General features: G+C 40.8%; 42 protein-coding genes, 1 tRNA gene and 1 riboswitch. Of the genes, 15 read left to right on the forward strand and 28 right to left on the reverse strand.

The window, feature by feature from the left end:
- Positions 1 to 110 precede the first annotated feature (110 nt).
- From F7734_RS33565 to F7734_RS33575, 3 genes are all read right to left on the reverse strand, one after another.
- Entirely contained in the window at positions 111 to 674 is a 564-nt protein-coding gene (locus F7734_RS33565; RefSeq protein ID WP_155748865.1) for a serine acetyltransferase, read from the reverse strand.
- Entirely contained in the window at positions 659 to 2,857 is a 2,199-nt protein-coding gene (locus tag F7734_RS33570) for a polysaccharide biosynthesis tyrosine autokinase (RefSeq protein ID WP_155748866.1), read from the reverse strand. The genes F7734_RS33565 and F7734_RS33570 overlap by 16 nt, the downstream gene beginning before the upstream one ends.
- A gap of 1,174 nt (positions 2,858 to 4,031) precedes the next feature.
- A complete protein-coding gene (locus F7734_RS33575; RefSeq protein ID WP_166482307.1) occupies positions 4,032 to 5,819 on the reverse strand; it encodes an N-acetylmuramoyl-L-alanine amidase in 1,788 nt (595 codons plus the stop codon).
- Positions 5,820 to 6,012: 193 nt separating this feature from the next.
- Between F7734_RS33575 and F7734_RS33580 the strand changes: the two genes are divergently transcribed.
- On the forward strand, positions 6,013 to 7,656 hold the full coding sequence (locus F7734_RS33580) for a CTP synthase (protein WP_155748868.1): 1,644 nt from the start codon (positions 6,013 to 6,015) through the stop codon (positions 7,654 to 7,656).
- A 110-nt stretch (positions 7,657 to 7,766) separates the two neighbouring features.
- Positions 7,767 to 8,198 carry a hypothetical protein gene (locus tag F7734_RS33585; protein ID WP_166482308.1) on the forward strand — a complete coding sequence of 144 codons (432 nt, stop codon included), beginning with the start codon at positions 7,767 to 7,769 and terminating at the stop codon, positions 8,196 to 8,198.
- Between the two features lie 60 nt (positions 8,199 to 8,258).
- Here F7734_RS33585 and F7734_RS33590 read toward each other — a convergent pair whose 3' ends face one another.
- The 4 genes from F7734_RS33590 to F7734_RS33605 all read right to left on the reverse strand — a co-directional run bounded on the left by F7734_RS33590 (position 8,259) and on the right by F7734_RS33605 (position 10,672).
- Positions 8,259 to 9,158, reverse strand: a complete 900-nt coding sequence (locus tag F7734_RS33590; RefSeq protein ID WP_166482309.1) for an ROK family protein — start codon at positions 9,156 to 9,158, stop codon at positions 8,259 to 8,261.
- Between the two features lie 57 nt (positions 9,159 to 9,215).
- Complete coding sequence (locus tag F7734_RS33595; protein ID WP_155748870.1) at positions 9,216 to 9,419, reverse strand: hypothetical protein; 204 nt, start codon at positions 9,417 to 9,419, stop codon at positions 9,216 to 9,218.
- 105 nt (positions 9,420 to 9,524) lie between these two features.
- Positions 9,525 to 9,659, reverse strand: a complete 135-nt coding sequence (locus tag F7734_RS64125; RefSeq protein WP_166482315.1) for a DUF86 domain-containing protein — start codon at positions 9,657 to 9,659, stop codon at positions 9,525 to 9,527.
- A gap of 122 nt (positions 9,660 to 9,781) precedes the next feature.
- Entirely contained in the window at positions 9,782 to 10,672 is an 891-nt protein-coding gene (locus tag F7734_RS33605; protein WP_155748871.1) for an ABC transporter permease, read from the reverse strand.
- A 293-nt stretch (positions 10,673 to 10,965) separates the two neighbouring features.
- On the opposite strand from F7734_RS33605, the gene F7734_RS33610 reads away from it, so the two are divergent.
- Positions 10,966 to 11,382: a XisH family protein gene (locus F7734_RS33610; protein WP_155748872.1), complete on the forward strand. Its 417-nt coding sequence runs from the start codon at positions 10,966 to 10,968 to the stop codon at positions 11,380 to 11,382.
- Positions 11,370 to 11,705 (forward strand): XisI protein, encoded by a 336-nt coding sequence (locus tag F7734_RS33615; RefSeq protein ID WP_155748873.1) that lies wholly within the window; start codon positions 11,370 to 11,372, stop codon positions 11,703 to 11,705. The genes F7734_RS33610 and F7734_RS33615 overlap by 13 nt, the downstream gene beginning before the upstream one ends.
- A 170-nt stretch (positions 11,706 to 11,875) precedes the next feature.
- Here F7734_RS33615 and trxB read toward each other — a convergent pair whose 3' ends face one another.
- The gene (gene trxB / locus F7734_RS33620; protein ID WP_155748874.1) at positions 11,876 to 13,246 is read right to left on the reverse strand and encodes a thioredoxin-disulfide reductase; all 1,371 of its coding nucleotides are present in this window, start codon (positions 13,244 to 13,246) and stop codon (positions 11,876 to 11,878) included.
- 219 nt (positions 13,247 to 13,465) lie between these two features.
- Between trxB and F7734_RS33625 the strand changes: the two genes are divergently transcribed.
- The 5 genes from F7734_RS33625 to F7734_RS33645 all read left to right on the forward strand — a co-directional run bounded on the left by F7734_RS33625 (position 13,466) and on the right by F7734_RS33645 (position 18,947).
- A complete protein-coding gene (locus F7734_RS33625) occupies positions 13,466 to 14,794 on the forward strand; it encodes a class I SAM-dependent methyltransferase (protein WP_155748875.1) in 1,329 nt (442 codons plus the stop codon).
- A 160-nt stretch (positions 14,795 to 14,954) separates the two neighbouring features.
- Positions 14,955 to 15,536, forward strand: a complete 582-nt coding sequence (locus tag F7734_RS33630; RefSeq protein WP_155748876.1) for a type IV pilin-like G/H family protein — start codon at positions 14,955 to 14,957, stop codon at positions 15,534 to 15,536.
- A gap of 161 nt (positions 15,537 to 15,697) precedes the next feature.
- Entirely contained in the window at positions 15,698 to 17,953 is a 2,256-nt protein-coding gene (locus F7734_RS33635; protein ID WP_155748877.1) for an O-linked N-acetylglucosamine transferase, SPINDLY family protein, read from the forward strand.
- A gap of 215 nt (positions 17,954 to 18,168) precedes the next feature.
- Positions 18,169 to 18,522 carry a type II toxin-antitoxin system HicB family antitoxin gene (locus F7734_RS33640; protein WP_155748878.1) on the forward strand — a complete coding sequence of 118 codons (354 nt, stop codon included), beginning with the start codon at positions 18,169 to 18,171 and terminating at the stop codon, positions 18,520 to 18,522.
- Positions 18,522 to 18,947 carry a type II toxin-antitoxin system VapC family toxin gene (locus tag F7734_RS33645; protein WP_155748879.1) on the forward strand — a complete coding sequence of 142 codons (426 nt, stop codon included), beginning with the start codon at positions 18,522 to 18,524 and terminating at the stop codon, positions 18,945 to 18,947. The genes F7734_RS33640 and F7734_RS33645 overlap by 1 nt, the downstream gene beginning before the upstream one ends.
- A 20-nt stretch (positions 18,948 to 18,967) precedes the next feature.
- Here F7734_RS33645 and F7734_RS33650 read toward each other — a convergent pair whose 3' ends face one another.
- The 14 genes from F7734_RS33650 to F7734_RS33715 form a co-directional block, all read right to left on the reverse strand.
- Positions 18,968 to 23,449, reverse strand: coding sequence for a hypothetical protein (locus F7734_RS33650; protein ID WP_166482310.1), 4,482 nt, complete (start codon positions 23,447 to 23,449; stop codon positions 18,968 to 18,970).
- 66 nt (positions 23,450 to 23,515) lie between these two features.
- Complete coding sequence (gene pseI / locus F7734_RS33655) at positions 23,516 to 24,568, reverse strand: pseudaminic acid synthase (RefSeq protein WP_155748881.1); 1,053 nt, start codon at positions 24,566 to 24,568, stop codon at positions 23,516 to 23,518.
- An 8-nt stretch (positions 24,569 to 24,576) separates the two neighbouring features.
- Complete coding sequence (locus F7734_RS33660) at positions 24,577 to 25,869, reverse strand: MBL fold metallo-hydrolase (RefSeq protein ID WP_155748882.1); 1,293 nt, start codon at positions 25,867 to 25,869, stop codon at positions 24,577 to 24,579.
- 3 nt (positions 25,870 to 25,872) lie between these two features.
- Complete coding sequence (locus tag F7734_RS33665; protein ID WP_155748883.1) at positions 25,873 to 26,760, reverse strand: class I SAM-dependent methyltransferase; 888 nt, start codon at positions 26,758 to 26,760, stop codon at positions 25,873 to 25,875.
- A 28-nt stretch (positions 26,761 to 26,788) separates the two neighbouring features.
- Positions 26,789 to 27,487 carry a WbqC family protein gene (locus F7734_RS33670; protein WP_155748884.1) on the reverse strand — a complete coding sequence of 233 codons (699 nt, stop codon included), beginning with the start codon at positions 27,485 to 27,487 and terminating at the stop codon, positions 26,789 to 26,791.
- A gap of 50 nt (positions 27,488 to 27,537) precedes the next feature.
- Positions 27,538 to 28,071, reverse strand: a complete 534-nt coding sequence (locus F7734_RS33675) for a GNAT family protein (protein ID WP_155748885.1) — start codon at positions 28,069 to 28,071, stop codon at positions 27,538 to 27,540.
- Between the two features lie 33 nt (positions 28,072 to 28,104).
- A complete protein-coding gene (gene pseG, locus F7734_RS33680) occupies positions 28,105 to 29,220 on the reverse strand; it encodes a UDP-2,4-diacetamido-2,4,6-trideoxy-beta-L-altropyranose hydrolase (RefSeq protein ID WP_155748886.1) in 1,116 nt (371 codons plus the stop codon).
- A gap of 7 nt (positions 29,221 to 29,227) precedes the next feature.
- Complete coding sequence (locus tag F7734_RS33685; RefSeq protein ID WP_166482311.1) at positions 29,228 to 30,517, reverse strand: aminotransferase class III-fold pyridoxal phosphate-dependent enzyme; 1,290 nt, start codon at positions 30,515 to 30,517, stop codon at positions 29,228 to 29,230.
- Between the two features lie 2 nt (positions 30,518 to 30,519).
- Positions 30,520 to 31,296: a glycosyltransferase family protein gene (locus F7734_RS33690; protein ID WP_155748887.1), complete on the reverse strand. Its 777-nt coding sequence runs from the start codon at positions 31,294 to 31,296 to the stop codon at positions 30,520 to 30,522.
- Positions 31,293 to 31,979: a class I SAM-dependent methyltransferase gene (locus F7734_RS33695; RefSeq protein ID WP_166482312.1), complete on the reverse strand. Its 687-nt coding sequence runs from the start codon at positions 31,977 to 31,979 to the stop codon at positions 31,293 to 31,295. Before F7734_RS33695 ends, F7734_RS33690 begins: the two co-directional genes overlap by 4 nt.
- A gap of 1 nt (position 31,980) precedes the next feature.
- A complete protein-coding gene (locus F7734_RS33700) occupies positions 31,981 to 32,865 on the reverse strand; it encodes an aldo/keto reductase (protein WP_155748889.1) in 885 nt (294 codons plus the stop codon).
- A gap of 43 nt (positions 32,866 to 32,908) precedes the next feature.
- Complete coding sequence (pseC, locus tag F7734_RS33705; RefSeq protein WP_243147230.1) at positions 32,909 to 34,117, reverse strand: UDP-4-amino-4,6-dideoxy-N-acetyl-beta-L-altrosamine transaminase; 1,209 nt, start codon at positions 34,115 to 34,117, stop codon at positions 32,909 to 32,911.
- A complete protein-coding gene (pseB, locus tag F7734_RS33710; protein ID WP_155748890.1) occupies positions 34,075 to 35,064 on the reverse strand; it encodes a UDP-N-acetylglucosamine 4,6-dehydratase (inverting) in 990 nt (329 codons plus the stop codon). Before pseB ends, pseC begins: the two co-directional genes overlap by 43 nt.
- A gap of 86 nt (positions 35,065 to 35,150) precedes the next feature.
- Positions 35,151 to 35,576: a tetratricopeptide repeat protein gene (locus tag F7734_RS33715; protein WP_155748891.1), complete on the reverse strand. Its 426-nt coding sequence runs from the start codon at positions 35,574 to 35,576 to the stop codon at positions 35,151 to 35,153.
- 292 nt (positions 35,577 to 35,868) lie between these two features.
- On the opposite strand from F7734_RS33715, the gene F7734_RS33720 reads away from it, so the two are divergent.
- On the forward strand, positions 35,869 to 36,063 hold the full coding sequence (locus F7734_RS33720; RefSeq protein ID WP_166482313.1) for a hypothetical protein: 195 nt from the start codon (positions 35,869 to 35,871) through the stop codon (positions 36,061 to 36,063).
- Between the two features lie 789 nt (positions 36,064 to 36,852).
- Positions 36,853 to 37,077 carry a DUF4327 family protein gene (locus tag F7734_RS33725; RefSeq protein ID WP_155748892.1) on the forward strand — a complete coding sequence of 75 codons (225 nt, stop codon included), beginning with the start codon at positions 36,853 to 36,855 and terminating at the stop codon, positions 37,075 to 37,077.
- 132 nt (positions 37,078 to 37,209) lie between these two features.
- On the opposite strand, the gene F7734_RS33730 is transcribed toward F7734_RS33725, so the two are convergent.
- The 4 genes from F7734_RS33730 to F7734_RS65585 form a co-directional block, all read right to left on the reverse strand.
- The gene (locus F7734_RS33730; RefSeq protein ID WP_155748893.1) at positions 37,210 to 38,430 is read right to left on the reverse strand and encodes an FHA domain-containing serine/threonine-protein kinase; all 1,221 of its coding nucleotides are present in this window, start codon (positions 38,428 to 38,430) and stop codon (positions 37,210 to 37,212) included.
- A 39-nt stretch (positions 38,431 to 38,469) separates the two neighbouring features.
- Entirely contained in the window at positions 38,470 to 40,458 is a 1,989-nt protein-coding gene (locus F7734_RS33735; protein ID WP_155748894.1) for a serine/threonine phosphatase, read from the reverse strand.
- A 438-nt stretch (positions 40,459 to 40,896) separates the two neighbouring features.
- Positions 40,897 to 41,484: an rRNA large subunit pseudouridine synthase E gene (locus F7734_RS33740; RefSeq protein WP_155748895.1), complete on the reverse strand. Its 588-nt coding sequence runs from the start codon at positions 41,482 to 41,484 to the stop codon at positions 40,897 to 40,899.
- Positions 41,485 to 41,642: 158 nt separating this feature from the next.
- Positions 41,643 to 41,777, reverse strand: coding sequence for a hypothetical protein (locus tag F7734_RS65585; protein WP_279239792.1), 135 nt, complete (start codon positions 41,775 to 41,777; stop codon positions 41,643 to 41,645).
- A 427-nt stretch (positions 41,778 to 42,204) separates the two neighbouring features.
- Positions 42,205 to 42,301, forward strand: a riboswitch (TPP riboswitch).
- 9 nt (positions 42,302 to 42,310) lie between these two features.
- Here F7734_RS65585 and thiC point away from each other — a divergent pair.
- A complete protein-coding gene (gene thiC / locus F7734_RS33745) occupies positions 42,311 to 43,687 on the forward strand; it encodes a phosphomethylpyrimidine synthase (protein ID WP_155748896.1) in 1,377 nt (458 codons plus the stop codon).
- A gap of 125 nt (positions 43,688 to 43,812) precedes the next feature.
- Here thiC and pyrE read toward each other — a convergent pair whose 3' ends face one another.
- Positions 43,813 to 44,436, reverse strand: a complete 624-nt coding sequence (pyrE, locus tag F7734_RS33750) for an orotate phosphoribosyltransferase (protein WP_155748897.1) — start codon at positions 44,434 to 44,436, stop codon at positions 43,813 to 43,815.
- Between the two features lie 103 nt (positions 44,437 to 44,539).
- Here pyrE and F7734_RS33755 point away from each other — a divergent pair, with 103 nt between their 5' ends.
- On the forward strand, positions 44,540 to 44,971 hold the full coding sequence (locus F7734_RS33755; RefSeq protein ID WP_155748902.1) for a hypothetical protein: 432 nt from the start codon (positions 44,540 to 44,542) through the stop codon (positions 44,969 to 44,971).
- Between the two features lie 189 nt (positions 44,972 to 45,160).
- Here the strand turns inward: F7734_RS33755 and F7734_RS33760 are convergent.
- Positions 45,161 to 45,233: transfer RNA gene (locus tag F7734_RS33760), tRNA-Ile, on the reverse strand.
- 203 nt (positions 45,234 to 45,436) lie between these two features.
- Here F7734_RS33760 and F7734_RS33765 point away from each other — a divergent pair.
- Together F7734_RS33765 and F7734_RS33770 are read left to right on the forward strand one after the other, a co-directional pair.
- Positions 45,437 to 46,135, forward strand: coding sequence for a hypothetical protein (locus tag F7734_RS33765; protein WP_155748898.1), 699 nt, complete (start codon positions 45,437 to 45,439; stop codon positions 46,133 to 46,135).
- A gap of 122 nt (positions 46,136 to 46,257) precedes the next feature.
- Positions 46,258 to 47,616, forward strand: coding sequence for a hemolysin family protein (locus F7734_RS33770; protein WP_166482314.1), 1,359 nt, complete (start codon positions 46,258 to 46,260; stop codon positions 47,614 to 47,616).
- The last annotated feature ends 47 nt before the right edge of the window (positions 47,617 to 47,663 follow it).

Genomic DNA, 47,663 nt, shown 5'->3' on the forward strand with positions numbered 1-47,663 from the left:
TTGAATTTCCGATATTAATTTATTAACTATCTACTAACAACTAACAACTATCCACTAACCACTAACAACTAACCACTAACCACTAACCCCTAACCACTAACCACTAACCACTAACCCCTAACAATAATTCTTGCAGGTATCCCCACAGCTGTTGCTCCTGGTGGAACATCGCATAGAATGACAGCGTTAGCACCAATATTTGCGTTATCTCCAATAGAGACATTGCCAAAGATTTTTGCACCAGCACCAACATTCACTCGTTTACCCAACTTAGGTGCATCCAACGGATGCTCGAGGTAACGAAGCCCCAGAGTCACTCCTTGGCGAATAATACTGTCGTCACCGATAGCACAGCATCCGTGAATGACTATATCTCCCTGATGTTCAATAACGACGCGACGACCAAGTTCAACAGTGTAAGGCAACTCAATCCCATACTGATTCCGAACTTTACGATACAGCATTCCGTAAAGAACACTAAAAGGTGCTCGTAAAAGTTTGGGCTTAATCGTCATCCTCCATACACCAAAACGGTGAATTGCGACTGCTCGGAATCCGGGCTTAGTCCAATCTTTCCCGTGGGCAATCCAGTCTTCTTTTATTTGTTGCCAAAGACCAAGATCTGAAGCTTCAGATATATTGGTCTGTAGTACAGAGTTTATTTGTACACCCATCGTTCAGTCCCCACTTCAGTTTCTGTCACACTTTGTCCAGTTCGAGGATTGGAATAATAGAAGTAACTGTTAGGCTCGTGCTTCACTTTAACAGCGTTGGCAACAATTCCTAAGATGTTAGCTTCAGAACGTTCTATGAGAGATTTTGCTGCCATAGCACTTCTCGAATCAACAACACCAGGTCGAACGACTAACAAAACTCCGTCCGCCATTTTTCCTAAAACGGCGGCATCGGCTGTTCCTACTAGAGGAGGGGTATCAATTATAATGTAGTCATAAGTTTCAGAAAACGTTTGAATCAGAGAAGTCATGCGTTCTGAATCAATTAAAGCCAGAGGGTTGGGAGGTTGAACTCCTGCAGTCAGGACAGATAAATGTGTTGTAACTTCTTGTACAGCGTGAGAAAATTCATCCTGAGCTACAATAACGTTACTTAAACCTGCTGAGTTAATCAGACCCCACAGGTGGTGTTGGGATGGTTGACGCATATCTGCATCAATCAGTAAAACCCTTCGTTCTGACTGAGCTAGTACCGCCGCTAAATTTGCAGAAACTTCTGACTTGCCTTCTCCAGGAACAGAACTGGTTACTACGATGGTGCGAAGCCTTTTGTGACTGATAAACTTTAAGTTAGCCTGAAGCATTTGATATGCTTCATGAATGACAGTCCGAGGAGAAGTCGCTACAATTACGCGAGGCGAAATGCCTTCCCTCATCAAGCGATCACTTGCAGATGTAATGCTAGATTCAAAGGATGGAATTAAGCCAAGTAGGGTATAATCGAAAAACGCTTCAGCTTCTTTGGCTGTTTTTAGCGATCTGTCTATTAAGTCTATAAAAAAGGCAGCAGCAACACCAACTAGCAACCCACCAAATACGCCCGCCACGGGTAACAGTAATGTCAATTTAGACAGAGCGGGTTTTTTGGGCAGTTGAGCGGGTTGAATGATTCTCGCATTTCCAACAGTTTGCTTCTCTGCTACATGAATTTCCTGCAATCTTAATGTCAGGTTTTCGTAATTCTTTTGGGCAAGTTCCAGTCTGCGCTCTAAATCCCCGTGTCTCTTCTCCAAATTCGGCATAACTGTTAGCCTTTGCTTGTACCCATTTCTGATATCAGACAAAGACTTTATTTTTTCTTCCAAACCTTGGCGTTTTTTTTCCAAACTGGCATACTCAACAGTCATATCCTGCTTGATTTTGCCTAGCTGCAATTTACTAGTAGAAACCTTTTGTTGAGAGCCAGCCGTCTCACCGATTCGCCGTTGTAGTAGTGTACTCAGGGTGACTTCTTGCTCTTGTAAGTTAACAACAGATGGATGTTTTTCCGTGTAGCGTGCTCTTTCATTTGCCAACTTTGTTTGGACTTTTTGCAATTCAGTCAAAACATCTTGTACGCCCGGTATCTGGTTTAAGGATGTTATTTCCACTGCATCCTGTCCTGCCAATTTGAGTTGGTTAAGAACTTTCGCTTGTTGAGCACTCACTTCAGCCAGTTCAGCCTGGGCTTGGTTGATCGTGTCATCTAGCTGGGCAACATTACTAATAGCAGAACTTGCCTCCTGTTTTAGCTCGACAATCTTATTGCTTGTTTTAAATTGGCGCAGTGCTTCCGATGCTCGTTCCAACTCTGTCCGAGCATAAGGCAATTGCTTTTTTATGAATTCTCCAGCCGCAAGGACTTGCGATTGGTTCGATTTAATATTGTTGTCAACGTAAGCTGACATAACATGGTTAACAACATCTGCTGCTAATTTGGGAGCTTTTGCGGTGTAGGAAACCTTCAAAACATCTGTCCCCACAACTGGCTCTACCTTAATGTCAAGTCCTTCTGTATCCAAAGGAGTCCCGTCACCATTTTTTAATCCCAATTTGTCAATGACTTGTTGTAAAATTGGTGCAGAACTTACAACCACAGCTTGCGTGTCTGATGGGTTGCCCTCACGCATTAATGATTCTAAATGCCCTATCTTCTCCCCTGCTTTGGTGAGTGATGAAGTTCTATCTGATTGAATAAGAAGTATTCCTGTTGCTTGGTACTTGGGTTTCTGTAGGGTTGCCGCCATCCCTGCCAAGCAGACTGAAACAAGCGACACTCCGGCAATGATATGCCAGCGACGTTTTAAAACTAGCAAATATTTTTGAATATCTATTTCTTCTTGTTGATAGCCTTTTGTTTCCATGTGAACTTCCTGTCTGTAAATTCAATGCGAAATCGAAGCCGACATTCAAATAGTGATGTGAATATTTTGGTCTTCTAGCATGGGCTATCTTTACAATCGGTCAAATATAATTCTTTAATATTAGGTTAAGAGACACGATTCCAATCTTTGGCTTTCATTATTCACATCAAAATCAAGCCCTTTTTCCTTGTGTCTTTTTCTAGAAGACAGATTCAGTGTTTAAAATCAAGGTTAAAAAACCATTTTTTTCATATCCACTTGCCATGGAGCGTCTCTACAGGTAGAAAATTTCTTCTGTGTAAGAACTTGTGCTACTACGTTGGAAAAACACTGAGCGATCCCCTTTGGAGCGTCAAACTATCAGAATCGCCGATCGCAAGGCCAGTGAATCCAGTTTTGCTGTCCATAACATCTAATGTCCTCACAAAGTTGGTAAATGCAACGACTACCTACCCAGTTACTACACTTAAAACCACAACTCCAGTCACTAACCACTGCACATCTATATGTATCTGAAAACACATTTATACTTGCAAGTGCGTCTAGTTAGCTGTTGTTTTGGTTTTTAAAATACTCATTTGTTTTTGATAGGTATTGTCGAAACCCAATATAGCTTTTATCTTACGCAATTTCAAGTAGAAATAAGAAATTTTTTTAAAGAAACAATGAATTTTATTACTGATTTCCTTAAAGTAAGAAAAGTGAGAAAAGTGAGTTTTTGAGAGAATTTTAATATTATTATGATTGAAAATTCAGTCTTATCAAACATAACTTGGCTACACGATTAAAAAGTAGATAATGATAATATAGGAATCCCAAAGACTGATGAAATTTTTATAACTACGGGGTAGCTATTGCTTACGAAATCAGGCTTTCCATGGGTTTTAGCCCTATTTACTTACAGGTCAAAAGCTCAAGAGTTACCAGTACGTAAGAAAGGTGGGAAAAGTGTGTCAGTTCTATATTTGATAAAAGAAAAAAGAGTTTTTTTCTAGCTTAATAAATAATTTGTTCTGAATGAAAAAACCTTGCATCAATCAAGTACATGGATTGTATGGTACAAAACTCAACTCCTAATTTAGGATTGGGTTAGACATCTACAGGGGTAAACTGTGCATCACATACAATCCTTGCATACAATCCTTATAAAGACTAGCCGTGGCATATCTCTAGATTATTTTTTGAAGGTATCAGTTGCGAACCACTCTACAATTCCATCTGCCACTGCTTTTGCTAACTTCTTTTGCTCTTGGGAGTCAGTTACCCACTCAAATTCATTAGGGTTACTCATAAAACCCAACTCTAACAGGACTGAAGGCGCACTAAAAGGACGTGTCAATGCTAAGTTATCCCAGAACACACCATAAGAAGGTCTTCCTAACTTTTGGACTATATAATTGTGCATAAAAACAGCTAGGTTATGAGCTTGGGGATGATACCAAAAAGTTCCCACTCCCTTAGTGTTTTCAGCATCACCTTCATCTGGTAAAGAATTATAATGTACGGAGAAAGCAATGGTAGGTTCTTCTTTGTCGATCGCAGCGACTCGATCTGTTAGAGAGACTTCGCGATCGTCTTCTCGTGTCATCACCACTGTTGCTCCACGCTTCACCAACTCATCGCGCAATAATTTAGAGACAATCAAATTGACGTCTTTTTCTAAATAACCAGTCGGTCCGGCTGCACCAGACTCTTTCCCTCCATGCCCCGGATCGAGCAAAATTTTAATACCTGTTAGCGGTTTTTGCTTTTTCCCATCTCTGCTAATAGGAGGATGACGTAAAGCCAAAACAAGACTTGTACCTTCGTACCTCAACTTGTAACCCCACTGTCGCTCTGATTTGAGGCGAAAAGAGTATTGCACTCCTCCTTGTCCTCCCTGTTGAAAACTTGGTAGCTGTTGCCAATCCAAGCGAGAAATGACAGGGTCATCATCCAAACGGATGATATCAGTTTGGGCAGTGGTATGATAAAGAGTGAGAGTAAAGTTGCGATCGCTCTGCTGTACGCTTACAGGAACGGGAACTTGCAGGGGAAAAACCATTTCCGTCACACCGGAACCTTTGCGATATCCCACGCTCCGAATAATGGTACTTGGGGGAATAGCCCCGGTGAGAACCCGAGTTTCCTTACTATTAATCCAAGCGCCATAATCCAGACGCAACCAATCACCTTCTTTACCTGTGATTGTTGCTTGAGTGCCCTTTGGTAGAGGTGTCAGTCTGGAATAATCCGAACTTGGTCCCGTGCGAGCTACCCCTGAATCTACTGTTACCTCAACAACTTCCGATTGTGTAGGTGAGAGGATGGTAATTTTTCCCGTTCCAGCTTGAGTTATTGTCTTACCATCCAACGTCAATTGAAACTGAGGTTGTCCCAGATCGCCAGCCACCGCCACCGTCGTGCAGCCCGCATACTTACCCGTGTTAGTTTGAACAGATGGTTGATTTTGCCCGGTTAAAGCAGCAGAATTGGGTGGAAGTTTCGCCACTTGTTGTTGGGGTGAAAGAGGAATTGTTTGATTTCCCAGTTTGACAGAGACACTAGCATTTGGAGCAGCTATTGCGCTAAAACAGATGAGTTCCCCTGGAAGTTTAGCAATATCTACCGCAGGAGTGAGAGAATTTTTAGCAAAGGTTAGTCCTTGGGGTATATCGGGTTGAGAAGAAACTCTTGTTACCCTAATTTGGATTTCTTGCTCCTGATAGCGGATATTAAAAGTATTTTCTCCCAATTCCAAGGGAAAACTTGGAGCAAAATGACCTGCATTGCTGCGAGCGATGGGCTTACCATTGATAAAAACTTGTCCCTTGGATGGTGCTGTACCAATGAAAAATACCTTGCGGGCGCTCGTCTGGTGTAATGCTGGTGGGTAAACAATCTTCAGGGATTGCTCTTGAGCCAAAACTATATTGGAGGTAAGTATAGAACTTATTATGACTAATCCTAGTACTGATTTCACGTCAAAATAGAATAATAGTTTACAAAAGTTAGTGGTTAGTAGTTAGTGGTTAGTGGTTAGTGGTTAGTGGTTAGTAGTAATCCCTAGTTCCTAGTTCCTAGTCCCCAATCCCCAATCCCTAGTCCCCACTCCCCACTCACTATGGCACAATGACGGGATATATTTTTGGGAGTCGCAAGGCATTTGAAATCCTATGACTAAGTTTGTATTTGTTACTGGCGGGGTTGTTTCTAGCATTGGTAAAGGAATTGTAGCAGCAAGTCTGGGACGGTTGCTCAAATCTCGTGATTACTCCGTTTCCATTCTCAAGCTCGATCCGTATATTAATGTCGATCCCGGTACAATGAGTCCCTTCCAACATGGTGAGGTTTTTGTGACTCAAGATGGGGCAGAAACGGATCTGGATTTGGGACATTACGAACGTTTCACCGATACTTCCATGTCGCGCTTGAACAGCGTGACTACGGGGTCAATTTACCAAGCTGTGATTAACAAAGAGCGTCGCGGTGATTATAATGGCGGCACGGTACAGGTTATTCCTCACATTACTAATGAAATTAAAGAGCGGATTGTAAGGGTTGCTAAAGATACTAACCCTGATGTGGTGATTACAGAAATAGGAGGTACGGTAGGAGATATTGAATCATTGCCCTTTTTAGAAGCAATCCGCCAATTCCGAAAAGATGTGGGACGGCATAACGTGCTGTATATGCACGTGACGCTCATGCCGTGGATTGCTTCAGCAGGTGAAATGAAAACTAAACCCACGCAGCACTCGGTAAAAGAACTCAGATCGATTGGGATTCAACCCGACATCTTAATTTGTCGGTGCGATCGCCCAGTCCCGGCATCATTAAAACACAAATTATCAGAATTTTGTGATGTCCCCGTAGAATGCGTGATTACGTCTCAAGATGCCAAAAGTATTTATGAAGTACCGCTGATTCTAGAAAAAGAAGGGTTGGCGCAGCAAACTTTAGAGTTGCTGAATATGGAGCAACGGACACCGAATTTGTTACAGTGGCAGACGTTAGTACAGAAAATGCACAGCCCCACACATCGAATAGAAATTGCGATCGTAGGTAAGTACGTGCAACTAAGCGATGCCTATCTTTCTGTAGTAGAAGCACTGCGCCATGCAGCAATAGCAATCAGTAGCGAACTGCACCTACGTTGGGTGAACTCAGAAAAATTAGAAACCGAGGGATATGAAAACTGTTTGGAAGGTGTAGATGGCATAGTTGTACCTGGTGGCTTCGGTGTCCGAGGAGTGGATGGCAAGATAGCAGCCATAAAATATGCCCGTCAGTCTCAAATTCCCTTCCTGGGTTTGTGCTTGGGAATGCAATGTTCTGTCATTGAATGGGCAAGAGATGTTGCGGGATTAAAAGATGCCAACAGTGCTGAATTTGACCCCCATACTGATAACCCAGTCATTAACTTGTTACCAGAACAGCAAGATGTCATTGATTTAGGCGGAACAATGCGTTTGGGTTTGTATCCCTGTCGCCTACTGCCAAATTCCCTAGCTTACAAGCTTTATGAAGAAGAAGTCATTTACGAACGTCACAGACATCGCTATGAGTTCAACAATGCTTACCGCAATTTGTTTGTAGACACAGGCTATGTTATCAGTGGAACATCTCCTGATGGGCGTCTTGTAGAGATTATTGAATTACCCAAACACCCCTTCTTTATTGCTTGCCAATTTCATCCTGAGTTTCAATCGAGTCCTAGTGTACCTCATCCTTTGTTCAAAGGTTTTATCCAAGCTGCCGTCACACGATACAACGTAGCTTTTGATACACAAAAACCTGTGGAAGTGGTTAGTGGTTAGTAGTTAGTGGTTAGTGGTTAGTGGTTAGTAGCGGCTAATAACAACCAACAACCAACAACTAACAACTAACCACCAACTACTAACAAACAAAAATAGAATGAGGAACTTGTGTGGCGTACTGGGTAAAAATTTACTATGAAAGAAATGAATACGTAGTCAATTTTGAGCAAGTGACTGCTTTTTGCCATGAACGTAACGGCAGGATTACCTTCTGGCTACCCGATTGCGCCATTCCAATCATTGTCAACCCTCAAAGTAACTTAGAAGATTATCAAAAAATTCTGAACTATATAGAATATGTATCTGGAGTGGGATTTAACAGAGGTTATTGGGTAAAAATCCTTTATGAACGAAATGAGTACATAGTTAACCTAGACAAAATCAGTTCTTTTTGTAAAGAACCAAATGGTAGAATAACCTTTTGGTTACCACATAGTACGATCCCGATTATCATCCACCCCGTCAGCAATCCAGAGTCTTATGAGATTGTGGTGGAATATATTCAAAAGACAACGGGTTATTTATGGGAAGTGAAGGGGTAAATAGGGGGTAGGGAGTAGAGGTGAAGGCTGATGGGAACGAGCGGTGAAGGCAAGGTATTCCTAGTACCCAATCTCCAATCTCGAAAACGCCAACTTCGCCGCACCCACCATTCCAGCTGTATTACCCAATTCTGCTGGCAATATATGCAGCCCAACACGTGAAGCAGGAACTACTCGGCGCTCAATTTCAGCATGGACTGATGGTAGGAAAAATTCGGCACAGGCGCTGGCTCCACCACCAATCACAACCGCTTCTGGTGTCAGCACGTAAATCAGAGTTGCCAATCCTGCCGCCAGTTGCTTACCATATTCTTGCCAAAATATCAAGGCTTCAGGATTTCCAGCTTTTGCCAAAGCACTTAATTCGGCTGGTTCCTTTCCCGTGCGGCGGCGAATAGCAGTTACCGAAACATACTGCTCTAAAGATCCTTGATTTCCACTGTTACACACAGGACCGTCTGGGATAAGGGTAATTAATCCCAGTTCACCTGCGGCTCCGTAATGCCCAGCAAACAATTTACCATCCAGGATAATTGCTCCACCTACCCCAGTGCCTAGTGTTAGCAGAATAAAATTTTTAAAACGACGCCCCGCACCCAGCCAAGCTTCACCCAAACCAGCACAATTGGCATCGTTTTCCACAATAGTTGGTTTGCCTGTTTTTGCTTCCAACCAATCAGCTAAAGGAACATCGCGCCACTCCGGTAAGTTGATAGCGATTTTGGCAATGCGTCCGGCTGCATCTGATGGTCCCGGAGTTCCAATTCCTATGGCGGTTGCTTGTTGTTCTGGATCGATTTGGGCGATCGCATCGACTATAGCTGTGACAACTGGTAATGGTGTTGCAGGTTGAGGCGTTGCTACAGTTAGCGATCGCAAACAAGAACCATCACAAGCGAAACGCCCCAGTTTGATTGCGGTTCCCCCCAAGTCAATACCAATTACTTGAGAATTTTCCACCTTATAAATCCTTATACAAAGCAGTTACCGGGCACATTGGCAGAAAGCAACCCTCGATCACCCATGACTACCATCGTCAAAAAATTCGGTATCCTCATTTTTCTCACGAGTTGCGGGGCGAAAGGTAGTTACATTCAGAGAATGAACACTAGGTCGGCTTTCCAATGATAATACCGGACTACCGTGTAAGATGCCAGCAAGGGCAACAGAAAGCATAAAACCACCAGCAGCAGCTGCCATTAAAGATAAGTTATCTTTCATACAAAGATTTCAGTAATTAAGAGAACAAATAATTAGGTTATATCATTTTAGATTTTAGATCTGTGGATTTTGGATTGGGAAACCCTTGCCAAGACTCAATTTCATTCAACTGTCTCCTTGGACTGTTGCCCAAACTACATTAACATCAATTCCCCAATACTCATGTACTAACATATCTCGCATACCAGCAACCGCTTTCCAAGGAACTTGAGAGTATTGGCTGCGAATGCTATCAGGAATTTGCTAGACTATAGATACCCACAGGCAATTGCCCACGACAAAAGAGTAAAAATGCCTGTTTCCCAATCCCTTGTCCCCAATCGCTAGTCGCTATTTTCAAGATAGCTTAACAAAAATCGGCTCTACTGCCGAATCTGTTTTCGCAAACGGGGATTGACAAAATCGTTTAAACCTTCTCCTAGGAGCGATAGCCCTACAACCATTAACGTCATAGCTAACCCAGGGAAAAGAGCAGTCCACCAAATACCTGTGGGTAGTGCGTCCAATGCTCTTTTTAAATCTTGTCCCCATTCTGGTGCTCCAGGAGGTAGCCCTAACCCTAAAAAGCCCAAGCCTCCCAAAGTCAAAATGGCATCAGCAGCATTTAGGGTAAAGAGAACGGGTACGCTTTGAATAACGTTGAAAAATAGATACCGGGAAAGAACTTGCCATGTATCCGCGCCCATGGCTTGTGCTGCTTCAATGAAGACTTCTGTTTTTACACTGACAGTGTGATTGCGGACAACACGGTAATATTGAGGTATATAAGCAATACTGATAGCGATCGCAGCATTGAGTATTCCAGTTCCTACAACAAATGCCAGAGTCACTGAAAGCAACAATCCTGGTAGAGTATAGATACTATCCATAAGGAACAGCAAAGCTTTATCCAATCGACCGCCTGTGTAACCACTAACCATCCCCAAAGGAACACCAATAACCATGCTTAATGCTGTTGCTAGCACCACAACTTGCAAAGCGGCTTGAGCGCCATACAGAGTTCGAGAAAACACATCATAGGATTGACGGCTTGTACCAAACCAATGTTCGAGGGAAGGTGGTTGCTGAAGGGGATTGTTTATAGTGGCAGTGGGACCTTGAAGCCATCCCAAGCCTTGAAAGACAGGAGCGAAGATAGCGATAAAGATGAAAAAGAGAGTAATTCCCAGTCCAATCCCCATAAGTTGCTGAGATAGGTGAGGATTCTTGGCAAAACGGAAAAATCTTGGTTTAGGAGTTTTTGTAACGGTCATTATATATAAAGCTGAGGTTAATAACTTCTGAATACAAATCCCCATTTTACATATCGGGGAGCTTTATGCAATGGTACAAAAACACAAATTCATTTAAGATGATGACCTCTAAGATGTGGTACGGGCGAGACGCCCGTACTACAAGATAATAAAGTGCTCTGTTTGTCAGATCTCGATTCGGTGACTCCGCCGAGAAATACTTTCTAATAATCTATTTGCCTCAGCTGGTGATTGACATCTCAGCTAAAATCTTTAATAAGAGTCGCAAACTCTGTGAATCTAGAGATGGAAAAATGGCTAAAGATATTTTCCACCAACAAGCAAAAAATGCTTTAATCAAGGATGGGTGGATAATCACTGATGACCCTTTAACTATTCGTATCAGTGAGGCAGTTAAAGTCCAAATAGATTTAGCTGCTAGTAATGCTATTGCAGCAGAACGTGAAGCAGAAAAAATAGCAGTTGAAATCAAAAGTTTTATTGCTGACTCGGATATAAGTGAATTTCATACGGCACTTGGTCAGTATATCAACTACTCTCAGGCTCTTGAAGAACAACAACCAGAAAGAATTTTATATTTAGCCGTTCCTAACGAAACTTATCAAGATTTTTTTCAACTTCCGTTTATTCAACGTGCGCTTCGACGTTCTCAAGTAAAATTAATAATATACGATCCAACACAGGAGGAAATACTGCAATGGACAAAATAGAAAAGTATCGACAACTAATTCAACAAATTTTAAGCGAGCATGCACAAACTAGCTCTAATACCGATACGGTAAAACCAGAAATCATTATAGATTCTAAAAATGACCATTATCAATTGACTTATGTTGGGTGGGAAGGAGATAAACGGGTTTTTGGCCCCGTCTTACATTTTGATATTATTAAAGGAAAAATTTGGATTCAATATAATGGTACGGAAGAAGCGATCGCCGAAAGGTTAGTTAAATCGGGCGTGCCTCACTCAGATATTGTTATTGGCTTTCATTCTCCTTTTAAACGCCAATTTACCTCTTATGCGGTTGAGTGAGCAATTACTCTAGACGACGAGAGAGAAAATAAGTTAATGTTACTATTTATAAAAAAAACGGGCGTCTCGCCCGTTCCACAAGAAAAAGCCATACAAATTTGAAAAAAGTATGCTATGGATAATTGGATGTAATTCAGCCAAGCAAGACTCTTTTAATCCAAAATCCAAAATTATAAGTTGCTAGCAATTAATTGACGATACTCACTTTTTTGCTTGACGCCTTTGAGTTCTTTCAATAACTCTTTATTCTTGAAGAACTGAATTGTTGGGGTTCCAGTAACACCTGCATTTTCGGCTATGTCTCTGTCTTTATCAATATCGATTTCAACAAAGTGAATTTTGCCGTCAAATTCATCGACAACTTTGTTGAGAATTGGCTTGAGGGTGTGACAAGGACCGCAACCCGGAGCAACATATTTGACAATCAGAAGGCGATCGCTATCATGGAAAAGTTTGCGTAAGGCATAACCTCCCTCATGGCGAGTTCTCTCAATATTAAATTCGCTAGCTTGCTGCTCTTCTGTTTTCCTAGCAGGATGTTCTAACTCATTATTTGGAGTTTCCGGTTTTTGATGGAATTCCTGAATCAATCCGTTAGAAGACAACCAGCGTTCTGCCAACATTGCTGCTGTACAACCACTACCTGCAGCAGTAATTGCTTGACGGTACTCGTGATCTTGTACGTCACCTGCAGCGAAAACACCTTCTACACTGGTTTCTGGAGAATTGGGTTTGGTGAGAATGTACCCGATTTCATCAAGTTCCAGTTGTTCCTTAAATAAAGAGGTATTGGGCTTGTGACCGATGGCGTAAAATAACCCCTTAACGTGCAGTTCGCTTTCTCCACCTGTTTTGGTGTTACGGATTTTGACACCTTCCATGTGGTTCTCGTTACCAAAAATATCTACAGGTTCCGTGTTCCAGTGAACGACAATTTTGGAGTTACTTAAAACGCGGTCTTGCATGGCTTTAGAAGCCCGCATCTTGTCAGAACGTACTAGCAAATTCACTTTAGAGCCGTACTTGGTGAGGTAAATTGCTTCTTCTGCAGCCGAGTCACCGCCACCAACCACAGCCAATTCTGCACCATGGAAAATGGGTGTAGCACCGTCGCAGATTGCACAAGCAGAAATACCCCGGCTCCAAAACTCGTGTTCGAGGGGTAGCCCCAGCCGTTTTGCAGTTGCGCCAGTGGCGATAATAACACTATGGGTTTTAAATTCTCTTTCTTCAGAGCGGACTGTAAAAGGACGCTGGCTGAAATCAACTTCAATAACATCTTCAGTATATAACTCAGCTCCCCAGCGTTCCGCTTGAGCTTTCATTCGATCCATGAGTTCCGGTCCGGTAATACCTTCGGGAAATCCAGGAAAGTTTTCCACTTCAGTTGTTGTCATCAACTGACCTCCAGGCAATCCCCCAGCTTGGAAACCCTCAAAGACAACAGGTTTGAGGTTAGCTCGTCCGGCGTAGATAGCAGCCGTGTAACCAGCCGGACCAGAACCGATAATCACTACGTTTTCTACTGTCGGGTTGGTCATGATTTTTTAAATGAACTCATAACGACTATGACTTAATATAGCATAGCAGACTGTAGTGGTGGGAAAAGTGAAAGTCAATATTTTTTCAGGGATGCCTTGCAAGGTGGGAGAGAGTTTTGTTAAGAGCGATCGTTGTTTTTGTGTTAGAAATCCAAAAAATTGGGAACACTCATGGAATATACCCCTCTCCCATACCCCTAGCTTAGGAGAAAATATTGAATGGCAAGTCAATCATCTGAATTACTAGAAAAAATCCGTCAGCAATATGAAAGTACACCCTATCCGAGAATTCCTGTAGATAAATGTCCCAAGGATAACCCTAATTCACTTTACATTCATAATTTGGTAACACCCTACTACTTAAGAAACCAAAAAGTTATAGAGACCAAAGGAAAAGTCATTTTAGATGCCGGATGTGGCTCTGGTTACAAATCGCTAGTCTTGGCACAAGCAAATCCCGGAGCTAAAGTTGTTGGAATTGATATCTCAACAGAATCTGTTCAATTGGCACGGCAACGTTTAGATTATCATGGATGCGATAATGCAGAATTTTATGTTTTATCAGTAGAGGATTTACCAAAGTTAAATTATCGATTTGATTATATCAATTGTGATGAGCTACTCTCTCTTTGTCCAAACTTGACAGTTGCTTTACAAGCAATGAAAGCGGTTTTACAACTAGAGGGAATTATTCGCAGTAACTTGCACAGTTCAGTGCAACGATTTCATTTTTTCCGCGCGCAGCAAGTCTTCAAAATGATGGGATTAATGGATGGAAATCCTGAAAAATTTGAGATAGAAGCTGTTAGAGAAACAATGATAGCTTTAAAAGATAATGTCCGCCTCAAAGCTACCACTTGGAATTCTATCTATGAAGGACAGGATAATAACGAAACTATTTTAATGAATTATCTACTCCAAGGAGATAAAGGTTACACGATCGCTGATATGTTTGCTGCTCTGAGAACAGCAGATCTAGAGTTTATCAGTATGGTGAACTGGCGACAGTGGAACTTGATGAATTTGTTCAAAGAACCAGATGACTTGCCTGCTATTTTAGCAATGAGCTTACCAGAAGCTTCTGTAGAGCAACAACTACAGCTATTTGAACTTTTACATCCCATTCATCGATTACTTGATTTTTGGTGTGGTCATCCAGAAGAAGGCAAGTCTTTTGTTCCGGTCACGGAATGGACAATTTCTGACTGGGAGGAAGTGCGGGTTCACCTGCATCCTCAACTTATAACCGAGAAGTTTAAACAAGACCTCATAGCTTGCGTTACAGAAATGAAAGTATTTGCTATGAGCGAACATTTATCTCTAACTAAAGGGACTATCAGTATCGACAGCTCAATGGCACTTTTCTTTATTCCTCTGTTAAATGCACCTCAAACAATGATGTCGTTGGTGGAATTTTGGCAGAAAGTTAGACCCCTGCATCCAGTGACCTTAGAGCCAATCAATACGCACGAAGTCTTTCTGACACTGCAAAAACTACTTATCAGGTTGGAAAGCCATGGTTATGTGCTGTTAGAGCGCAGACCTTAAGGAGACAAGAAGCCTCCGATCACCTCATTTCCTCATCCCCCACTTCTTTGCTTTGTCCAAGAAAAAAATTTTCATCAAGAGTGATATGGAACTGAAATGAAGTGGGTAAGTTACATTTAGAACTCAGCAATCGAACTTCCCTATTCAAAGGAGACCCCCTATGCTTAAGCCAGAACTGCAAGTCAAATTCCTGCATCACTTAAATCGCAAGAAGAAAGATGAAGGTTTTACCCTTATTGAACTATTAGTAGTTGTCATTATTATCGGTGTGTTAGCGGCTATTGCTTTGCCTTCATTGCTCAATCAAGTTAGTAAAGCCAGACAGTCGGAAGCTAAACAAAACATTGGTGCTATTAACCGAGCACAGCAAGCATATTATTTGGAAAACGCCAATAGATTCGGGAGCAGTATTGTAGATTTGGCTATTGGTCTCAAAACTGCAAGTGATAATTTTTCATACTTAATTGACGACGGCTCCACTGATAATTATGCAAAAGCAGCTGTCAATATAGCAGCAGCACGAGCAGCTAAACTCAAGTCTTACGCTGGCATAGTTTACACAGTAGACCAAACTGTAGGTAATATAACTGAATCACTAACCCAAGCAAGCTTGTGTGAAGCTAAAAACGCATACAACCCAGCCGCAAGTGTGGCTGTTGGTACTCCTGAAGCGGTAACGGCTGCTGCTATTGCTACTGGTAATTGTAATACCATGACTCCCGGAATGAAAGAAGTCAATTAGTTCAGTGACTGATTGTACCCAGTAGCATTTAGTTGGGCATCAGCTTTCTTCCTAGAGTGGGTAGCTTCTACTACTCACTCACTTTTCTTATTATACCAAGTTGTGTTGTTTTTTCATGACTACTCTGTTGGTATGAACTGCAAGTCACTTTTTGAGACTATATGACTTTTGATTCTTTATTAATAAATTCTACTGATTGGCAGCAACAAGCCTATAAAAGTCTTATTCAAGAAGATTATTATAAAGCTGTTAGCTTTTACGAGCAGGCAATTGCTGTAGAACCAGAACGGAAGTCCCACTACTGGTATTTAGGGCTGGTGTTGCTCTTACAAGGGCAAATGGAGGAAGCTCAAGCAACTTGGCTCATGGCAATGATAGACGGTGAGCCAGAACAAGTTGATGAATGGAATGAGGAACTTATACAGGTGCTGCAAGCTGAAGCACAAAGGCGTTCAGCACGAGCAGACTATTTCACAGCTTTAGCAATTAGAGAGCAGATACGGTGTGCTCAACCAGCAGCTTTAGACAATTTGTTACATCTCATTCAACTTGCTATCCAATTGGAAACATTTACAGGGGATGAGCTACATACTCTGGAAGTGATTGAACTGCTACGCACTGAGCAATCTTTATCTGTTGATGCCAAGTGGTTGCTGCAAGTACTAGAGGATGTTATTGATTCTGCCCCACTCCACCCTTCTACGCAAGAATTTGCGGAAGTTTGTTTAGTTCATGTTCAGCATTTGCCCAACGCTTTAGGGGTACTGCTCTTAGCCGCGATTAAAATTGCTGCTACGTTACAGCAAGGGAAAGTAGCAGTACGGTTAGCAGAGTTGTGCCTGCGTATAAACAGTTCTCATACAGAATTATTGCGTCATCTATCTAGTTTGTATCAAAATATCGGCGATTACGACCAAGGCATAGAGATGGCAAGGCGATGCTATGCCCTCTCAAAGACACTGGCAGACGAAGTTTTTGCAAATCATTTGGTACTACGTGGATTGATGCATGCTGGTGGACGCTGGGAAGAAGCGTCTTTGGTATTGCAGAAACAACAATCCTTGCTAGCAACACTGTTAGAAGAACAACCCACCGATTTGAGCCAAACAACGGTTGTACGTCTGTTTGGCTCAAGTTATTTTTTCCCTTACTTCCGGGATCGACCGCAAGAAAATAGAAAAATTTACAATCAGGTTGCTCAGTTGTGCCAGACTAATATTGAAAATTATGCAAAAGAACACATAGAGCGATATTACCAGCGCTCAAAAGTAAGTTCCAATGTTGGGAAATCTACCAAATCATTAAAAATTGGTTATATTTCTCAATGCATGAGAAGGCATTCAGTGGGCTGGCTGGCAAGATGGTTGTTTCAACATCACGATCGCGATCGCTTTCAAATTCACGGTTATTTTGTTGCTGCTAATGCCTATCAAATTGGCTCTAATCAAAGAGAAGATAGCTTGCATGAATGGTACATTAATCAAGTTGACAAAGCCAATTTACTAGGAATAGATACTTTAGAAATTGCTGAAAAAATTTATCAAGATGAAATCGATATTTTGGTAGATCTTGATAGCTTAACGCTCAATATCACTTGTGAGGTTATGGCGCTCAAACCAGCTTCGGTGCAGGTAAGTTGGCTTGGTTGGGATGCATCGGGTGTACCTACAATTGATTACTATATTGCCGATCCTTATGTTTTACCAGACGCAGCTAAGCAGTACTATAGTGAGAAAATTTGGCGCTTACCCAAAACTTACATTGCCGTAGATGGTTTTGAAGTAGGAGTACCTACTTTACGCCGTGATGACTTAGATATTCCTTGCGATGCAGTAATCTATCTCAGTTCTCAGGGAGGATACAAGCGCCATCCTGAAACAGCACGCTGGCAAATGCGGATTTTGAAAGCGGTACCAAACAGTTACTTCCTAATTAAAGGTTCTGCCGATCAAAAGTCAATGAAAAGTTTTTTTGAGCAAATAGCTGAGGAAGAAGGCGTTGATTTCTCAAGGCTGCGATTTTTACCAGATGTTGCGACAGAAGCTGTCCATCGTGCCAACTTGGGTATTGCCGATGTGGTATTAGATACTTATCCATACAATGGAGCCACAACCACTATGGAAACTTTGTGGATGGGAATTCCTTTGGTGACGCGAGTAGGAGAGCAATTTGCTGCTCGTAACAGCTACACCATGATGATGAATGCAGGAATTACAGAAGGCATTGCCTGGACTGACGAAGATTATGTAGAATGGGGTAGACGGTTGGGAAAAGATGAAGTTTTGCGGCAGAAAATTGCTAGTAAGCTGAAAGCATCAAGACAAACAGCGCCTCTGTGGAACGCCAAACAGTTTACTCGTGAGATGGAGAAGGCTTACGAGCAAATGTGGCAAAAGTATGTGGAAGGAGGGGGTTAGGGGTTAGGGAAGAGGACTTTTCATCGGAAGTGATAGACTAGGATAAAAATAGAAATAGGATAAATACCCTAATCTCAATTACAGCAGATTTCAACTTGATGAGGAACAAAAATTACCCCCCTCTGTCCCTCCTTGCTAAGGGGGGATGAAAGGGGGGTGTACCTCATTCAGATGCAAAGCGCTGTAACTCTAGAAAAGTTTTGAAGGTAAATTTTATGACTACTAATTTAATCAAAAATATCCCCGATCGCTTATCCAAAGTAAATTATTCCGTATTAGTCGAAGCAAAAGAAGGTGGTTATCAAGCAACAGTTTGGGGTTTACCAGACTGTCAAGTATTTGCAGCTACAAGAGAAAATGCACTTTTACATTTACATGAACTTGTAATTGCTCGTTTGCAAAATGTAGAAATAATTACCCAAGAAATTGAAGTGCCAAAATCCGAACATCCTTGGATGAAATTTGCTGGAATGTATCAAGATAATCCTCTTTTTAATGAGGTAGTATCAAATATCGAAGCTTACCGCCGCGAACTTGATACAGAAATGGATACAGAGGATGAAATTTAATGAGTTTGTGGATACTAGATACAGATACTCTTACACTTTTTCAAAACCAGCATTCTGTTGTGAAACAGCGTTTAAATAATGTAAAAACAGAAGCAATTGCTATAACGGTGATTACAGTTGAAGAACAAATGCGTGGTTGGTTGGACGCTATACGACAATCTTCGGAAGCCCAAAGATTAAAATGGGGCTACTTAGGATTGCGACAAGGAGTAGAGTTTTTTAACAATATTAGAATACTGGATTTTGATGAAAAAGCTATTAAGTGTTATATAGAACTAAAGGGGCAAAAAATTCGTATTGGTACGCAAGATTTACGCATTGCAGCCATTGCAATTTCTCACAATGCCATTTTGGTAACGCGCAATCAGCGAGATTTTTCCCGCGTACCTAGGTTGCAGTTTGAAGATTGGACGGTAGAGAATTAGTGCGTTTAAAGAATAGGGGCTTAAACTGGTGCAATTTCTCTACAGAATACCATATAACTATCTAAATTGTAAGCTAGAAGCTTTTCTACCTGTACTTGTGCGAGCGCTTGTTTATCTTCCTTTTCCAAAACAATTCTGGCTTGGATACGAGGTAACAAAACTTGCCATTGTATCTCCGATAAATCTCCCAACAAAGAAATTTCTAATCCCTCGCTAACGTCTAAATCTTGCATTAGAAGATTCATAGTCACACCGGATAACAATAGTTCGGCTTCCTCATAAGAAATTTGGCTGATGTCTACTAGTAGAGTGATATTTTCACTATTGGAATGAGTTGCGATCGCCCCAATCACTTGTTCCAACTCCTCACAAAGTAATTCTTCCGGCTGTGACCAATCTGGAAAAATCATGAGGTTAATATCTTTTAACTTGAGATGCTCTGTAAGAGCCAGTACCTGATGCTTGCGGAATAATTCTCGGAAAAGTTCTTTTATTTGAGCTGAGAAAGAGCGACTGTCCAAAAATATAGGGTTAGCCTGCATTCTTTGCAGGAGGCGATCGCTTTTTTGTTGGCGTAACTTACAATCGGTACCGAGATCGACAGCCAACTGAATATATGTTGCTTCGTTATTAGCAATTAAATCAGGTAGCTCTAGTTCTCGCAGCAGCGATGCTCCCTTCTGAGAACGAGAGGGTTCTGCTTCCATGACCACCGTTGGTAAACTCACTTCCAATGGGTCGATAAGCGATGTCATCCCAGAATAAGGATAGGAATCTAAGTAGATGTTAGCAAGTTTCAACAGTTCTTTAATGTCAGCACGGTTCGGTAAAGGGTCAAGAATAATTAACTTATCTTCACTTAGACCATATTCAGCAAAAGTAGCGACTATACGTTTTCGGAAAGCAAGATAGGGGTAGGAGGATGCCCAGTTTGGATTGAACGGATAAAGTAAGAGTACGGAATTAGGTACGTTGGCAATTATTTTTGCCCAAGTCACTTCTACCTCTGGAATTATTTTGAAATAATTAGCTCCAGAGATATAAACGACAGTCGTCTTATCAATCCCCAGACTTTCTCGGCTTATAGGAGTTGTGGGAAGAATTTGTTCCTCAGTTGCAAAATCGAAACATTGAGGAGGACTGTTTAATGTAATGAGCTTTTCAGAGTAATGTTGTTGAGCATTCTCTTCTGGCTCAGACAATTTACTAGAAATGTAGTAATCAACATGACGCATACCAGTTGATACAGGGGAATTGGCATCAACCATCTGTACTGGTGCTAACCGATGTAAGGCAAGTAAGGTAATTTGATGGTTAACTGCAGTTACATTAGTAGAAATAAACAGGATATCTAGTTCTGCTTCCCGAATGATTTGCACTTGGTCAACCAAATCGCTTGGTAGTTTTACAAAAGCATCTGCATGACTAACGCAGTAACTTTCCAAACGGTGATTGCTAACATTAAATGTGAAGAGAATTATCTCAAATAAATCTCTATTCAAATGTTTATATACAGGTAGGGCAGCAAAAGTTTCTGTTTGTGGTCCAAAATGAGACGCAAGAACTCCCAAGCGAATTTTATTGAATTCTAAGGAGCGTTCTGGAAATTCATATTCAAGCTCACTACCTATCTTCGTCAAGAAGAATTCCATGATATCCGCACGTTTCGTGTAGATATCTTTCAAGTTTGCTTGATTAAAATACAAAGGAATAAAGTTTGCAGCCCTTGTAAAATGACCTGCTACCTCCAGCCAAAGTTCTGAATCAGGATTGCTCAAAATATTACTATGCAAGTCATTAAGCAACTGTTGCATATATTGGTAATAACTATCTACCTCTCCTCTCTTTTCAAAATAAAGGGGAGGATGTAGTGTAAATTTAAGGTAGTCTTTGAGCAACCAGCTAGGTATACGAGTTAGGTCGCAGGCTAAGGGTAATTGATGAGGTCGGTAGTAGAGCATTGCAACTAGTAGATACTGAATGGCTTGCGATTCACCAAATCCGTTAGTTGTATGTGCCATTGTTTCAGCCACAAAGCCTTGTTCAGTTTCAGTTAGTGGTTCATACTGAATACCACTATTGACTAGTATTTGATATGCCTTACCTGTGTCGCCTAAATATATACTTGGTAATCGATCTGCATTAAGCCCAAGCAATAGATCGGCAATGTCCTTTCGAGCTTGGAGAAGGTTAGCTAGTGTAGTTTTATTACTTGGATCGGTTTGATAATCGGTAACCCAAGTGAAAATTTGAGTTGATAGTAATTCCGAACTTTCAGACTCGTGTAAGACAAGCATTGGCATCTTTGTCTTATAAATGCCAGTTCCGTTAAGAAGGGTAAATAGACTTTCAGCAGCTTGGCTAGCTATAGGTATTTGCTTAATAGTATTTAGAATACTAACTAATGCCTGAGACCGCATTAGAGCAAAGGACAATAAAGTTTGTGGGTATTGAAGAGAAGGAAGAATTTCCAGAGCTTGATGGTAACTTGAGACTGGGACATATTGGGTAAAAATTTGTTGTTGAATCTCATTGTCTGAAGAAGCCAGCCACGCTCCAAACAAAACTCCTAAAGTTTCTTCGTTTCCATCAGCCAATAATATATCCAAAGCTGATGAAATAAATGACTCATCATATTGAAATTGATTATTAACTACAAGAACATAGTCTTCTTTACTCAACTTTAGAATAGTAATGATTGAATCTATAACATCTTGGTAGTTTTCCCAATCTAAATGACTACAGCAATGCAAAACGATATTTTTATACCTAGATCGTTCTAACCAATTCTGCAAGAGTTCGTTATTATACTCTTCTCCTTTATAATGTAAGTATATGACACTAACTTTTGGCTCTGAGGAGAAATTATTTTGTACCAATGCTTGCTCTCTAACTTTCTGACTAAACTCTTTGACTTCCAAGAGTTCTTGTTGTAAAAAATTTTCCTCTTCTAAGAGAGAGCGACTTGTGTCATCGCTATCTGATAAATCGTAAAGAAATGAACCGTTGAGAATTCGATTACAAATTCTATCTAGTGATGGGTCGTTACCTGGTTGAAGTTCGTCTAGACTCTGGAACCTTAAATCATAAAAATGTGAATCTTTAACACCAAAGGCACGAAACTTAGTAGAAAATTTAAAGAAAAAAGCATGAGTAAATCTATACAAATTTCTCATATCTTCTACAGTAGATCGAGCAGATTCAGCTAACAGTTCATCAACTAGCATTTTCAAATTTTCTGTAGAAAGGTTATCAGTTTCTATGACATACCTTAAAGCTTGGTGATATGGAGAGATTTTAAAACTTGCGGTTGGAACACCTCTTGCAGCGGACTCAATGGAAATAGTACTAAAAAACGCGATCGCCGCCTCCGTATTCCACAACAAAGCATAGGAAGTTAATTGCTCAGATGGCATCACAATCCGCACATTTTTTGGTGCCAAGAGTGCTTGATGATAAGCTCTTGTCAAGAGATCGGTATCAGGTGGAGTAAATTTATCGCCTGCAATAAGTGGATGATGACGAACCACTAAATATTCATCCCTATCCGCAAAGATGTTTATTAAACGATCGATGATATCAAGCTGTTCTGTAATTCCTGCATAATCTTCAAACGCCCTAAGTTCATCTTCACTTGATGTAAAAACTGTAAAGATTTTTGCATTTGCAGGTATTCGCAGTTTTTGTCGAACTTCTGCATAATTGGTCTTGAAGTCATAAAATGATGGCCAGCTTAGATTAAGTCCAGCTTCCCGATTAGTAAAATACTTCTTGACTTGTAGTAATTCAGACTCTTTAAGAGGAATATTTTTCCAAGCACGGACACAGTCTAGAGGAGGTTTAGTACTCAAAACACTACAATTGTCAAAAAAGCTGAAGCTATCAGCAATATAACCTCGTTCATGAACAATCGTATCTATTTGTCGTTGGCGTGCTACTTCAAAAGCTATTCTATATGGTGCAAGTCGTGCATTAAATAAAAATAAGTTTGTTGGTTGGTGGGTATCCAGTAATCTTGAGACAGCTTGATACGTTATCAAACCATCCATGAGATATTGCCTGTGAATCTTACGGACATTAGGCATAGATAACCGATGGGGGGAGATCCTAAAGTAAGTGTAAATTGATGAAGTAACCCATTTCCCAATTGGCAATTCCTGATAGGTGGCGTTGGCATAATCATCTGAATCGACAGTTTCTATCCACAGGTTAGCGATCGCATAGTCATCAGGTAAGATAAAATCACGCAGTTGCAAATAGGGCAAACCAAATGAATCAAAAAAACGCTGACCTAATTGCGAACAAGATTGACAACTATTGAGGGCTTGTTGACTGCTCATTCCTCGAGTAATGTAACAGTCTCGATAAACTCCATCACAAATAACGCTTAGTACGTCACAGTCCCGCATTTCTAGTGCCTTCGCCATAACAGCATCAACTTGGCTGTGGAGAAGCCATGCTGAGTAGGGAGAGAAGAATAATATTTTTTTACTTTCAGACATTGCTGTAAACATATGTAATTTTTGGTATGGCTAACGGTATAAGATTTTGTACTTTTTCAAGCTGCGCTAACTAACTAACTCCCACTTTAAAGGTGTTCCCATTTTGACATCCTGTTTAATTTGTTTTCCTAACAGAATTTCATAATATTTCGGGGGTAAACCTAACCCTGGGCGCATCGATTTCAGATTCTTTGGCATCAAGAAATCTCCTGCTTTCATGTCTTGGGCAATGTAGAGCGATCGCCTATAAACCAAAGACTCCTTCTCAGCTTCTGTAGGCTGATACTTTATGGTACCCATCCCTTGCCAAGCTCTTTGAGTCTCGATCGCCAGCTGTTGCATTTCATGTGGTTCCATTGAAAAAGCTGAATCCACACCACCATCAGCCCGTCGTAGGGTGAAGTGCTTTTCGATAACTGTAGCCCCTAGTGCAACACTAGCAACGGCAACGCCAATTCCCATAGTGTGGTCAGACAGTCCCACTTGAACATTAAACAGGTCACGCATATGAGGAATTGTCAGCAGGTTTGTATCTTCTGGTGTCGCAGGATAAGTGCTGGTGCATTTAAGTAGTATCAAATCCTGACATCCCGCCTCGCGTGCTGCCCGTACAGTTTCATCTAACTCTGCCACTGTCGCCATACCAGTAGAGATCATCATTGGTTTACCTGTACTAGCCACTTTGCGAATCAAGGGTAAATCAGTATTTTCAAAAGAGGCAATTTTATAACAAGGTACATCTAGAGATTCGAGAAAATGTACAGCCGTAGCATCAAAAGGAGTGCTAAAGCCAATAATTCCTAGTTCCTTGCAACGGTCAAAAATGGGTTTGTGCCATTCCCAGGGCGTATAAGCTTGTTGGTATAGCTGATACAGGGAGTTACCATGCCATAGACTTTTATGGTCATCAATATAAAACTCACCCTCGTCGATGTCCAAAGTCATTGTATCCGCAGTGTAGGTCTGGAGTTTAAGAGCGTGTACGCCTGCTTTAGCAGCAGCATCTACAATTTCTAAAGCTCTTTCTAAAGATTGATTGTGATTGCCAGACATCTCAGCAATCACGAAGGGAGGATGCTCAACACCAATTTTTCGGTCTCTAATTTTAATTTCTTTCATAGAACTTTTTACAGTCTTAAATAATTAATAAAAGCATGGATTTTAGGATTAAAAATATTGGGAACCCGTTCATAATCTAAAAAAAGTGCTGCATCAGCAATATTCCAAGAAATATGACCAATTAACAATAATATCAACAAAGTACTTGGAATTGTAATACGCAGATAGGGTTCAGATAAAGAAGCATTCCAAGCCACTTCTTCTACAGTCTCCACATTCAATGGAATATGAAAACGACGATTTCTATCTGGAACATCAAAATAATAGTAGAAATTGGGAAAGTACTGCTCCTTAAGTTGTTCCCTCCATAGTCTTGAACGAGCAGATTCTACTAAACGTTTTATAGGTACGCTCAGGTTCATCGAAAAAGTTTCATAGTCATAGACTTGATGTTTTACAACATTTGCTATGTATTGATTTCTATCTTCTTCAGAGTGAGGCTGGTAAGGAATATTAGGTATTTTTTGTTGGATTTCAAAATCAAATACTTGTCCAGACTTTAATAAAAGTGCTTTCTCTTCACAACCTACCTTTTTCAAGGCATCAAGAACCACCGATCCATCTGGTGGATGCGGCAAATATTTATTTAAGTCAGACCTTGAGCCAGCAATAACGTATTGATCGGCAAATGGCATTGCGTAGCTTGGCTGTAGTGTTTTTACTGTATTGACAAATTCTTGTAAGTTGTGTTCAAAAATTCGTTGTTTTTCTCTCATTTTTTCTGTATCTGAGAGATTTGTGTAACAAGCAGGATAGCCAGATCCTCCAGCATAAGGTAATAATGCCAAATCAACGTTACCGTGCTTTTCCTGAATGTACTTTAATCCTCCATTGTAGGGGGAACAATCATTAGCGTTGTAGATAATAAAGTTATCCCAATTGAGAATTAGAGCAGAATCAATTAGGTAGTTTAGCTCATGAGCGGGATCTGCTTCTAGCATATCAACCCATAAGCCGGGAGCAATTTGAGTAGGTGTACGAGGCTTAATTAGATGAATTTTTTTAAATTGAAATCCGTGTAGCTCTAAAAATTTAGCAACATAATTTGGCGACCTATCCATTAAAATGACTTCAGCATCTCTGTTCAAATGCTGAATAGTTCCTGCAGCGCAATGGTCTTCATGTATATGTGATATATAAAGGTAATCAATCCTACCTATATCTTTCAGACTAACTTGCAATGGTGGATAGTGATACCAAGCACCATGAAAAATACCATCGTTAAGCCAAGGGTCAAACAATATTCTTTTCCCCTTGTGTTCCAATATGGCGGTTGCACCGCCGATATTCATCAGTTTCATTGTTTAATTCCTCACGGCATAAGCAATAACTTGACGACCTAAATTTAGTTCAGCTAATGAGCAATAGAGTTTATGTAAAACTTGCATATGTCCAGTTTTCTGTAAATTCAGTTCAAATGCCATACGGCGCTCATGACACTGGCGACCTAATGGACCATCCTTAACGTAATTATCACCAAATAGTAAAAACATTTCTATTGGAAATGAAGATTTAGTGAGCTTGACTTCGTATCCTAAATTAGCGAGAAGATTGCATAGAGTGTCTTTGCTAAAATAATTTAAATGTCCGGGTGGAGCCACCCACCAATCCTCTAACTTATGTACGTCTCTACCCGCTAATTGGAAAGCATTAAATTCATTGGGAACATCAATAATGAGTAAGCCCTTTGGCTTTAATAGTCTCTCTTTAATTTCACGCAACGTAGCTACTGGATCGGCAAGATGTTCCAAAACATTTAACAAAGTAACAACATCAAATTCATGCCCTTCAAAGACATCCATTTTTTCCATACCGGCTTGGACAACATTTAGTCCGTGTTTATTGGCATAGCTTACAGCTTCTGGAGCTGGATCGAAGCCATAGCACACCATTCCTTTATTTTGGAAGTAGAAAAGAGCTTGACCCCAACCGCAACCAATATCTAGTATTTTCTTACCTGCTAAAGGTTCCCCTATTATCTCAGAAACACTAACACACATATCCTCTCTGCTAGCATCCAGCCACTCTTTATCTAACAGTTGTACTTCAAGAGCGGAATCATTAAATTTAGGATAAGCTGCATAGAATTCATTAGCGTAAAACTGAGTAATTTCTTCAGGTGTTGGAGTTGGCTTTATTTGTAAAAAACCAAATTCTGGATGAGGTTCTAGATGATACTTACTATTTGTCATTGTTAAATATCCTTGATGAATCTTACTCTTAATTTACTGTTCCGGTTGTCACATATTGTGATGTTTTTTTCCATCCTAAGTTAGCTAGTACATCAAGAATTGACAAATGGCTGATAAAGCTATTTTGCTTATGTTGTGCATAGTTACTAGGTAGAAATTCTTGAAAGGAAAGGTGTATTTGAGAATCTTTAAAATCTCCGTCTTTAGATAAGTACTCAGTTGCCCCTACTGGGCTAACGTACTCATTACAATTAAAGTATTCGCAAATTTTGACTAATCTTTCTGTACGTTGACCACAAATATTTAATTCACTAGAAACTACAAACTTAGGATATAAGTTTAAGCTATTGGCAAAAGCTCTAATAATTTTTATATTTAGCTCTGACAAAAATATAATTGAGGGTTCTAATATTATTTCCAAAACGTTCAGTAATTCATTGATATAAGGATGTTTAGCATAAGCTTGACTAATTAATTTAAAATGCTTTTGTCTCCAATTCCGTTTCTCATCTATTTGAATATTTTTGATGCTCTGACCGAGATATAATCGCTGAGACGGTACAGTTATCCAATGTACTTGACCATTCAGTAAAATCCTATTTCGATTTTGCCAAGAGCTTTTCTCATACTGTACGTCATCTAAAAAAACAAATATATCAGCTTGAGAAATTAGGTTAAAGTAACCAGCCCAAGGCATATATGTTGGTTGCATAATGGCACATTTCAATTGATTTCCTCCTGCGTTGCTAATCTGTAAGTAGTAAAAAACTAAAATTGCTATTTAAATTCACTCTTTAAAATACCCATTAATATAACATTTTCATATTTACCATTCACCCAATATTGCTGCCTCAGTAATCCTTCTTGAACAAATCCACAGACTTGATAACAACGAATGGCATTAAGATTTGACTCAAGAACTCTTAAACAAACTTTATGTAAGTTAAGACCTTTAAAGGCATAATTCAAAATTAATCGGACAGTTTCCTGACCAATACCTTGACCTCTAAGTTCTTTAGTTCCAATATATATCCCTAAGTCCGCCGTAGAACCGATCCAATCAATAAACATGAGTCTCACAATGCCAAGACACTGTTGTGATTCCAGTAAAAATATTCCAAAAAGAACTTGATGCTTATCAGATTGATTGTTTTTTAGCCAATCTTCCACTTCCTTTTTACTAACAGGTAAGGGATGTGACATGACTAAACTATCTAATTCAAAATCATTTTTCCATATGTATATTTTTTCTAAATCATCAATTTCTATATTTTTGAAGCCTATGCGATCGCCTGTAATGGAAGTTATCATATAAATTTCCTCTTTGTAATATTTGAGTTTATCTTAGGAGGTCAATGGAGATTCCATAAGCGCCGTAATAATGGGGTGTTCGGATTCAAGAAGCAAAGAGCTATTCATGAATTCTTTATTTAAAAGAGCCATTTTGCGAAGAAGATCGGGATTTTCAATTAATCTTTTGATTTCATCACATAAATCTCTAACATTAATATTTTTGCACCAACCTAAATTTCTGATGACACCTTTTGTAGCAATAGCAGTGAGAGGCTCTAGTTGATTGGTTGCGATCGCTAAAGTTATTGTTGGCAACTCCAGGAAACAGCGTTCCCATGTGTTAGTACCACCGGCTGCTAACGCCAAATCAGCCTTTGCCATTAAATCCGCCATTTGATTCACCTGGCAGTAAAAAGTTGTATTAGGTATGGCATTACACAACTGTCTAATCTCTTCCTGTTGCTGATGTGATGCTCCAACTACGACATCAACGGCAATATCAGGTCGGTTTAACAATTGAATGGCTTTCAGCGCTTTTGCTGTTTCATTCATCGGATCGCTACCACCAAAGAAAACTAGAATTCTCTTAACGTTTCCATCTCGCTGGCGTAGCGTCCGCCGTGCTTCTATAAACTCCTGACGCAGTAACAAGTATTGCAGTCCCAGAAACTTCTGACAGTAAGAGGGTACAAGATCGTTGTAACGAATCTCGAAATTCTCATACAGATTTTGATCTAAAAGCAAATCACAATCATGATGACGATCTGCCAAATCATCTATAACCATCAGCTTCTGAACATAAGGTCTTAGTTGCGACTCCCAGCGATAATCTAGGGAGTAATGGTCAACAATCAGCCAATTAATGTCCTGTTGCTTTTTATCCAAAATCGCTTTAGTTTGCTCCACATCAGTCTCCCAACTCCCTCCTAGCCATTGCTCATATGTTCTCCTCTGTTGATGCTCGTTAAGCAGGGCAGTTGTTGTTGGCAATAGGTGAACCTCAAAACCTTTTTTCTCAAGTAAATTACTTAAGTTTCCTGAAAAATTGCGGCATATAAAAGTAACATTGTTACCCCTTTGACATAAAGCATCTGCTAGAGTCAAACAACGCATCAGATGACCTGTACCAATCTCGATGGATGAGTCAACCCGGAAAACGAAATACATGATCCTATCACCGAACTTTAAATAAAGGTTCCAAAGGTTGGCATCGAAGATACTTCTCAAGCGTACAATTATCTATAGCATCCTGTAAAAGCGGAAATACTTTTTCATAGATAGCTAGCAAGTTGGTCACATCAGCATCGCTGTGAGCATAACTCATATTGTGGCTGCCAAGCGTCAAGATACCTTGTGCAAATACCTCTTGTAGAAAGAGTGTTTTAATCTGCCAACTGCTGTAAGGGGGGACATCCTTGATTAATAAAAATGACCATGTTGGATTCCCAGATACAGACAGAATGTGGCTGACTTTATGATAATCAATCAGCTTTTCCACTCCAGTCAGAACTTTCTGACCCTGGTTTTTTAATGTTGCAATGACTGGCTGTTGCTGTAACTTAGACAAGGTTGCTAGTGCTGCAGCCAGTGACAACGCTTCACCACCAAAAGTGAATGAAAAAAAGATTTCTTCCATCAAATGCATAATTTCTGCCCGACCAGTCACAGCAGAAATTGGATAACCATTTGCCAGCCCTTTGCCAAACGTGGCTAAATCTGGCACGACTCCAAAGTATTCCTGTGCTCCCCCGTTAGCGTAGCGAAATCCTGTTACCGTCTCATCAAAAATCAAGACTGCGTTGTTTTCATGAGCGAGATCCTTAACCTTTTGTAAAAAGTTGTTAGTGGGTTCAAAGACATTCATTGGTTCTAAAATAACGGTAGCTACCTGGTCAGGGTATTTCTGAAATATTTTGTGTAATGAGTCTATATCGTTGTAGAAAAACGTGTGAGTTAATTTCTGTACTGCTTGAGGTACGCCTAAATTTCGAGCTGTTGAACCAATGTACCAATCATGCCAACCATGATATCCACAGACAGCCACGCGATCGCGTCTTGTGTAAGCCCTTGCTAGACGAATTGCCCCAGATGTCGCATCTGAACCGTTTTTCCCAAAACGCACCATTTCGGCACATGGTACCATCTCAACAATTTTTTCTGCCACTTGAATTTCAATTGTATGGGGTAAGGAAAAAATGACTCCTTCTTGCAACTGGTCTCGAACAGCTGCTGTCACGTCTGGATCGTTATAGCCCAGCGTCACTGCTGCTAACGCGTTAATATAATCTATGTATTCGTTCCCATCCACGTCCCAAACATGGCTACCTTTTCCCCAAGCTATAAAGTAGGGGGAAACGCCAAAGGGGTACTGAGTTTTACTCTTACTAAACGTTTGAGTTCCTAGAGGAATGATGTTAAGGGCTTTTGCCAAGAATGCTTCCGAATTTTGATATCTTTCTGACACAATTAAACCTCATTAGCATTTTTAATAAACACTTCGTCTTTAAGTAATGATTGTTGGAACCCTTCATTGCGTTGATAGCACGTGTTCCAAGTCTGCAACTCAGCATTTACACGCAGAAAATCTAAAATATCTTTAGTTGTAAATTTTGGCTTTTTAGTGTATAGAGACTCATAGATTTTTGATACTAGCTGAAAATCGACCAGTTCATCAACTGTCCAGCGTAAATGTGATAGGTCAATATTATTCTGGTAGCTGCCAATTTTGAAACGTTTAGGCTGCTGATAAATAAATGGAGTAACATGTTCCCTTTGTGAAGGTAATTGTGCTTCTTCCCAGGCTTGTTCTAGGCAACTAAAACGAAAGATTTCTACATCTAACCCATCTGGGTAAGTAGGGGTCAGTGCATTACTTGCATAGTCAAAATTCCCAGTTAAATAAAAATTGATAACTTCATCAATTAAACTTGGATCGGTTAGTGGACAATCGCCCGTCAGTCTAACAATATGTTCTGGAGAGTATAATTTAGCTGCTTGATAAAAGCGATCGAGCACATCATGCAACTGACCTCGAAAGCACTCTACTCGTTGATTGTTGCATAGTTCCTCTATGGGATTATCTGTAGTCTCTTGGCTGGTTGCAACCAGTATCAAGCTAAGCAGTTTTGTATCTCTAATTCTTTCAATTTGAAGTGCCAACATTGGTATACCTAGAATAGGTTTGAGCACTTTTCCTGGTAGACGTGAGGACGATAAACGAGCTTGAAGAATTGCTAGAATCATGAAATTTCTGGATAAAAACTGTGTAAGGATTTTTGTAGACAAGTCCATCCAAATCTGGAAGAGTTCTCACCAGAATTTGTAGGAACTCCTGGTTCATCATAATGTGAAGTTACTTTTATTAGCTCTCGATACATTCCAAATGATTCAAATATTTTGGCGTAATCTTGCTTGTATGTATAAATAGGTTCTTCTGGATAGTGGTGGTTGTGACGACGTTGCTGAAAATCTGGTAAAAAATCTCCGATGATTAAAACTCCTTCATCTTTAGTGACTCTATCAATTTCAGCAATTGACCTAACAAGAGTATGGCGATCGACACAGTGCAATACACCAGCAACAATAACTAAATCGAATTCTGTTTTCAATGGTAGTTGAGATAACATACCCTGGTACAGGTTTAAATGTGGGTAATGCACTTTACCTGATTGAATAGCTTCTAAACTAGCATCAACACCAAAAAAGTATTTTCCAAAACCTTGTTGACTTAATTTATTAAGTCGCCAGCCATTAGAGCAGCCAATGTCAACAATATTATTAAGTTTATCTTTCTCATTTAATAACTTTAGTAAGTAGCAAACCCAGTCAAACTTATCATCACGATCAAAAGTCTCTAAAACTGCTTGATTTCTTTGAAACCAGTTGTTAGCTTCTTGCTGTAGAAAAAAAGTTTCTTGAAAAATCACTTTAAAGCCTCCAATATCCAGGGTTTAATATAAATTTATCTGTTAATGCGAATTGAGCAAATTCTTGGCTACTTATTGGACATGAATCTGTTGATGCTAAAAAAATTTCCTTTAATTGTTGATGATTGTTAATACCAACTAGGACAACATCTATATCAGTCAATTGTGTGACGAAATTAAGAGCTGCTTGAATTGGTGTTATCCCCTTGCTCAATATAAATTCATGGTAGATTTTTAGGTGTTCTCTAATGGAATTGAAAAAAGACGACACGTGTTCTGGATTCATTAACAGTAAGCCTTGAAGAAATATAGAACGAGCATGAATTTCAATGTTAAATTTCTTCAATTTATGTAAATAACCACTGAAGAGCAATCTCTGATCTAGTACATTAATAGGAACTTGAATTAAATCAATAGGGTAACTATCTAAAATTTTCTCAATTTGTTCTCCATTATATATAGAAACACCTATTTTTTTTACTAAATTTTGAGATTTTAATTCTTGCATCTTTTTTATTAATAAATCTCCATTTTCTGATAGTAAATCATCGGCATTATGTACTAACAATCCATATACAGATGCTTTATTTAGCTTTGAGATTGATTGTAAAAAAGTCTTTTCTAACATTTCTACATCATCTTTAGTAATAGAATTATCTGAGAATTTTGGTGTTTTTGTAATAATCTGAAAGATAGAATCATGTAGAATCTTCTTGCCCAGTATTTCTTCACTAGTTCCATAACCTGGTGCTGTATCTATAAAACTGACTCCATTGCGAATTGCTACTTCCAAGATTTTTTCTACTTCCTCAGCCGAAGTTTTACCTAGTAGATTGGATATACCATAGTTTAAACCGAATTGTGCAGTACCTAGACCAATTTTCATATCAATTATCTATAGAGAATTTCAGAATTTATCCAGTATAGAACTATTTTTCTAAGACTTTTTTAAGGAAAGTTACAATCTGACTTTGACTATCTACTGGTAATTCATAATAAATTGGGAGACTGATAGATTCTTGGTAGTAACTTTCAGCCTCAAAAAAGTCACCTAAGTTAAAACCAAGTTGTTGATAGTAAGGCTGGGTGTGAACCGGAATATAGTGTAGATTCACACCAATTCCAGCTTGGCGCAGTTCTTCAAACACCTGATGATGAGTTTTATTAATCTTATCTAGCTTGAGCCGAATCACGTATAAATGTCGGCTTGATTCGGTCTCAGGGTGTTGCCACGGCAATACAACCGGCAAACCTTGTAGCATCTGATTGTAACGCTCAGCCAAAAAACGGCGACGTTTGACAAACTCATCTAACCGTTGCAACTGACTAACGCCCAGGGCTGCTTGGATATCACTCATCCGATAGTTAAAGCCCAAATCCAACTGTTCGTAGTACCAAGAACCGTCAGGTTTCCCTTGCATCAAATCTACATTTCGGGTGATACCATGACTCCGCAGCCTGATTAATTTCTGATACAAGTCCTCCTGGTTTGTCAGCACCATACCGCCTTCACCAGTCGTAATAATTTTAACTGGGTGAAAGCTAAAAACTGTTACATCAGAGAATTGACAACAACCAATACTTTGTCCGTGATAGCTTCCCCCAATAGCGTGAGAAGCATCTTCGATGATTCTAAAACCATAGCGTTGCGCCAAAGCATGAATCTGCTCCATTTCACAAGATTGTCCTGCAAAATGCACGGGGACGATGACTTTAGGTAAGCACCCTTGCTTTTCAGCCCAAGCCAACTTCCGCTCTAACTCACTCACACTCAAATTATAGGTACGGGGATCGATATCTACAAAATCAACCTTGGCTCCACAGTATAATCCACAATTTGCTGAAGCCACAAAAGTATTAGGTGATGTCCATAAAATATCCCCCTGTCCCAAACCAACGGCAAGACAAGCAATATGTAATGCTGCTGTAGCACTAGATACCGCAACAGCATATTTTGCGCCACAATAGTTGGCGACAGCTTGCTCAAACCTTTCTATAGCTGGTCCTTGAGTAATCCAATCCGATCGCAAAACTTCAACCACAGCATCAATATCGTCTTGATTGATACTTTGCCGTCCGTAGGGAATATAGTGATTCATTGCTTCAACATATCTAGCAGTTGGAAACCTGTCAGCCATTCTATATTTGTGTCAGAACTATACTCAAACCCTTCAGGTGCTGGAATTCCTTTTTCCCCTAAAGCGTTACAGGTATAATCCACAGTATGGGTGTACTGAATGGTCGGTTTAATGATGTAGTGGTCATCAAACTCTATTGCTAGGTGAGAAGATTCAGCAGAAAACATGGCTTCATGCAGTTTTTCTCCCGGTCTAATACCAACTATCTTAATTGGCACTCCTGGTGCTAAGGCTTCAGCAAGGTCAGTCATTTTCATTGAAGGAAGCTTGGGTATATAAATTTCTCCGCCTTGCATCCGTTGCAAGCTTTTCAGTACTAAATCTACAGCTTGTTGAAGCGTAATCCAAAAGCGGGTCATGCGCGGGTCAGTAACAGGTATCTCTGGTGCTTTTTCCCGAATCAATTTTTGAAACAACGGTACTACTGACCCTCTAGAACCGACCACATTACCATAGCGTACTACCGAAAACCGAGTCTTTCGTTCTCCTACAATATTATTAGCAGCTACAAAAAGTTTATCGGCTGCTAGCTTGGTTGCTCCGTAAAGATTAATCGGATTGACTGCTTTATCTGTTGATAGGGCAATGACTTTTTCGACTTCTTGCTCAATTGCTACATCTATAACATTATTAGCGCCGTGAATATTTGTCTTTATACATTCCATTGGGTTGTATTCAGCAGCGGGAATTTGCTTGAGGGCAGCTGCATGGATAACAAAATCAACGTCCCGAAACGCCAAACGCAGGCGATCGCGATCGCGTACATCACCAATGAAGTAACGCATTACAGGCGAGTTGAACTCCTGTGCCATCTCATACTGTTTCAGTTCATCCCGCGAGTAAACGATAATTTTCCGAGGTTGGTACCGATTTAGCAAACTTTTGACTAATTGCTTGCCAAAGGAGCCTGTACCACCTGTTATCAAAATAGATTTATCATTAAACATTGTTAGGTTTATTATTTTAACAACTAAATTACTTGTACAAAAAGTTTCTTAGAGACGTTTCTATCAAATTACCTAATGAATGAGTATCAATTAGGCTTAGTCTGCTTACTACTTGGCTGCTTTTTCTGACCTACATTCGTCTTTAGCTGCTCTAGTAGAGCTTTATACTCTTGTCGTTCGGGTTGCAACTTCACCAGTTTTTCCAATGATGGAGTAGCACCTTGAAAATCCTTAAGCTGAAGGCGTATCCTAACCAAACCCTCTAATGCCACTACATTTTCAGGTTCCCGTTGTAAAACTAGCTCAAATCCCCGCGCCTGTTGTTTCAATGAAGCCTCCGGTGATTCTGCTTGCTGCTGTGTTTCATTGTGAGTCATCTTTTGTAGTGCAGGAACAACTGCTGCCATTCCAGACCCAGCGAAAGATATAATGGATATCCAAGTTACAATTCTTTTTCTTCGGTCAATCTGCTTTTGGCGGGCAATTAGGTATTCTTCCCCCGAACTAGCCATGCTTTGCGTATTTGCTGCGGTGGTTAATACTTAAGTACCGCAACCCTCCCGTTATGAGAGTACCCACTACCTCAGGCAAACTAACATCCAGTCAGAATTTTTCACGAAAAATGTGAAAGCTGTGTTTTTCTGTTAGGCATTGCCCACCACATGAAGCTTCCGGTGTGGAAGTTGTTCTGTACTATAACTATTGATAGACACAAGTGATACTGTTAATACTCAATTTCTTGAGTTCAGTTCTTGTTTTATAGGAATCCTATTTGATTTTTGAACAAGACTACGAGACAATACGGTGGGGTGTACAAGTGTAACAGAAGTTGAGCTAAGAAATTATGTTAAACAACATCCTGAAGATGAAGACGCTTTCCAGTACTACCTTAGTATTGTAAGAGTAAAACCGGGTTGGGTTAAGGTTTCCACACCAGAACAATCGCTAGCAGAATTTCAAAAGAGAATACAAGCTAATGAGCATAAAAATCAAGCGTGATGAACGTCAAGTGTTCTCTGTTAAAATCAATGATACAAATCGATAATGTAGAGACGCGCCATGGCTAGTCTCTACAGAATTTAAATGTAGCGCGATTAAAGTGAAACGGTATAACATCCTGTCGTAATTTTTCGCTAAAGATGTGGAAGTTTTTGTCTTCTATCTATTGATAGATGCAAATGATGCTATGGCAACTCAATTTTTTGAGTACAAATACCATACTAGGGGCGCAAGGCATTGCGCCCCCATAATCAATGCGTATGTACCATGCATTTTGTAAATTGGTGTTCCTCGTACATCAAAGATTAAATTTTTATAAAGTTTCGTTTTAGTCCTATCCAAGGTCAGATGTTTGCGATATCCTTCTAGATAATGTTTGATAAATGGGTATCACCCCACAGCTGAGTAGCAAAATTTCCAACTCCCTGCCAAAAGTCACAAAACAGTTCCTTAATGTATAGGTTTAAAAAAACTGCATAAATTATGGTGAAACAAGCAAATACTGTTTTGCAACCCGTAACACAGCCAATCATCTGTGCAAGTAGAGGAAAGCTGATTTCTTTATCTTGGTATCTTCTATGATGGAGTAGAGTTAAATTTAACCAAGTTTGTGGTAATTACCGTACAAAACCGAATTGAACTGCACTCGAGTAGAGTAAGCTATGATATAGTAAAAAGGTTAAGACTTGCTTTGCCAAAGTACAAAACTCTACGAGATGGAACAATTCCAAAGAGGAAAGCAGTTTTGATTAAGCATTTACCAAACCAAATCTGAAACTAATCGAGGTTATGAGTAGTAAGCAACAAGTTATTCACCCAATGGTGAAGTTGCAACGTAATGTGCATTCACTTGTGGAATCTAAAATTATTAAGCCCACAGACAGCATTTGGAAAATCGCTTTGCTCTTCGGCAACGACTGGCAGCATTGGAAACAAGAACTGCTGGACTATGGCTTTACCATGCAAGATCCAGTGAGCGAATTGCTGTCTGTAGAAGCTTGGGATGAAGAGTAGGAATGGATAGTTGTTAGTTGTTAGTAGATAGTGGTTAGTAGATAGTGGTTATTGGTTAGGATTGCACAACCAACAACCAACAACCAACAACTATCCACTAACAACTATCCACTAACCACTAACAACTAACCCTTATTGACACGCATACAACGCTGCAGCTAATTCTTTGGCAGTTTGAAAGCGATCGCGTGGTAAAGGTTCGGTAACGCGGTCAATAAATTCCCTTAATTTGGGAGTAATCGTGGGAATACTTGCCACATCAAACCGAAAAGTTCTCCCCTTTTGGCGGTAGAATTTAAAAGGGCTTTCACCAGTTAGCAGAAAAATCAGCGTCGGACCGATGGCGTATAAATCCGATTGAGTTACAGGCTGTCCTCGTTCTTGTTCGGGGGCGCAGTAACCTTCAGCGCCAATACGTGTTCCAGGTGCCGTGCCAATTTCCTTAACAGCTCCAAAATCCAGAACGACGACACGATTATTAGAATTGCGTACCATCAGGTTCGCAGGTTTAATATCGCGGTGGATAAGAGGCGGTTCTTGGCTGTGAATGTAGTCCAAAATATCACAGGTTTGAATCATCCAACCAATCGCTTGACTTGGTGTAACAGGTCCCTTTTTATAGATCAGTTTCTCCAAGTCCTGTCCGTGGACTAATTCCATGGCTAAATACTTCTTTCCACCTTCCACAAAAAAATCATAATATTTAGGAATGCCAGGATGGCTCAGGGATTTGAGAGTGTATGCCTCTCTTTCAAATAATTCTTGAGCTTTAGCAATTTTTGCCATATCCGCATTCATCTGCTTCAATACAAGCAGCTGCGCTCGCTCGGCAACTTTTCCTGTAGAATCCCAAGCCAAATAAGTCGTCCCCATCCCCCCTTGTCCTAGAATTCGCAATACCTGATATTGGCGAATGCTTTGGAGTACCTTGAGGGGCTGACCGCAGTGGATGCAAAATAAATTGTTAGGGGAATTGCCTTCATGAGTGCAACTGTGGGTTACAGCTTGAAAATTTTGTTGTACATCCCCACTAAGCTGGAATTTCAAAAGAGGACCCCCCTGTGCCAATTGCAACAAGGAATTATCAGGAACTTTCGCCTGAGTCACCAAAATACCATTCAAAAAAGTGCCATTTGTGCCTTTACTAGTCACCTGCCAAGAACCATCCCCAGATTTGCTACCAAAGGCAAGACTCATTTGTCTTAGTTCCAGATGGTGTCGTGAAACCAAGCTATCACTTAAAACAATATCATTTTCAGCCGAACGACCGATCCGGATAACAGTTTCGTCCTGAAAGTGCCACTGTTGTAGGGGTGTTTTTTGTTGCGGTTCTAATAAGGTCAGTGTGACCATAAGCAATATTTCATTCCATAATACCTAATCCGAAATCCACTACTGTTGCTCCACATTCGGTCGAACCTTTGCCCTGATAACAACAGCAGTGATATTATCATGTCCATTGTAATTGTTTGCCAGATCGATTAAAGCTTTGACACCGTGTTCTAAATTAGCACTAGAACTAAGCAAAGGTTGTAAGTGAGTTTGCCAGTGCAATGTGAGTAAATTATTATCAGACAAACCATCGGAAGCCAGAATAAACAAGGTATCCTCATTTATTTCTAAAAACTTCACATCAGGAATAATATAGTTATCATCTCTCGGACCAAGAGCTTGAGTGAGTTGATAAGCATCAGGGCGAGCATACGCCAACCTAGGCTCAACTCCTCTAGCAATTTCCCGCTGACCCACTTCATGGTCTACCGTGATTTGTTCCAATCCTCCTTTGCGAGTTACGCGATAAAGACGGCTATCTCCCACATGAGATACAGCCACTTGAGTATCATAAACAAGCACCATCACTAGGGTCGTACCCATGCGCCCAACACCAGAACGGAAGTCTTTTTGATTGACATCGTAAATTGCCTTATTTGCTTGCCGCACTGCTTGACGGATATCGCTTTCTGTAGGCATTTGGTTAGAAGCCCAGTGAGTTTGAAAGTATTGTCGCAAGGTGCTGACAGCCAAAGCACTCGCCACCTCACCGCCTGCGTGTCCGCCCATGCCATCACACAGAACATACAAACCTCGTGCTTGCAAAGTACGGTTATTTGGCAATTCCAACTTATAAATCTCTGTTTCAATGCCAAAATAATCTTCGTTATGGTCGCGTTGACGCCCGACATCAGTCAACCCCGCATAATCCAAGCTCATTAATTGCATGGGCAGAACAACTGTTGGCATATCATCCACTTTTGAGTCAGTGTCTTCCTCCTCTTCCAATTGCAAGATAGTCCGTGAATCGGTATTTTCTGGCAATTCAGGGCTAGTTGAAGAAGAATTTGCAGAAGAAAGACCTTGCAATTCAGAAGATATGGCTTTTAATCGCGATTGTAACTGTTCTAGAGACTCAACTTTACCCAGTTCCAAGTCTCCTAATAAATGCAAGATAGAACCAAACTGAGTGCGTTGAGATTCTCTAAACAAAGCTTGCCACATCCGCCCCAGAGTTTGCACTGAGAACGGTTGCGCTTTCACACCGTCTGTTGAAGCTGTTTCATCTTGCGATCGCACTTTTCCAATCTCTTCATGGACTGGCTCTACATACAATTGCTCTAAGGCAAGAGATTGGTCTTCATCCAATCGTAAATTAGACAATTCTAAAAGACTTTGACGGCAGTTAAATTTTTCCAGCACTGCCCATAATTGAGTCATTTGGTAAAAAAAGTTTACAATTTGCAACGAACTTATTGTTTCATCATGCCAGACTTCAAGTAAAGACTGCCAATGCGATCGATCCTCGACAAGTACCACTTGTATACCATCTTGCTGCCAAGTATCGTGAATCACGGGTATCCCCAAATGACACAAAGATTGTAAGGCAATATAAGGTCTAGCAAGGCTGGGAATTTTACCAGTCCCAAAGGACGGGGTTTGCACTCCCTGTTCGTCATTCAGCAGTAACACCTCCAGAAGAGTTCTTTGGTAAGGCTGGCAATCTAAAACTCTCATCCCAACTTCTGTATTGGAGGGAATCTCTTCCAAAACAAGGGATGGATCTAGAATTTGATATCGCTGCTGTCCGTCTAAATAAGATCGGGCGGGGAGAGGAGAGGGGGAGACATCTTCCATTTCTGTTTGTCTCCATGTCTCCTTGTCCTCTTGTCCTGCTGTCCCCAGTTCCCAATCCCCCGTTTTTTCTTTTGTAACAATCGCCCACAAAATTTTTCCGCATTCAGCACCGCAGTTATTGCAGTATTGTGCATCCAAAGCAACTTCAGCACTACATTTCGGACAGACTCGATGAGCGAGCGACTCGCCACAATTTTGGCAAAATTTGTTTGTGTTGGGGTTTTCAAAGTTACACTGAGGGCATATCAGCATTGTGGAAGTTCCTTCATTCCCGTTCCAAGGTGCTTCAGACCACTACATTCCAAAGTGCCACAATTGTCAGCTCCTGCCTACAGTAGTCTTACAAAATATTGTGGTTCATAGAGTGAATTTTTGTAGCAGTTCTTATTTTTACAAATATTAACTATGAATTTTTTATATCGGCAAGCTTTTTACTGCTCAAAACCACCTAGCAATTCAGCTAGAGATCTACGCAGATGCGATCGCTTACACCCAGATTGTAACATAGCAAGAAACGCGGTATTTGGGATATACCGCGTTTGGTAAGTCTCAGTATTTTCTTACAGAGCCAATAAGATTGCTATATATTTTACTCAAGATATTGGTGAGTGGCGCGATCTTAACTTGTAAGATTCGCCTCGTTCCCAGGCTCAGCCTGGGAATGCCTTAGGGAAGGCTCCGCCTCCCAATTTATGAGACAGATCTAAACAAAATTTTTAATTCCTCTGAAGTCAAATCTCGCCACTGACCGGGTTGCAACCCATGTATACTTAAGTGATTGATACTCACCCTCACCAACCGCAAAGTTGGAAAGCCAACAGATGCCGTCATTCGTCGTACTTGGCGGTTTTTGCCCTCCGTCAAAGTCATTTCTAACCAAGCAGTTGGCACGTTCTTACGAAATCTAATAGGCGGATTCCGTTCTGGTAGATCGGGTTCTACAGATAACAAGAGGACTTTAGCAGGGCGAGTCCGGTAGTCTTGAATCACCACACCTTTCTCAAGCTGAGTCAACGCCGGAGCATCGGGAATTCGTTCCACTTGTACCCAGTAAGTCCGTTCGTGTCCAAACCGAGGATCGCTCAGGCGGTGTTGTAATTGCCCGTGGCTGGTTAAAAACAATAATCCCTCGCTATCCCAATCCAAACGCCCCACAGGATATACGTCGGGAATGTCTATATAGTCCTTTAGAGTACTGCGATCGGGCGTGTCTTGGGTAAATTGGCAGAGGACTCCGTATGGCTTGTTAAATATGATATATCGGTGGGAAGTGGGCATGGGGCACTGGGCATGGGGTATTGGGCATAGGGCAAGAATTAGCCCGAAACACCAGCTTCTGTTTTACTTAATGTTATAAATTTATAAGCAGTTCGCGGAAAGTTAGCACAACGTTATCTCCCTAAGATTCACCTATCTGAAACGCTTCCCAGTCAGATTTAGCCAACTCGCGTGCGATCGCCAGTGCTTCTGTCATCTTCTGCCATTTTGGTAAAAGCAGCATCAATTTCTGCTAGTTTTTGAGCAGCTAATTCACATTGTAAAGCACGAGTAAGAAATTTGTTGTTACTCAACGTTGGGAGAATACTGAAATCTTCCAGACAATCCTACATTCAAAGGATGATGTTTCTGACTCTATTATGACATCAACTCCACTCAGGGATTTTCAAAAAATAGGTAAGTCGGCACCAACAATAATTATGGGTTTGTAGTCAAAATGCATGCGTTCGCCCAGGGCGTGCCGCAGGCATAGACAGCGCTACTACAAACGAAATTGGCAGAATTTTAAGTTTATTTACACATTTATGTATTTTCTTGCTATCTTACTTAAATTTTCTATCTTGTAGGTTGGGCCTCCTCACCCGTCCGTTCCACAAAACAGGCTAGGAGCAATATTCTACAAGAAAAAATCAAGAATTTTCAATTTTGAATAACAGAAACTATCACCGATCGCCGGTCACTGGTCACTGGTCACTGTTCACTGGTCGTGGTAGAATCTTCTACACAAGCTAGGGGTGCCTGCATGAAAAGGCTGAGATTACACCCTTAAAACCTGAATCCGGGTAATACCGGCGGAGGGAAGCTGTTTATAGAGGTAATCAAATATATGCGGACAGAATGGGTTGCCAAGCGGCATGGGCATAGCAATGTAACACAAATGCATTATGCCCGTCAGGGTGTCATCACCGAAGAGATGCACTATGTTGCCCAACGGGAAAATCTTCCCGTCGATCTGATTAAGGACGAAGTGGCACGGGGACGCATGATTATTCCAGCTAACATCAACCACACCAATTTGGAACCAATGTGTATTGGCATTGCTTCCAAATGTAAGGTTAATGCTAACATTGGCGCGTCTCCCAACTCTTCCAATATTGAGGAAGAGTTATCAAAATTGCATTTGTCTGTGAAGTACGGTGCTGATACTGTCATGGACTTATCCACTGGTGGTGGTAATTTGGACGAAATTCGCACTGCCATTATTAACGCTTCACCAGTACCAATTGGAACTGTACCAGTGTATCAGGCGTTGGAAAGTGTCTACGGTAAAATGGAAAACCTGACACCAGACGACTTTCTTCAAGTCATAGAAAAACACGCCCAGCAGGGAGTCGATTACATGACTATCCACGCCGGGATTTTAATTGAGTACCTTCCTTTGGTAAAAAATCGCATCACGGGTATAGTCTCTCGCGGTGGTGGTATTTTGGCAAAGTGGATGCTGCACCATCACAAGCAAAACCCGCTTTACACCCATTTCCAAGACATCATTGAGATTTTTAAGAAATACGACGTGTCATTCAGCTTGGGAGACTCACTGCGTCCTGGTTGTCTCCATGATGCTTCTGATGAAGCACAACTAGCAGAACTAAAAACCTTAGGACAATTGACTCGCAAAGCTTGGGAACATGACGTACAAGTCATGGTCGAAGGTCCGGGACACGTTCCAATGGATCAGATTGAGTTTAATGTCAAGAAACAAATGGAAGAGTGTTCTGAAGCACCCTTCTACGTACTGGGACCGTTGGTAACCGATATTGCCCCCGGTTACGACCACATTACTTCCGCAATTGGGGCTGCAATGGCTGGTTGGTACGGAACAGCTATGCTGTGCTATGTTACACCAAAAGAACACTTGGGTTTGCCCAACGCCGAAGATGTACGCAACGGTTTAATTGCCTACAAAATAGCAGCTCATGCAGCTGATATTGCCAGACACCGTCAGGGTGCAAGAGACAGAGACGATCAACTCTCCCATGCTCGTTATAATTTTGACTGGAACCGTCAGTTTGAATTATCTCTCGATCCCGACAGAGCCAAAGAATATCATGACGAGACCTTACCAGCTGACATCTACAAAACGGCTGAGTTTTGTTCGATGTGCGGTCCCAAGTTCTGCCCGATGCAAACTAAAGTTGATGCTGATGCACTCACAGAACTTGAGAAGTTTTTGGCAAAGGATAAGGTAGTGGTTAGTGGTTAGTTGTTAGTGGTTAGTAGTTAGTAGTTAGTGGTTAGTAGTTAGTAGTTAGTGGTTAGTTGTTAGTTGTTAGTGGTTAGTGGTTCTTAGCAACCAACTACTAACTACTAACTACTAACCACCAACAACTAACCACCAACTAACTCCCGATACCTCTGTTGAATATCCTCAATTGAGAACACGGCTTCAAACTGCAGCCCTACAGATTGATAAAATTCCGCTCCGCCTTGTTTGCGATCGACTAACGAAATCACGCGATTCACAGCGTACCCTGCAGCTTGCAACCGTTCAACGGCTTTCATAGCGGATTTTCCTGTAGTTACAACATCTTCTAAAACGACGACTTTTGCACCTTCCGGTAAATTAGGACCCTCAATATACGCTCTCGTTCCGTGTCCTTTTGCTTCTTTGCGAACTATAAGCGCTGGAATTGGTCTATTTTCATAGGCAGAAACAACACTCACCGCACTGACAATCGGATCTGCTCCCAATGTTAAACCCGCAACTGCTTGCGTATCTATTGGTAGAAGTGATAGAAGAAGACGACCAATTGCCAATGCACCTTGAGGATGCAGCGTAACTTGTTTGCCGTTGATGTAGTAAGAACTCTGTTGCCCGGAACTTAGAACAAAGTCACCCTCCTGATATGCCAGTTGACAGAATAAATCGAGCAAGTGTTGGCGTAGGGTTGCCAAATCAGTAGTAGCAGCCCAGATAGTTGACTGGGTAAATGTTTCGGCTTGATAAGTCATGACAGCAGGTAAAAAATTATGCTACACCAAGAGGATGAACTCTGAAGAGTTCTGAAATTAAGCATAAGTTAAAATTCGCACAAATGTTGAGGAGCGATGAATGATGAGTAAAAAATTTAAGTCCCTTGGTGGTTTATTGGTGTTACTTGCTACTATAAGTTTCCCAGCTGTTGTCACCGCCGAAACTGAAACACCTGACTATGAATCAACCAACGATGTCTTTGAACGGGCTTTTTTCAAAAATGACCCCAATTTTTATCGCAACCAGTCCATCTGGCGTCAGATAGACTTCATATTGGGTAAAGGGTCTTTACTACGCAATTCATTTCCAGAACATGAAATTGCGCGAGATGCTGAATTAATGAATATCCTGTATCGCGATGCTCTTAACCAGCAAGCAACTCACGATCCCTATATTCGGACTCCAGATTTACCAAATCCTTACACTTCGTCTGTACTGATGTCCCCTGCACTGAACTCTAGCAAGCTCAGAACGGGAACTGAGTTTAGATTTGAAACTAACTCTCCACGATAGCGATCGTTCCTCGGTTCTCTCGTTTCCACTCTTGTCATGCACCTTTACCCGAATGCGCGAGGCGGAGCCTCGGCGAAGGCATTCCCAGCCTGAGGCTGGGAACGAGGGATTTGTCATTGGTCATTGGTCAAGTGTCATTAATGTTTATACAAAGGACAAATGACAGAGGAAAAATGACTAATAACTAAATCCAGGGTGCAGGAGTTGAACCTGCCTGGGGCGAATTATGAGTTCGCTGCCTCAACCGCTCGGCCAACCCTGGTTAAATCTTATTAAGCATAGCATATGTTCGCAAAACATGACAACTCAGAGGGAACATATTAAATTGGAATCATATCAGATTTTTATACTACATAATAATTTGACAGTAACACAGGGCAGACTAATATTGATTATGTGCTTTTCAGCTTGAAGTTAATAACTTCAATATTTTTGAATATACCAGTATTCTTTGAGTTATATCTTATGAAACTGAATTCTACAGTACTTTTAACTTTGATTTTGTTAATCTTAATGTTGGGGGCTGGTTCTATAAGCGCCTTTTGGGGTTTTACTTTGGGTAGCGCTGCTTTAAAAGGTGTGACTACACCTGATGCCCGTCCTACTCCTAAGTTCACCATCGGTAAGTCAGCTACTGCACAGCAAGCAGGGGTCGCACTGCTTAGGGAAGATGAAATTCTAAAACTTGTCAAGGCAAGGATTGACGGCAAAAAAGCTACTAAAATCGTAAAGCTAGATAAAGACAATGAGGAAACGAAAAACACCAGGCTTAAACCAGAGCAAAAACCTGTAGAAGTTGCTGAAGAAAAGCCACAGCAAGGATTTCCAGTGAATTCGGAAAGCGAAGGTGTCAGTATGTCAGTACAATCTGCTCGCTATTCTGGGGGTGCCTTGCTTTTAAGGGTGAAGATGCAGAACAAGGGTAAGGATTCCGTGCGCTTCTTGTACAGTTTCTTAGATGTTTCCGATGACAAAGGACGAACATTAAGCGCCAGTACGGAGGGATTGCCTTCAGAACTACCTGCTAACGGACCAACATATTCTGGTACGATAAGCATTCCTTCAGCTGTGCTTGACGATGTGAAAAATATTTCACTTTCTCTAACGGACTATCCGGAGCAAACGCTGAAGCTACAGGTATCTAATATTCCTGTAAATAGATAAGTGTTAGTGGTTAGTAGTTAGTAGTTAGTTGTACAACTAACTACTAACTACTAACTACTAACTACTAACTACTAACTAACACAAATTTTCATTAGGGGCGTCAGTTTAACACGAGCTTGGGCGTGAGTGGTTTTCCGAATTTAAGTTGGACAGATGTAGGGCTGCGGTTGTTGTCAGTACTGCTGCTCATTGCTATCAATGCATTTTTTGTAACAGCTGAGTTTTCAATGGTCACATTGCGGCGATCGCGTATCCGTCAGTTAGTTGAGTCAGGAGATATACAAGCGATCGCAGTTGAGAGTTTGCAACGCAGCATTGATCGATTGCTATCTACAACACAATTAGGCATCACCCTTTCAAGCTTGGCACTTGGTTGGATTGGGGAAAGTACAATTGTCACCCCAATCCAATTATGGCTGCTATCTTTGCCTTTACCTCATGGTATGAGTGGCATAGTTGCCCATTCTTTATCAATCCCAACTGCTTTTGTTTTCATTGCCTACTTACAAATAGTTTTGGGAGAACTTTGCCCCAAATCGGTTGCTATGCTGTACTCAGAACAGCTAGCTAAGTTTTTGGGACCATCTATTAGAGCAATTGTCAGATTCTTTAACCCCTTTGTTTGGATACTCAATCAATCCACTCGCTGGTTATTGAGATTATTGGGTATTCAATATACAGGTCAAAGCTGGCGATCCCCCGTAACGCCTGAAGAACTGCAACTGATCGTTTCTACAGAACGAGAATCTACGGGTTTGCAGGAGGAAGAAAGAGAATGGTTGAATAACGTCTTTGAATTTGGGGGAGTGACCGTACAAACAGTTATGATTCCGCGTCCTAGGATTATAGCGCTACCCAAAAATGCCACTTTCATCACTTTTTTGCAAAGCATGGTAGCCACCGGTCACTCTTGCTACCCAGTCGCTGGTGAATCTTTGGATGATATTCGGGGTCTTGTCTACTTCAAAGACTTGGTAAAACCCCTAACAGTAGGAAAACTGACCTTAGAAACGCAAATTCAGCCTTGGTTGCGCCCTGCTAGATTTGTACCAGAACACACCCCATTAAGTGAACTATTGCCAGTGATGCAGCAGGAAAAACCAGCAATGGTGATAGTCGTGAATGAATTTGGTGGTACTGTGGGACTGCTGACCATTCATGATGTTATCGCCCAGATTATTGGCGAACCGGAAGAATCAGAAAATACAAATGATTTGCTAATCGAGATTTTGGATGAACAAACATTTCTAGTGCAGGCACAAATCAATCTAGAAGACCTCAATGAGGTTTTGCATTTTCATTTGCCATTGAACAGAGAATATCAAACTTTAGGGGGTTTTTTGCTTTACCAATTGCAAAAAATTCCTATTCTTGGCGAAACCTTCCTGTATGACAATCTTGAATTTACAGTAGTGTCAGTTAGCGGACCTCGTTTGCATCAAGTACAGATACGGCGACTTGAGGATGGGAGTAGGGAGTAGGGGGTAGAGGGTAGACAAGGGAGAGGAGGAGACAAGGAGGACAAGGG

This window comes from Scytonema sp. UIC 10036, from assembly GCF_009725235.1.

What these genes read in the sequence shown, in the direction of transcription:
- F7734_RS33565 (WP_155748865.1), bottom strand. Translation starts at nt 674, where the DNA reads ATGGGTGTACAAATAAACTCTGTACTACAGACCAATATATCTGAAGCT.
- F7734_RS33725 (WP_155748892.1), top strand. Translation starts at nt 36,853, where the DNA reads ATGAGTAGTAAGCAACAAGTTATTCACCCAATGGTGAAGTTGCAACGT.
- F7734_RS33605 (WP_155748871.1), bottom strand. Translation starts at nt 10,672, where the DNA reads ATGACCGTTACAAAAACTCCTAAACCAAGATTTTTCCGTTTTGCCAAG.
- F7734_RS33615 (WP_155748873.1), top strand. Translation starts at nt 11,370, where the DNA reads ATGGACAAAATAGAAAAGTATCGACAACTAATTCAACAAATTTTAAGC.
- F7734_RS33665 (WP_155748883.1), bottom strand. Translation starts at nt 26,760, where the DNA reads ATGACAAATAGTAAGTATCATCTAGAACCTCATCCAGAATTTGGTTTT.
- thiC (WP_155748896.1), top strand. Translation starts at nt 42,311, where the DNA reads ATGCGGACAGAATGGGTTGCCAAGCGGCATGGGCATAGCAATGTAACA.
- pseC (WP_243147230.1), bottom strand. Translation starts at nt 34,117, where the DNA reads ATGGCTGACAGGTTTCCAACTGCTAGATATGTTGAAGCAATGAATCAC.
- F7734_RS33660 (WP_155748882.1), bottom strand. Translation starts at nt 25,869, where the DNA reads ATGAAACTGATGAATATCGGCGGTGCAACCGCCATATTGGAACACAAG.
- F7734_RS33715 (WP_155748891.1), bottom strand. Translation starts at nt 35,576, where the DNA reads ATGGCTAGTTCGGGGGAAGAATACCTAATTGCCCGCCAAAAGCAGATT.
- F7734_RS33570 (WP_155748866.1), bottom strand. Translation starts at nt 2,857, where the DNA reads ATGGAAACAAAAGGCTATCAACAAGAAGAAATAGATATTCAAAAATAT.
- pseI (WP_155748881.1), bottom strand. Translation starts at nt 24,568, where the DNA reads ATGAAAGAAATTAAAATTAGAGACCGAAAAATTGGTGTTGAGCATCCT.
- F7734_RS33645 (WP_155748879.1), top strand. Translation starts at nt 18,522, where the DNA reads ATGAGTTTGTGGATACTAGATACAGATACTCTTACACTTTTTCAAAAC.
- F7734_RS33755 (WP_155748902.1), top strand. Translation starts at nt 44,540, where the DNA reads ATGAGTAAAAAATTTAAGTCCCTTGGTGGTTTATTGGTGTTACTTGCT.
- pseG (WP_155748886.1), bottom strand. Translation starts at nt 29,220, where the DNA reads ATGTATTTCGTTTTCCGGGTTGACTCATCCATCGAGATTGGTACAGGT.
- trxB (WP_155748874.1), bottom strand. Translation starts at nt 13,246, where the DNA reads ATGACCAACCCGACAGTAGAAAACGTAGTGATTATCGGTTCTGGTCCG.
- F7734_RS33640 (WP_155748878.1), top strand. Translation starts at nt 18,169, where the DNA reads ATGACTACTAATTTAATCAAAAATATCCCCGATCGCTTATCCAAAGTA.
- F7734_RS33740 (WP_155748895.1), bottom strand. Translation starts at nt 41,484, where the DNA reads ATGCCCACTTCCCACCGATATATCATATTTAACAAGCCATACGGAGTC.
- F7734_RS33580 (WP_155748868.1), top strand. Translation starts at nt 6,013, where the DNA reads ATGACTAAGTTTGTATTTGTTACTGGCGGGGTTGTTTCTAGCATTGGT.
- F7734_RS33595 (WP_155748870.1), bottom strand. Translation starts at nt 9,419, where the DNA reads ATGAAAGATAACTTATCTTTAATGGCAGCTGCTGCTGGTGGTTTTATG.
- F7734_RS33730 (WP_155748893.1), bottom strand. Translation starts at nt 38,430, where the DNA reads ATGGTCACACTGACCTTATTAGAACCGCAACAAAAAACACCCCTACAA.
- F7734_RS33650 (WP_166482310.1), bottom strand. Translation starts at nt 23,449, where the DNA reads ATGTCTGAAAGTAAAAAAATATTATTCTTCTCTCCCTACTCAGCATGG.
- F7734_RS33690 (WP_155748887.1), bottom strand. Translation starts at nt 31,296, where the DNA reads ATGATTCTAGCAATTCTTCAAGCTCGTTTATCGTCCTCACGTCTACCA.
- pseB (WP_155748890.1), bottom strand. Translation starts at nt 35,064, where the DNA reads ATGTTTAATGATAAATCTATTTTGATAACAGGTGGTACAGGCTCCTTT.
- F7734_RS33700 (WP_155748889.1), bottom strand. Translation starts at nt 32,865, where the DNA reads ATGAAAATTGGTCTAGGTACTGCACAATTCGGTTTAAACTATGGTATA.
- pyrE (WP_155748897.1), bottom strand. Translation starts at nt 44,436, where the DNA reads ATGACTTATCAAGCCGAAACATTTACCCAGTCAACTATCTGGGCTGCT.
- F7734_RS33635 (WP_155748877.1), top strand. Translation starts at nt 15,698, where the DNA reads ATGACTTTTGATTCTTTATTAATAAATTCTACTGATTGGCAGCAACAA.
- F7734_RS33625 (WP_155748875.1), top strand. Translation starts at nt 13,466, where the DNA reads ATGGCAAGTCAATCATCTGAATTACTAGAAAAAATCCGTCAGCAATAT.
- F7734_RS33630 (WP_155748876.1), top strand. Translation starts at nt 14,955, where the DNA reads ATGCTTAAGCCAGAACTGCAAGTCAAATTCCTGCATCACTTAAATCGC.
- F7734_RS33675 (WP_155748885.1), bottom strand. Translation starts at nt 28,071, where the DNA reads ATGATAACTTCCATTACAGGCGATCGCATAGGCTTCAAAAATATAGAA.
- F7734_RS33765 (WP_155748898.1), top strand. Translation starts at nt 45,437, where the DNA reads ATGAAACTGAATTCTACAGTACTTTTAACTTTGATTTTGTTAATCTTA.
- F7734_RS33735 (WP_155748894.1), bottom strand. Translation starts at nt 40,458, where the DNA reads ATGCTGATATGCCCTCAGTGTAACTTTGAAAACCCCAACACAAACAAA.
- F7734_RS33610 (WP_155748872.1), top strand. Translation starts at nt 10,966, where the DNA reads ATGGCTAAAGATATTTTCCACCAACAAGCAAAAAATGCTTTAATCAAG.